Raw genomic sequence first — 57,671 nt, forward strand, 5'->3', positions numbered from 1 at the left:
GTTTACCCCATGCTCGTTTTGTACGTTGTAAGGCGGCGCAACAAGCCACTCAGACTGAGCCATACTCTCACCAATATAGACTGCTCCTACGGCAAATAGGCGCAGCTTCTTCACAATGTGGGCAATAGGCATATTTAACTCTCCAATATCTTCTTTTTGGCATCGCAATTTTTTCGAATACTGTAATACCACGAAACTCGACCAAAAAATTATGCCGTTTTGTAAGCTCCATACTGACTACTCGGCGCCTTCGACGAGCCTTCTGTTACCCGCTTTATCGTAGTGGTACCGGATTTCATTACCATCACTCAGGCGCACCTTTCTTAAGCGTCCTAAAGCGTCATACTCAAACTCATCCATATCGCCATCCGCATCTGGCGGAAACGGGGACCCGTAGCTAGGCGCCGAGTAGTCGATGGGCGGAGTCGCATCTACGGTCACTGTAATCGAGTTGCTAGCTTCACAGGTACCGCTGTTGTACACCGGCACGGTACCTTGCGTGACGAACGTACTTCCTACGCAGCTAAGGACATAGTATGCCCAACTGCCAGAGGAGTCTTTAGATCGCGCTAATGGGTTAACATTCACTGGCTGTGAACCATTGCCAAGCACTAAGACCGGAGTACCGCTTTCGACAATCCAGACAGCGGTACCGGTGCGGCCATTGATCTTCCCGGCTGTCCAGGTCAAGTTGAAGTTGCCACTGGTAGACGTTTCCACAGAGCTATCTATAGTAGGTGGTATGTTTCTCTCGACAGTGACGGTCATACTTCTGCTACTGGAGCAACCAATAGAGTTGCACGCCTGGACGTTGTACGTGTAGGTGCCATCGTTGCGGGTCAGTGTTGATGTATTCCGGTTCGTACCCATGTTCTGCCAACTGCCGCCGTTTTCCCGCCAGCGGTAATGTCCAACATTGCCGCTGGATGCACCCCAACTGATGGTATAGCTGCCGCTATAGCTGTTACTGCCGTCGCTGCTAGAGATGGAACTGGGAATGCCCGGTGGTCGGGCCACCGTGACAGTTGTGGAACTACTGGTTTTACAGGTTCCAGTACCATACGCGGGTGCCGTGCCCTGGGTAATGAAACCCGTGTTGACACAGCTGGTAACAGAGTAAGTCCAACTGCCATCATTAGTTTTTGATCGGGTTAGAGGATTGGTATTGGCTACTATTGAACCACTGGAGTTTCGCCCATACACCAGAATAGGCGTTGACGTGCCACTCTCATGAACCCACACGGCTTCACCGCTTTTGCCGCTGATTTGGCCCGCCGTCCACGAAAGGCTGTAATTGCCATTGTTGGACGTGGCGGTCGAGCGGCTGATCGTGGGGTTAACATCCCTATTGACCACGACAGTCATACTCCTGCTGCTGGAGCAGCCAATCGAATTGCACGCCTGAACGTTGTAGGTGTAGGTCCCGTTGTTGCGAGTCAGCATTGGCGTATTCCGCCCAGTACCGGTGTTCTGCCAGCTTCCGCCGTTTTCCCTCCACCGGTAATGACCCACATTGCCGCTGGACGTACCCCAACTGATTCGATAGCTGCCATCGTAGCTGTTACTGCCCACACTACTCGAGATGGAGCTGGGCACACCCGGCGGTGGGATGTTTACCGTGATGGTCACACTTCTGCTGCTTGAACAGCCAACAGAGTTACAGGCTTGTACATTGTACGTATAACTGCCATTGCTACGGTTCAGTGTTCCTGTATTGCGCGTGGTGCCGGTATTGCGCCAACTTCCGTTGTTTTCCCGCCATCTGTAGTAATCGACATCTCCGCTGCCGGTGCCCCAGTTGACGTTATAGCTGCCGTTGTTGCTAGTAGTGCCGTCACTGCCAGCCACATAACTTGGCCTGCCTGGCGCAACCAGGAGGTTCACCCGGACCGGCCCTCTCTCGACCCAGTTTCCGTAAATAGGGCCAGGAGGTGAACCGTGCATGCTAAATCTGGGGTTGTAGCCACGAGCACGATAGTAGTAATCGCCGCTCGCGCTTACGGTAATAGTGTGTGAACCTGGAGACCTAGTGCCGAGGCTCGTCCAGTTGCCTGAAACGCCCCTTTTTTGCTCTACTTGCCAAGTAGAATAGTGACCGCTCGTACTCGGCAGACTAATGGTGAAGCTGACGTCGCTACTATTGGCGGGAACTGTTAACGCTGAGGTTTGCCCGGCCAGCAGAACCATAACTATTGCAGCCAAAAATCTACCAAGGCCCATTCTTTTTCTGGATTTCATAACTCAATTTCCATATTTCAGCGCTCTATCTACACTGATCATTACGTTGATACGCGCGCAAACAACCGGTTGCTGAAGAAGCAACTTAAAAGCAAGAAGAACTGGAAGGAGAATGCGGAGTACTTCGACATGCGGAATCCCTTCGCTTCCATGCGGCGCTGCAAGAAAAAATCCTCTGTTTTCTTAGTTGCTATTTATCATTGCCAGGTTTTTCGGATTTCGAACCCCACGCGCTACATCTTCAAACGAGGTACGGCTTAGCAATTAGTTTATTAGTGCTCCAAAACAAAATATGCAAGAACTGCCAACGTATGTCTAGAAAAAATTCATTAAATTTTGCCTCGTTAGAAAAATTTTATTCAACTTTTCGTGTAGAAAGTTCACAAGTATTTGATATTGCGCGATTTTAGTAGCATGAGCATAATACGTTCTTAAACCATCGGGCTTTTGGTGCTCAGTTTCGCTCTGGCGCTGAAATCTTCAACGATGCCACTGGAGAATTGCCCATTGACTCGAAACCTGTTCGGTAAGCCAATCGGCACGACCACAGCTGCCCTGCCTAGATCAATTGACTCTGACCCCATTGGGGTCAGAACCAGAAGGAGAGGTAGAGGCGGATGACGTTGGCGCTGAAGCTGTAGAGGGGTTCTTCGCCGACGGCGTAGCCTTCGGCGGTGACGTCGCGAAAGTCATCGTAGTCGAAGAGGATGTAGTCCCAGTAGAGGTTGACTGAGCTGCGGCTGAAGCCCGGGACAAATCCTTGGGGCAGTTGGTAGCTGGTGCCCAGACCGACAGTGTGGGAGCTGAAGGGGCCCATCTCTTTATCCCGGGCCATGTAGTTCTGGGCGTCCCGGTAGGGGAAGAGGTCCTGGAAGAAGTTGGCGCCGCTCTGGCGGTATTGGCGGTATTTGACCTCCACCAGCCAACCCGGGTCGAAGGGGTGGGTGTAACGCAGTTCGCCGTTGTGGGCGCTCACGCCCCAGTTGTCTTCAAAGTAGCGGTACTCGCCGCGCAGGGCGGCGCGGTAGGGCAGGTAGTAGATGGCGCGCAGGCCAAAGGCATCGCTGTTGCGGGTGCCCGGATACACTTCGCTCTGGTAGTTGAACTGACTGCATTCGAGGTCGGCGCAGTAGCGCACGCTGCGATAGGGGTTGTTGATAAAACCTTCGTCGAGGGCGGTTTCGACACTCAGGGCGGCGATCAACCGGGGGGTAAGCACCTGGGTGAAGGTGAGTCCGTAGCGGCGGCGCTGCATTTCCCGCGCGTCAAAATCCGGGTCGTCGTTGCGCGTGATGACATCATCGCCAAAGCTGACATTGAGCGCCAGGGTACTGAGGTCCCCGAAGAACGTCTGGCTGACACCGAGGCTCCAGGAGCGCGCTTCGTAGTCGTTTTCGCTGCTGCGCGCCCAGCCGGCGCTGAGCAGGGTGCGGTCGTGCAGGTAGTCTATGCCCAGGTTGTACTCGGTGCGTTTTTCGCTGTAGACCGAGGCCCCGGACTCCACATCCGTCGTCACGCCGGCGGCGCGCACATCCAGGGAAGCGCCGCTGATGGCATCGACATAGTATTTGCCGGACACGGACACGGAGCTGCCCAGGTTTTTGCGCACCAGAACCGAGGGCCCATCGATGGTGGTGCCGCCGCCTTCATAGCTGTGATAGAGAATATCCACCCGCTCGTCGGGCAGGACCGTGGCCGTCACCGGCGCGGCCAGCACCAGTAACACAGCGGCGAGGCGGCGCCAGCGGCGCTCAGTTGCAGCCACAGCCACCTCCGGCGCTGCCGTCGGCACCGCGCGCACTCTCCCGGGCATCGTAGACGTGATGCAGGAAGCTGCTGGCCACCGGGTCCCGATCAAAACTCATGATCGGATCCGCCAGGTGCGCGCGCTCGTAGGGCTGTACCCAGGGTTGCAGGGCACAACCGCTGGCGAGTGTCAGCATCAGCATCAGGGCCAGGCACTTCAGGGTTTTCATTCGCGAATCAGCTCCCGCACCTGGGCCCGGTACTTGTCTTCATCCCCGGGCTGATAGCCGCGATTGACGTAGCGCACCACGCCGTTTTTATCCACCAGCACGGTGGTGGGCATGGCCTGCACCTGATAGTCACGGCTGACCTGATTGTCCGGATCGAACAGGATCGGGAAGCTCACGCCGAGTTCCTCCAACAGCGCTTCGGCAGCGGCGGTGTCCTGTTCAACATTGATGCCCAGGAGATTGAAACCGGCGGGCTGGTAGCGCTGGTAAATCTCGTCCAGTAACGGCATTTCCTGCAGGCAGGGCGGGCACCAGGAGGCCCAGAAGTTGATCATCACCACCTGGCCGCGCTGTTCCGCCAGGCGCAGGTTTTCGCCGCTGGCACTTTTCAGGGTGAAGTCGGGCGCTTCGGTGGCATGAGCGCTCAACGCCAGACCGAAGCTCAGTAGCAGTGTTGTCAGTAATCGGGTCATAGGGTTTGCCTCTGGTTTCATTTTCAGTTCCGATTAAAAAAATACATTCAGGCCCACGCGGGCTTCGAGGTTGTTGGCGGTCTTGCTCACCCCCAAAAGTTCGTGGCGAAAGCTGTGACCGCGCATACCCAGGTCGAGCGCCAGCCAGTCCAGAGCGTAGAGGCGAAAGCCGGCGCCCAGGGTGTAGGTAAAGTAAGTCTGCTCGGCAAACTGTGTATTACCCGCGCCCGCGATCAGGTAGACATGGGTGTTCAGCGCCCGACGATCCCCCAGGTACATCTGGCCGGGCAGGAGTTTGTAGCCCAGCGCCAGCGAGTAGTAACGGTAGTCGCGTTCGTCTTCGGTCAGCAGTTCAACCGCACCGCTGAGCAGCTCATAGCTGGTTTCCTGGGCTTTGCTCTGGGCGTAGTTGGCCTCGAAGAAAAAGTCCTCGGTGATGTGATAGGCGAGCATGACCCCCGCCACCGGATTGCTGCCAAAATCCTCGATGCTGAGCAGGCCATAGTAGACGCCCAGCTCAAAACGCTCCTCGTCGAGGTTGGCCTCGGTGAGCTCGCGCCGCTCCAGGTCCGGGGTGATCACCCGGCCAAGCGGATCTTGCGCCTGCGCAGCCAGAGGCAAGGGAAAGGCCAAGGCCAGCAGCAGCGCTAGAAAAAGACGTTGAACCCGAGAACCCATTCGTTCACCTCTTCGTTACTGTCGCGCCGGGTCAGAATCACCTGATTGCGGTATTCCGCGCGCATGAAAAAACGTTGGCTGAGATACACATAAGCGCCCAAGCCCGCTTCCAGATAATTGTTCTGACGATCTTCCCCCTGCACCAGAATGCCGTGCGGGCGAATCCGCGCCTCGCCGCCGCCCACCGCCAGGTAGGGCGACACCCGCCAGGCGGGGAAGGGCTGGTGCAACAGCCGCAGACCGTACAACTGGCTATCGGAAAAGGCTCCGGTGTTCTGGGACACGCGCAGCTCCGCGGCCAGGTGTGGCGTCATCCGGTAGCCGAGGCTGACACCCAAGGCGTCGGCACCGGCGAAATCCCCAATGGCAGCACCAAATTCCCAGCGTCGGTTCAGATAGTCGTCCCGCCGGGCGCTCGGGAGCACCGGCGTCTGGCCTTCCGCGGTCAGCGTGTGCGCCAGATCCGCCGCGCGAATCCAGCCCTGACCGCCGCGCCGGGTGTCCACCTTGACCCAGCCGGTGCGGTGTTTAAGCAGCTCGGCCTGTTCGCCCCGCTCCAGGGCGTAGAACACCGGGTAACCGCGCCCGGGACCGGCGTGCAGCTCGATATAGGCCGCGTCCACCGTCACCGTCAGGGCCGAAGCCGCGGACGACCACCCGATCAGCAGAAGCAGACACCCGCACCACCAGGCGCGCTTTAGGGTCGGCGCCATCAATCCTGGTCCACCGCATCAAACGGGTTATTGAAGTACTGGCCACCCAGGTCGAGCCACTCGCTGATCAAGCGCAATTCGTGGGCATTCAGAAAATCCTGATGGGAGCCACCCTCGACAAAGCGATCGAAAAACCGGCCACTGCGAAAAGCCCCGGCGACGGTGGCCGGTGCGGGCAGGGTGACCGGTGCCAAAACCGGTTCGAGTTCACACTCGGGGTCATCCAGCTCCAGGCCCGGCTGCGCACACTGGAACTCGCCGGTTTCCACCTGCCGGGGGAGCAGGGAACCCTCCTCCAGAATCAGTTCCAGGCGCGCACTCAGAAGATGGCCGTAGCTGGTCGTCCGGCCCTGATTACCCGGGGTGTCGGTCAGCTCCAAAGACGCGGCCGGCACCTGGGGCTGACCCTCGGCGTCGGCGCGGCTGTGGCAGGTGACACAGGTGCGATTGACCGGCTGATCGTTGTCATCGAGCACCAGTACGCGTTCGCCATCAACCAACTCGGTGAGGTAGCGCGGCCGCTCCCACAGGGGCTGGATATGCCAGGGGTAGTTGATCACCGTGCGGCATTGGGGACTCCTGTCCAGCTGGCAATCCTCGGAAACGAGGGCGGGCAATTCAGTGACGCTCAGCACCGGCGGGTCGCCGTCGTCATCAGCCGCTTCCCAGTCCCGGTAGTCGTCATCGGCCAGGGACTGGTAGCGCAAGGCGAAGCTTGCGCCCGGTGTTGCGGCGGCGGGATCGGTCCAGACGTCGTCGAACACCAGATCCACCCGGGGTGCGGCGGGACCGCGGGGCTGGCAGCTGCCGGGATCGGCGGCGTCGGTACAGGTGACACTGACCCGGGCATCGAACGCGGCCATGGTTTCGCCGCTGTCCGGCCACTCCGGCGTGCCGAAGGCGTCTTCCCGCAAGGTATTGGCAAAACCGCCCAGAGCCCCGGCGTAGGCCGGATAGGGTTCAGCCTCCATGCGGCCGTGGGGCAACTGGCTGGCCGGATTGTGGCAACCCTGGCAGTTGCGCTGCTCACCCGGGCGCAGTTGCAGCCAGCTCGGGTGCCGGGGGAAACGGTCATCGAGGCGCCGCCCCCGGGCATCCACCAGCTCGAAGGTAAAGGCCCGATCTGCCGGTACCCGGGCCATCACCGAGCCGTCCGGGTGTACCGGTACATAGCCCAGAATTTCGCGCATGCCCTGCTGGGCGCTGACGCCAAAGGCGCTGTTGTCGAACGCCAGGGTGTCGCGATCGGGTATGGAGACCGGCTTGATCAGACGCAGAAAGTGTACCGGGCGCTCGGCGGGGGGCGTCTGGGCCGGGTCGGCAAGCGCCGCAATCCCGCCCGGCGCGGTGTCCTCGCCGTCGCGATCATAGACACTGCGAATATGCAGCACCCCCACACCCTGGGTATGCCAGTCCGGGTGGCGCTCGGGCGCCGGGCACTGGGCCGCCGGGTAGGGGCAGGGGAAAGGGGCCTCAGCCAGCGTCACCGCTTCCGTATACAGGCGACCTTCCTCGGGCACCACCAGCGGCTGCTGGGTGCGGGTGCGCGGGTCGTATACCCACAAGCCGTACAGCGGGGGCGCGGGCCGGAGATCATCACGGGCCTGATTGGCCGGGGTGCAGGGCAGCAGTTGCTCTGTCTCCGGGTCCTGCAACCGACACGGACTCCAGCTCACCAGCAGGCGCCCGCTGCCGTCGGTCATGGGAAAGGCATGGGCGTACCAGCCTTCGGTGGCGAGCGCGGAAAAGTCCGGAAACTCAGTCACCGGCGCGCCACTCAGCAGCGCTACCCGGGAGGGCTCGTCAGCACCGGCGCGATCGGCGACCGGTATGCCCTCATCGGTAAAACGTTCAGCGTCCACCGCCACCAGCACGCCACCCTGGGCATTGGTACGCGGACGCAGCACCGCCAGCAGGCGGCCGTCGTCCAGCGGTTCGGGACGGTAAAGTGTTGGGGCATTGCCGCCGTTCAGGCTGCGGTAACCGTAATGAGGCTGCAGGTCTGTGCCATCCGGGTTGAGCGTGTAAAAACTCAGGTGATTGCGGTTGCCGGACCGGTCCCACCGGCTGAACAGGATGCGACCGTTGGCCAACACCACCGGCTGTAACTCGTGGCTCTGATTAAAACCGATCTGTTCGATCCCTGTGCCGTCGTCGTCCATCACATGTAACAGCAGCGCCGGGTCGCGCCGGTCTTCGGCGAGGGCGGCAAACTGGGGTTTGTTGTCGTCGAGCAGAATCGCCCGGCTGCGGCTCTGGCGCGTGGAGATGAACAGAATGCGACCGTCGGGCAGGTAACGCGGCGCCAGATCCTGCCCTGCCTCGGCCACGATATCCGAGCGGATCACCCGGCGCAGGCTGTCGTCGCGCCGGTCGTAGACCCAGATGTTCCAGGTGGGCTGATCCCGGTCCTGGGTGTTGGGCAACTCGGGGGCGCGCACGGCAAACAGCAGACGGGTGCCGTCCGGATGGACACTCAGGTCGCGCACATCGTGGAGCGCGTTCTCTTCAAAGATGCGCGCACTCAAGTTGACGCTGGCGGCGGTGGGTGTTGCCCGGTCTTTTAAATAAAGGACAGCGCCGGGATTGAACGCCGTGGGTTCGAGCAGCGCCGGTGGCGGAAATTCCTGTAGCTCGCCATCGACCTCAATCACCCGCGCCCGACTGATATAGGCCACCGGCACATCCAGCACCACCGGATCCGGGGACTGGCTGCCGCCACCACCGGCACCACACCCCGACAACAGAGCGCACAGCAACGCCACCGGCGCACGGCGGGCCGGGGTAACGCGAGGCAATGAAAAGGCGGCGATGCGCAGGAACATGTTATTGGCATTCTCGGTAGTGGTCGCGAGCTATTGTGCGGCGAATTGCGTCGCTAATCTCCACCGGTTCCCAACCGATCGCCGAATTTGTGACTGAGTTGACAAAAAAAATCCACAACTGGGGACAAGCGCACAGAATCCGTGTGAAGAGCGTTGGAAAATAGCGCCATCCCACAGCCCCCATGACCGGAGCTAACGTGAAACGAATAATAACCCCGGCGCTCCTGCTTTCAGCCACCCTGTGCGCGTCAGGACTGAGCCATGCCGATGCACGCACCCAGGCCCTGCAAATTCACAACCGCATTGCCGGTGTGCCCCCGAGCACCGAGACGTTGCTGACCATGGCCGACGCCATCGACGACGGGCGGGTCGCCGACGCCGTGCGCACCGCAATGGAAGACGAAAATTTTTATCGGGTGACCCTGAAAAACATGGCCACACCCTGGACCAACCGGGATCAGGATGTGTTTGCGCCCCTGAATGACTACACCGCGACCTTTATCGGTATGGTGCGCGACGGCACCGACCTGCGCACACTCCTGTACGACGACATCCTCTACACCAGCAACGCCCCCGGGCTGCCGGCCTATTCCATTCACAACAACGATCACTACGCCGCACTCGAAGCCAGCGACCACAGTCTGCGTGACACCCTGGAGCCGCAAACCCAGTCGAGCCTGACCGGGCTGCCGTCCTACGCGTCGTCCGGAGTCCTGACCAGTCGGGCCGGCGCCCGGGCGTTCTTTTTTGCCGGCACCAACCGCGCCATGTTCCGCTTCACGCTGATGAGCCACCTGTGTCGGGACCTGGAACAGGTGCACGACAACAGCCTGCCACCGGACCGGATCCGCCAGGATGTCAGTCGCAGTCCGGGGGGCGACAGCCGGGTGTTCAACAACAACTGTGCCGGCTGCCACACAGGCATGGATCCCATGGCCCAGGCCTTCGCCTACTACGACTGGATCTATGACAGCGATGCCGACCCGGAGGGCGCGCGCGGTCACATCATCTATAACCCTGAGGGCCATGAGGACCCTGACACCGGTTCCCGGGTCACGCCCAAACACCGCATCAACAGCACGACCTTTGCGCCGGGCTATGTCATCACCGACGATCGCTGGGACAACTACTGGCGCTCGGGCATGAACGCCAACCTGGGTTGGGACCCGGCGCTGCCCGGCAGCGGCGAGGGCGCGCGCAGCATGGCCATGGAGCTGGCGCACAGCGAAGCCTTTGCCGCCTGTCAGGTGGAAAAGGTGTTCCGCAGCGTGTGCGCCCGTGCCCCCGAAAGCAGCGCTGACCGGTCCCTGCTGGGTGAAACCACCGAGCGCTTTATGCACGGCAGCGACGCCTACAACCTGCAGCCGGTGTTTATCGACACCGCCAGCTACTGCACCGCGCCCTAGGCCCGAGGACCGTCAACCATGACTCACACACCCCTTGTGAACGCCTGGCGCCTGACCACGGCTACCGTGCTGATCACCCTGCTGGTCGCCTGCGGCTCTGACAGTGGCGCACCGGTGCGGGAAAACCCCGACAGCCGCAGCCCCGACGACACCATCTTCGCCTACACCGGCAGCGTCTCCGCCCAGACCGAAGACGTGCTCGCCTTCCAGCGCGAAGTCTGGATCGGTCTGGCCACGCCCGCCCGCTGTGGCAGCTGCCACACCGCCGATGGCCAGGCGCCGCGCTTCGCCCGGGGCGACGACATCAACCTGGCCTATCAGGAAGCGCTGAGCCTGGTGAACCTGAGCGCCCCAGCGGAATCCTTACTGGTCACCCGGGTCGCCGGAGGCCACAACTGCTGGCTCGCCAGCCCCCAGGCCTGCGCCGACATCATCACCGGCTATATCGCCGCCTGGGCCGATGTCGCGGGCAGCGAAGCCACGCCCCTGGTGTTCGAGGCCCCGCCCGAACGCCAGGTGGGCGCCAGCCGGGTTTTCCCCGCCAACCCGGCGGACACCGCCTTTGCCGGCACCGTTTACCCCTTGCTCAGCCAACACTGCGCCGAGTGCCACAGCCCCTCCGCGCCCGCGCGCCAACAGCCGTTTATCGGCAGCAGCGCCATCGACACCGCCTACGAGGCCGCGCGCAGCCGCATGCGTCTGGATGCCCCGGCGCAATCCCGCCTGGTGCGCCGTTTGGCCGATGAAGCCCACGGCTGCTGGGACGACGACTGCGCCGCCAGCGCCAGCGCCATGACCAATGCCATTGCGGCGCTCGCCGACGGCATCCCGGAAACCCAGGTGGACCCGGCCCTCAATGTCAGCCGCGCCCTGCGCCTCGAAGACGGCCTGGTGGCCACCGAGGGCGGACGTATCGACACCCACGTGGTGGCGCGCTATGAATTCAAAACCGGTAGCGGTGCCATCGCCTACGACACCAGCGGTGTTCTGGATATCGATCTCAACCTGTCCGGCGATGTCAGCTGGATGAGCTCCTGGGGCCTGCGTCTGAATCTGGCGGGGGGCAATAACGGCAAGGCCCAGGCCGCCACCAGCAGCAGCCGACGCCTGCACCAACGCCTGACCAGCGCGGGCGAGTACAGCATCGAGGCCTGGGTGATTCCCGACAACGTGGTTCAGGGCGACGGCGGCATGAATACCGCCCGCATCATCAGTTATTCGGGCAGCGCCAGCGCGCGCAACTTTACCCTCGGCCAGAGCATGTACAACTACGACTTCCTCAACCGCAGCGGCGCCACCTCGGGCAACGGTCTACCGGCCCTGGGCACCGATCCGGATGCCGAGCGCCTGCAGGCCACCCTGCAGCATGTGGTCGCCACCTTCGACCCGGTCAACGGCCGGCGCCTGTACGTCAACGGCGAATTCACCGGCGATGAAGACCCGCTCGCGAGCAACCTGGCGGACTGGGACGATACGTTCGCCTTAGTGGTGGGTAACGAAGTGTCGAGCAACAAACCCTGGCGTGGCAGCCTGCGTTTTCTGGCCCTGCACGATCGCGCCCTCAGCCCGGAAGCCATCGCCGCCAACTACGCCGTGGGCGTGGGCGCGCGCTTTTACCTGCTGTTCAATATCTCGCACCTGATTGTCGACGGCGAACTGAACGCCAGCAACAATCCCGGCGCCTACGTGGTGTTCGAGGTGCAACAGTTTGACGACTACGGCTACCTGTTCAACCAGCCCTTTGTGGTCACCCTGAACGACGACGCGGCGCTCAATGCCATTCCGGTGCAGGGCCTGCGCATCGGCATCAACGGCAGCGAAGTGGTGGTCGGGCAAGCCTACGCCAACCTGAACACCCACCTGGACAACGCCGACCGGGTCGAGGGGCGGCTGCCGCTGTCGCGCCTGGGCACGGTGATTGAAGTACAACAGGGGCCGGATCTGGATGAGTTTTTCCTGACCTTTGACCGCATCGGCAGCCACACCTATGCCCGGGTCGAAGCCGAACCCACACCTCTGGAGCCGAGTGCTAACCGGGAAACCCAGGCGCGCGTGGCACTGCGCAACTTCGGCGCGATCAACGCCGCCCTGGCACGGATGACCAGCGTGCCCGCGAGCACGGAGAGCGTTGCCAGCACCTACAACAACGTCCGCCAGCAATTGCCGGTCAACCCCGGCGTCGACGGCTTTTTGGCCGCCCATCAAATGGGCGTCACGCAACTGGCAGTGGCCTACTGCAGCGCCCTGGTGGACAACAGCGCATGGCGCGATGACTTTTTTACCGGGGTGAATTTTTCCCAGCCGGTGACCCAGGCGCTCGCGGAGAGTTCCCAACGCGCGCGGGTGATCGACCCGCTGCTGACCCGCCTGCTGGCGGCCGACATCGAGGGCGAACGCCTGCCCAACATGCCCGAAGCCGGTGCGGTGGAAGACGAACTGCACCAGTTGCTCGAGCGCATGACCCAATGCACCGGCAACTGTGACCCGGTCGCACGCACCAGCGTCGCCACCAAAGCAGCCTGCGCCGCCGCCATGGGCAGCGCCGTCATGCTGCTGCATTGATCGAATTCAGATAACCGCACCAAGAGCGCAGAAGGCACTGAACAATGGCCAAACGACATCGACCCACGCTCCACCCGGACGCCCCGCTCAAGCTGGAGGGACACAGCCGTCCGGTTTCGCGCCGCGAGCTGCTCGCCCACGGTTTCAAGGCGGGCTCGGCCCTGTTGGTGGGCAGCAGCCTGTCGGGCATGCTGGTCAACAGCGCCATCGCCAGCGGCGTACCCCTGTCCGATGACGTCGCCGAGATTCGCGACCAGATCTGCGGCATCGCGGGTTCCGGTGCGGGCAAGATTCCCTTTATCTGCTTCGACCTGGCGGGCGGCGCCAGTATGGCCGGCTCCAATGTCCTGGTGGGTGGGCGCGGCGGTCAACTGGACCTGCTCAGCACCGGCGGCTACGCGCTGCAAGGTTTGCCCAACGACATGCTGCCGGGAGACTCGAGCGAGAACTTTATCAACACCGATCTGGGCCTGGCGTTTCACAGCGACAGCGATATGCTGCGCGGCATCCTCGAGCGCATCGGCGCGGGTACGGCCAGCAGCACCAATGGCTTTGTGGTACCGGCGCGCTCCGAAAACGACACCGGCAACAATCCCCACAACCCCATGTACGCCATCAACCGGGCCGGTGCCCGGGGCGAGTTGCTGGCGCTGGTCGGGTCGCGCAGCAGCGACTCGGGCGGCAACTCCGGTGCACCCGCGGCCTGGATGAACAACGAAGTGCGACCCACCAAAGTGGATCGGCCCTCGGATGTCACCGGTCTTGTGGATGTGGGCGACCTGGTGAGCCTGATGGATCAACAGGACACCGTCTCAGTGATGGAATCCATCTACCGCATCAGCAATGCCAAGCTCGACCGCACGCACCTGGGCACCGCCCAGGACGCGCGCCTGAAAGAGCTGTTGCGCTGCGGCTATGTCAAAAGCGCCGACCTGGCGGCGCGCTTCGGCAACCCCGCCGCGCTCAACCCGGAAGCGGACCCGGACATCCTCGGTCCGAGCGGTATTTTCAGTCAGGAAGAATGGGACCGGGACGGCGAATTCCGCAAAACCGGGTCGGTCATGAAGCTGGTCATGGAAGGCTACGCCGGGGCCGGCACCATCACCATGGGCGGCTACGATTACCACACCGGCGAGCGCCGCACCGGCGACGCCCGGGACCTGCGCGCCGGGCGCTGCATGGGCGCCTGCCTGGAATACGCTGCGCGCAAAGGGATGCCGCTGATGATTTATGTCTACAGTGACGGCTCGGTGTTCAGCAACGGTCGTCCGGATCCGTTGCAGGAGCGGGGCAAACTCGAGTGGACCGGCGACAGCCAGCAGACCGCCGCGTCCTTCTTTCTGGTATACAATCCCGGTGGCCGGCCCCAGATCATCGGCGCCAGCGAAGCCGAGCGGGTCGTGCATCAACAGATCGGCTATATGCGCCCCAACGGGCAGGTGGAAACCGCCTCTTCACCGGTGGCCAACAACGTCAACCTGCTGGTGGAAATGGTCGCGCTCAACTACATGGCGCTGCACGGCGAACAGGGGCAATTCCCCATCGCCTTTCCCGGGCACGGCCTGGGCAATGCGGCCATGATGGATCGGCTCACCGCATTCCAGCCCATCTGTCAGGGCACCATCGACAACCCGGTTTAGGAGTTCACCCATGCCCCAGCGCCTCGGGCCACTGCTGCTGTTAGTGCTGAGTCTGAGCGTTCAGGCCGAATGGCACAGCGGCCAATGGGACATCATGGGCACCCGGATCGACGCCAACCTCTGGCAGCCGGACCCGACTCTGGCACGCGAGGCCCTGGCGGCGGTGGCCGCGGAAATGCATTGGGTCGATCATCAGTTCAGCCCCTATCGGGACGACAGCCAACTCAGCCGCCTCAACCGCGAGGCCTCCAGAGCCAGCGTCGACGCCCCCCTGAACATCTCCCCCGAGCTGAGCGAGCTGCTGGCCCGCGCCGCCCACTACAGTGAACTGACCGATGGCGCCTTCGACATCACCTTCGCCTCCGTGGGCCGACTCTACGATTACCGCGCCGGTGAACGCCCGGACCCGGACACCCTCGCGGCCCTGCGCGACGCCATCGACTATCGGCTGATCCGGCTCGACGTCGAGCGACATGAGGTCTACTACGCGGACGCCCGGGTGTACGCCGATCTGGGCGGCATCGCCAAGGGCTACGCCGTACAGCGGGCCATGGATGCGCTTAGGTCGCTGGGCATCGAGCACGCCAGTGTCAGCGCCGGGGGCGACAGTCAGGTGATCGGCGAGCGCCACGACCGCCCCTGGGTGGTGGGCATCAAAAATCCCCGCGACCCCGAGTCCATCGCTATCCGCCTGCCCCTGACCGACGCCGCCATCTCCACCTCCGGCGATTACGAACGCTACTTTATCGACGCCGACGGCGAACGCATCCACCACATTCTCAACCCCGACACCGGCACCCCGGCCGGGGACATCGCCAGCGCCACCGTCATCGGCCCGAGCGCCTACGACACCGACCCGCTGTCCACCGCCGTGTTCATTATGGGTGTCGACGCCGGCCTGGCCCTGATCAACCGCCTGCCGGACTTCGACGCCGTGGTGATTACCCGCAGCGGCCAGGTATTCTATTCCGACGGCCTGATGCCGCCAGAGGATTAACACCTCGACAGGTCGATGGGGTGCGCCATATCGGCATTAGGTGGGTATCGGATTACGAAGAGGTGTCGGATTACGGCTACGCCTAATCCGACCTACGGGGACAATGGCGCGCTGTTTGGGTTGGGTGCCTCATTGTCGGATTACGGCTGCGCCTAATCCGACCTACGGGGACAATGGCACGCTGTTTGGGTTGGGTGCCTTATTGTCGAATTACGGCTGCGCCTAATCCGACCTACGCAAACAATGGCACGCTGCTTCGAGTAGGTCGGATTAGCCCGAAGGGCGTAATCCGACAAAACGCACCAGAATCAGAAGCCCGATTCCAGCAACGTTGCGAGCAAATTCACGACAATCTGATCGCCCTCTTCGGCGGGAAACACATCGCTCAGCACGCCAACCTGCAAGGTTCTCCCCTCATTGCCGAGCACGGCACAGGAGTCGCCATCATCGAACTGGCAGATAGAGACACCATCCCCCAGGGGTTCAAGACCCAGCGAGTGGGTATTCCAGGGCAACGTGAAGAGCGCCAATTCGGGAGACAGCCCATAGCGGCTACGCGGCGAAGTGAAAGAGATGGTGTCATGGTTCGCACTCCCCGAAACAGTGGTCTCTAAAGCAGCAAAGAGCCCGTCATCGGAGCTCTCAGTATAGGTTCCGAAGATCAGCCGACCATCGTTCTCCACCCAGTCCACTATGGGGTCGTGATAATTGGAAGAGAGAGGATTACTCTGTGCAAAGAGAACAATTACGTCGTATTCCCCACTCTCCACTTCGTGGAGCAAGTCCGGGCCATCCGTGGCGACCGTCAGCTCGATAAACCCGCTACCGTAAAGGACTTCGAGCCCCGCTAGAAAGACGTCTCCCTCTGCGTCGCTAGAGATACCGTCGGCCCAGTAAAGTACGCTGGCGCCTGAAACAACAGCCTCCGACGTAAGCTCAACGCAGATCGTTTTTTCACTGACGACATCATCGATTTGACCGTCATCAACAGTGTCATAACCGAAGGAGTAGGTCGTGCCCTTTCCGTTCTCGCAAACGTCCACGCCAACGTTCGCTGTCTCCAGGAGCATGGGCAAGCCACGCTCTCCGTCGCTGCCATTGCACACGGTCTCAACGCCCTGGGCATCGTCCATCTCTCCGTCGCCGTCGGTGTCGTACCCGAAGGCGTAAGTCACTCCGCCATACGCGCACTCATCGAAGGTCGCGGCTTCGGTTACCACCAGAAGTGGTTGACCTGCTTCTCCTCCAGGCCCCGCCTCACCGCTACAAATCACTTCGACGTGGCTCAGCTCGTCGATCGTGCCGTCGGCATTGGTATCATAGCCAAAGGTTAGCTCGCTACCACCGGCAGGACAGTCCTGCTCCGAGGCAGGCTCTGACGAAACCTCTAGCCGTTCAGCACGTTCAGTACTTGATCCGCCACAGCCTAATAGAGAAAACACCAGAAGCACGGAAGCGATCGCGCTTAAACGTCGGATAGTCGTAGATTTCTTATATTTTTCAGACATCGAATAACCTCATTTATTGATAGGGAATAATATTCCCATTGGCGACGAGCGATGAACGCCCTCCAAGACGATGCCAATTTTGGACACTGAACTTGAAGCGATCCACACTCCGGGATACGAGTGAGATTATTGAACTCCGGGAGTGTCATTGTGAGTGGCACCGTGGATTTCATGGTGTGGGTCTTAGCTCGTCATGTCAACTCGTCCGCATCCGGCCAATAAGTTGCGAATGTTGCTAAAGGGTGTGTTTATCAATGGCCGTCGGAAGATCAAAGCCTCGAAAAGTCGATGGTGCGCCTTATCGGCATTGGAGGGTTTTTGTCGGATTACGGCTGCGCCTAATTCAACCTACTCGAACGATGGCAGCCCGATCCCGTTAGACGGATGTCGTATTTTGCTACAATAGCGGCACATTGATCGACCGAGGTAATCATGTTGTACAGAATTTCTGCTCTGTTTGTTTTTTTGCTCGTTCACTCATCTGCTCACGCCATTTCCAATATTGAAGGTCAGCGCCCGGGGCCGCCACCCGAAGGTTGGAGTGGCCAGTTAGAGTTCACCGCCAGCGGTAAATCCGGCAACGTCGAGGAAGATCGCTACGCGCTGGGCGGACGTTTGACCCATAGGGGGGGCGCCAATACCGCCTTTGCCATCGTGGAAGCCTCGGAGGCGCAGAGTCTGGGGACTCGCACCGCCAACGATGCATTTGTGCACACCCGGTTTATGCATCAGCAGTCTGAGTTGGTCACTTGGGAAGGTTTTCTGCAGTGGCAGGAAAATGAGTTCTCCAACCTGCTATCGCGCTATCTGGCCGGTGGCGGCGCGCGCCTGGATATTTTTTCCGACCCGGAGACGGCTACCCTGGCGGTGGGTTTAGGCACCTTTCGCGAATGGGAAGAAACCGATCTTAGGACTTTCAATCGCAGTACCAACACCTGGCGGGTCAACAACTACTGGTCCTACCGGCAACAGTTGAACGAACAGGTGAACTGGTACACCACGGTTTACTATCAACCCAGTGTCGATGACACGGATAACTACCGGGTGCTGTTCGATGCGGGTCTCACCGTGCGCCTGACAGGAGCGCTGCAGTTGCGCGTCAGCTACAACTTAAACCACAACAGCCATCCGCCCAGAAACCTGGAGGCGGATCCGGTGGTCGACCGGGCGAATACCAATACCCAATATTCGACCACGTTTTTGTACGAGTTCTAACGCTCTTGGCTACTGGGAGTCACGCGCTGTAGAGGTCCATCCGTTGACCTCCCGGCCCACCTGCCTTATGGTTCACCTGACAATATAACAACAGCACAGGTGATCTCATGCTCAAACGCCCAATCCTATTCACGCTATTTGCCAGCCTGCTCCTGCTCGCGGCCTGCGGCAGCGACTCCAACGATTTCTCCCTGGAAACGCCCGGACCACCGCCCTCACCGGAAGCGCCCGAGCCTGACGAGCCCACGGCGCTGAACCTTCACATTGACCCGGAAACCGCGCACCAGCGCGTTGCCGGCTTTGGCGGCGCGGTCCCCATGTGGACCGTCGTCAGCACTGCCTTGACCGACGAGGAAGTCCGCACCCTGGTGGGCTCCGGCGACGACCAGTTGGGTATCACCCTGTTGCGCACCATCATCGACCCCGACCCCGGCAGTTGGAGCCGCGCCGCGGCGAGTTTGCGGGAAGCCAAAGAGTATTCGGACGAGGTCACCATTCTCGCCACCGTCTGGTCGCCTCCGCCGCACATGAAAGACAACAACAGCGTCAACAACGGCGGCCGACTGCTGCCGGAGTATTACAGCGACTTTGCCGATCACCTCAACGACTATATTGCCTACATGGCTTCAGAAGGGGTGGAGATCGACGTGGTTTCGCCCCACAACGAACCGGATTATCACCCCAATTACGAATCCGCCGAATGGTCGGGTGAGGACATCAGAAACTTTGTCCGCGATTACGGTGATCGGATCCAGGCCCGCCTGCTGATCGGTGAATCCCTGCGCTTTGATCGCGCCTATACCGATCCCAGCCTGAACGACCCGGACGCCCTGGCAAACTTTGATATCGTCGGCGGTCATCTCTACAGCGCCGAGCAGAGCGGTACCTTCACCCCCTACCCGTTGGCGGAAGAGAAGAATAAAGAGCGCTGGATGACCGAGTGGAATTTTCACGAGGCCGACGGCGACGGTGCGCCTATCTGGGGCGATGACAACCTCGACGTCTGGGACGAAACCCTGGACGTAGTGCTCGCCAGTGTCCATCAGAGTATGGACGTCAACTGGAACGCCTACATCTGGTGGTGGATGTTGCGCTTCTATTCATTTATCGGCGATGGCCAAAGCGAATTCGGCACGGAGCGCGGCGAGGTGCTCAAACGGGGCTGGGGCTTCTCCCACTACTCCCTGTTTGTCCGGCCGGGGTACCAGCGGATTGGCGCCGACGCCGACGGCTCTGACAACGTTCATATCACCGCTTACCGGGGTGATGACGATCGTCTGGTGGCCGTTATCCTGAACCGGTCTGAGACCAGCTTTACCGATGTACCAATCACCCTACCGGCGCCACTTTCAAGCGCCGAAGGTTTCGTCACATCGCGCAGTGAAAACCGTGCGCCTTTGGCCGTCACCCTCGACGGCGACAGCCTGACGATCCCGACACTCGACGCCCGCAGCATCATTACCGTGGTCATGTATCCCTGATTGACCTCCTGGCAGGGGATTTTCCCCTGCCAATCCCGCCAAGTGTGCATAAGATCACATTGACTCGCGCCCGACACGCATAGAATGGCGCTTTATTCCAAATAAAGTGACCTCAGTCATGGCGCGCATAACACTCTCCTTCAGCGGCTGGCTGGCAGCGCTGGTTTTTCTGGTCGGCAGCGGGCTGTCGGCTATGGCTCAAGACCCTCCGTTGGCACAAGATCTGGAGGCGCTCAAACAGGATGTGCTCACCCTCAACCGGGAGCTGCTGATCCTGGAAGAAGAGCTGCTCTACCCCGCCAGCAGTCAGATCGAGGTCTATCTGTCGGTAGACGTGGGGGACTACTTTGCCCTCGACGGTGTGCGCCTGATGATCAATGGCCAGATGGTGGGCAGCGAGCTGTACACCGAGCAACAGGTTCAGGCCCTGCATCGGGGCGGCGTCCAACGCCTCTATCGGGGCAATCTGCCCGGTGGCACCCATGAGGTCAGCGCATTTTTCACCGGCCTGGGTCCCCAGGGCCAGGACTACAAGCGCGCCGCCAGCATCGAGATCGAAAAACACCAGGCGCCGGTGGTGCTGGAGCTGCGCATTGTTGATTCAAGCGCGCGTCTGCAGCCGGTGTTCGAGATCAAGCAGTGGCCCCTCTAAGTCGTCCTTCGCGCCTGGCACTCACCCTGGGTCTGACCCTGAGCGCCACCTTTGCGCAGGGGCAACCCCTCAGTGCCGTGGCCGACCTGCGTTACGGTGTCACCCTCTACCACTATTATCAGGGCGACCCTCTGAGCGCCCTGAGCGAACTGATGATTGCCGAGGCGCAAGGCGGCATCCGCGGCCACGGCGATCACCCGGCCTTGATCGATGCCGGTATCAGCCTGAGCTTTGGTCTGCTGACCCGCGCCGAAAGTGCCTACCGGGATCTGCTCGACGACACCACGTCACCGGCCTTGCGCGACGCTGCGCACTTTTACCTGGGCAAGCTCTACTACCAGCAGGGTGAGCCGGTGCGCGCCCAGCACTACCTTGAGCAGGTGGGCAACCACCTGGACGCCCCCCTGGCCGCCGAGCACCAGCGCCTGCTCGCACAACTGGCCTGGGCGCGGGGCGAGCTGCCCACCGGCGCCCCCGGGCGACGCGAGCGCAACCGCTGGGGTGAGCAGGCGGGCTATGCGCTGCACAATCTGGGGGCCGCTCAGGCCCGGGCCGGGCAGCGGGAAGCCGCGCTCGACAGCTACCGGCGCCTCGCCAGCGTGCGCGCGGATCACCCGGAAACCCGGGCCCTGCAAGCCCAGGGGCGAGTGTCTGCGGGCTACCTGCACCTGCTCGAAGGCGCCGCTGACGAAGCCCGCGATCAGTTCCTCCGGGTACCCGACAACAGTGCCGGCGCCGAGCGCGCGCGCCTGGGTCAGGCCTGGGCCGCGCTGGAGGGCGGCAATCCGGAGGCCGCCCTGGCGCCGCTCAGCCAACTGGGCCAGGGCAACCCGCTGCGCCAGCCCGCGCGTGAAGCCCTGCTTGCCCTGCCGCACACTTACGAACGCCTGGGTGATCAACCCCGGGCACTAAACCATTACCAACTCAGCGCCGACAGGCTGGAGCAGGCGCTGGCGCGACTGTCCGCACTGCGCGCAGAACTGACCCCCGAGCGCCTGATCGACACTTTGGCAGGCGCCGGTACGGACGGCATTTTTCAGCGGGTCGAAGGCCCGGAAAGCGACAACTGGCTGCTGCTCGACCGCACCGCTGCCGTCCAGTCCCGCCAACCGGCCCTGGCGGCACTGATCGCCGAGGACGATTTCCAGACCCGGGCGCAAGCCCTGCGCGACCTGCTGCAACTCCAGTCCCATTTGAGCCGCTGGCAGCCGCGCCTCGACGCCTATACGCAACTGCTGCTCGAGAAGCAGGCCCTGCGTCGAGCCCGGGAAACCGACTACCGGCGGGCGGATGTGGCCGGTCAGCGCGCCGATCTGCTCGCCCGGCAAGCTGATCTGACCGCACAGCTCGAACGCATCGATGCCCAGTCCGACGCTCTGGCGCTGGCCGACCCTGACAGCCGGGCGTTGCTGGCGCGCATTGAGCGGGCCCAGGCCAGCCTCGACCGCCTCGCCGCCGCCGGGCAAGCGCCGGCCGACGCTCAGGCCCGACTCGACTTTTACCGGGGCCAGCTCCTGTGGGCATCCGCCCAGGACTTTCCCCACCGACGCTGGCGCAGTGAGCGGGCCGCCCGAGAACTCCAGCGGGCCACCGAGGCCCTGGGGGACAGCGAACAGCGCCTGGACCAGTTGCTCGCCACCGATTTTGATATTCACCCCCAACTTGAACGACTGACCCGGGCCCGACACCAGATGCAACAGTTGCTGGGCGTCACCCAGGCCGGTGTCCAGGAGGCCGCCCACGCGCTGCACGCGCAGCTTGACCAGCACCTGCTGGCGCAGCGTCAGGCGCTGCGCAACACTCTGAGCCAGGCCCGGCTGGGCGCCGCGCGGTTACAGGACCAGATGCCCGACGCCGACCTGGCGGCGATCGAGCACAGCTACCAATTGGCCCTGGATACCAGCGACGACCCGGTGGTGCGTCGACACCTCGAGCACCGCCTGGCAGACCTGGCCATGCGCCAAAGTGAGCACACACTAACGGAAGGGCAGGTCCTCGGCCCCTATTTCGACCTCCCCATCGCCCGCTACCGGGCGCTGATCCAGGCCGAGCAGCAGGACCCGCAACCGCTCGCCGCCATTGACCTGGGCGACGCCCACTACCAGCTTGCCAGAGCCTACGCCCTGGACGGTCGCATGGCCGAAGCCGACGCGGCGCTGGCCACCCTGGCGGCGGACCACCCGGCATCGCGGCACTATCCCGAGGCCCAATTCCGTCGGGCTGAGCGCGCCTTTGCCGCCGGGGATTACACCCGCTCCGCCGACCTCTACCGGGCGGTGCTCGAAACCCGGGACCCGGGCTACAGCCGCAACGCGCGCTATATGCTCGGCTGGAGCCTGTATCGGCAAGCCGACTACTGGGCCGCCCTGAACGCCTTTACCGAGGCACGGGATGCGCTGCCAGGCGGCGACGACGAGCCCGCCAGCGACAGCCAACAACACCTGATCCGGGATCTGGAGCGGGTGATGGCCATGAGCTTCAGCCATCTGGACGGCCCCGAGAGCCTGCGCCGCTGGCAGCGCGAGCAGGGCGACCGGCCCTACCAGCACCGCCTCTACCAGACCCTGGCGCAACGCTACCTGGCCCAATCCCGCTACCGGGACAGCGCCGCCACCTATGCGGCCTACGCCCGGCAGAATCCGAACTCAGACCGGGCACCCGCCTTCAGCGCCCGGGTCATCGACGTCTATCAACAGGGCCAGTTTCCCAGCCTGATTCTGCCCGCCAAGGCCGCCTTTGTGGACGACTATGGCGTCGGCAGCCACTACTGGCAGCAACGCGCTGCCCAGAACCGCAGCGTCGATCTGCCAACCCAGGCGCTGCTGCACCAGTACACCCGCGAACTGGCGGCTCATCACCACGCCCGCGCTCAGGGTTTTGACCCCGAACGGGAACCTGCCCAACGGCACCTGGCCTTCGAGCAGGCGGCCCAGTGGTATCAGCGGTTTGCGCTGGCCTTCCCGGCCGATCCGACGCTGGCAGACATGATTTTCCTCCGGGCCGAAGCGCTCTACGAGATCGGTGACTACGCCCAGGCCGAGGCGGCTTACGCCCAGGTTGCCTATGATTTGCCGGACACTGGCCGCGGCGCCGAAGCCGCCTACGCCCAGCTGCTGCTGGTCGAACGCGCGTGGCAACTGGCGCGTGCCGCCGAGAGCACGGGCGCCGATGAAGAAGACACGCTTTTTGCGACCCATATCGCCACCGCCGAGCGTTTTGCCGACGCCTACCCGGACGACGCCCGCGCGCCTCAGGTACTCGCCAACGCCGCCGAGGCCGTGTTCGAGCGGGACCAATGGCCCGCCGCCATCGCCCTGGCGGAACAGGTCAACGCCCGCGCCCCGGACAGCGCCCGCGCCCTGCATCTGGCGGCCTGGCTGATTCGCGGTCACAGCCATTACGATCTGGGCAACACCGACCCGGATCACTACGCCCGGGCCGAGGACGCCTACTGGCAGGCCATCGCCCACCTGCCCGAGGCGGGCGCGCGCGAAACCCATACCCCCAGTCGTGACGCCCTGCTCGAACGGATCGCGGTGAGTGTCTATCGCCAGGGTGAAATTGCCCAATCCCGGGGGAATCTCACAGGCGCGGTGGCGCTGATGCTGAGCATTGAGGACCTGCTGCCGGGCAGCGATCGCGCCCTCAACGCCCGCCTGGACGCCAGCGACCTGTTGATTGGCGCCGGACAATACCGCGAGGCAGAGCAGGTGCTCTCGGGGATTCGACGGGACTACACCGGTACCGATATCCCCGCGCGCCCGCAATTGGCCGATCTGCCCCAACGCCTGCTGGCCCTGTACGAACAGGACCAGGACTGGGCCGCTGCCGCCGCCGAGCTGGCGCGCATCGCTGACGCCAGTACCGACCCGGAGACCCGGCGCCAGGCCCTGTGGCTGCAAGCCCAGTACCTCGATCGCAGCGGCGACACGGACGGCGCCCGGCGCGCCTACCGGCAATACGCCAACCAATTTCCCTTGCCCCACGGCCAGTTTATGGAAGCGGCCCAGCAGCTGGTTGAGACCTATCAGGCCGAAGGCGACGCCCGCTACCGCCACTGGCAGCAGCAACAGATCGACGCCGAACAGCGTCACCCGGAGCACAGCAGCGCTCGCACCCGTTGGCTGGCCGCACAAGCCGCCACGGCGCTGGGTGAGGCACCTCTGGAAAGCTTTGCCGCCATTCCCCTGCGTCTGCCCTTGCGCGACAGCCTGCAGCGCAAACGCGCGGCCCTCGACGACGCCCTGCGCGCCCAGGAACGGATTCTGGCCTTTGGCGTGCCCGAGTTCAGCACCCGGGCCTACTACCGGATCGGCGACATTTATGCGCAACTGAGCCGGGACCTGATGGACTCGGAGCGACCGCCGGAACTCAACGCCCTGGAGTTGGAGCAGTACGAGCTGCTGCTGGAAGAACAGGCCTACCCCTTTGAAGAGCGGGCCATCGAACTGCACGAAGACAATGCCCAGCGCGCCTGGGACGGACTCTACGACCCCTGGGTCGCGCGCTCCTTCGAGGCCCTGCGCCAACTGCTACCCGGGCGCTATCACAAACCCGAGCAACCCCTGGAGGTCAGCCGTGGGATTTACTAACCCCAAGGCACTGGCCGCTCTGTTGTGGGCGACCCTGCTCACCGCCGGCTGCGCCAGCCCGCCACCGGTGCCGACACCGGCCTTTGATCTGCCCGAGGAGGGCCGGTCCCCGGCACTCCCCGCCGGTCCGGTCACGGCCAATCCCTATCTGGCAGAACGCCCGCGAGTCAGTGACAGCGCCCGGGACAGTTTTGCCGACGCCCTGGCCGCCATGACCGCCGGCCACTGGCTGAGCGCCCAAGTACAACTTGAGCGCCTCACCCAGCAACACCCCCGGCTGTCCGGCCCCTGGGTCAATCTGGGCCTGGTCCATAGAGCGCTGGAGGACGACACCCGGGCGCAGGCTGCCTTCGAGCAGGCGCTGAGCATCAACCCGCGCAACCTGGATGCCTGGAACCAACTGGGTCTGCTCAGGCGGTCGGCCGGGGACTTCGAAGGTGCCCGCGCCGCCTATCAGCGCGCCCTCGACGTCTGGCCCTTTCATGCCGACAGCCACCGCCACCTGGCGATCCTCTACGACCTCTACCTGGGGCAGTGGGACGCGGCACTGGACCACTATCTGGCCTATCAACAACTGCTGATCGACCCCGAGCCGGCCCTGCAGACCCGGGTGGCGGGCTGGATCATAGACCTGGAGCGACGCATTGCGGCCCGCGTCGCCCAGCAGGCTCAAACCCGACAGGAGGAAGCCCCGTGAGACCGACACTCACCGCCATCGGCATCGCGCTGCTCAGCCTGAGCGCGCTCGTCGCCGCTCAGGAAAATGACGAGCCGGGCGTGATTCGCCTGCAGAGTCAGGTCACCGGCGACCAGGAACAGCCACAGGTCATGTACGTCGTGCCCTGGCAATCCGGAGAGGTGAGCGCGCTGCCCTACCGGGGCCTCGAGCGCCAGCTGGACGAGCTGTTCCAACCGATCGAGCCCGGCAGTCTGCGGCGGCGCCTGCACAGCGAAGCTGAGAACCGCGCCACGGAGGCACCGTGAACCGGCTCACAGTTCCGGCGTTTGCCCGAGTGGCGCACGGACAAAGCTGACATACTCCGAGCATTGCGCTAATGCCGATCCCAGACCGTCGGCACCCCAATAACAACTGACTTTTTGCTGAGGTTATCGGCTATGGAATTCCTGCAAGTGATGGTGCGCTTTTTTCAGAACGGCGGGCCCTTTATGTACCCCATCGCGCTGGTACTGGCCTTCGGCCTCGCCATCGCCCTGGAGCGCTGGCTGTACCTGAATCACGCCCGCAGCGCCAACAAAAAGGCCTTTCACGAGATTCTGCCGCTGCTGAAGAAGCGCGACTACGCCGGCCTGGTAAAATTCGGCCAGCAGTCCAGAGCACCCATCGCCCGCATCATCGGCGCCGGGGTGGCACGCATGAAGCAGAGTCAGCGCCGGGATGACATCGAGCTGGCCATGGAGGAGGGCGTTATGGAAGCCATGCCCCGGCTGGAAAAACGCACCCCCTATATCGCGACCCTGGCCAATATCGCCACGCTGCTCGGGCTGCTCGGCACCATTATCGGCTTGATCGCGGCCTTTACCGCAGTCGCCGAAGCCAACCCGGCGGACAAGGCAACGCTGCTGTCGCAAAGTATTTCCGTGGCCATGAACACCACCGCTTTCGGTCTCATCTCGGCCATCCCGCTGCTGTTGCTGCACACCATGTTGCAGAGTAAAACCACCGAGATTATCGACAGCCTGGAGATGGCCGGCGTCAAGTCGCTCAACCTGATGCCCATCACCCAGGCCGGCACCCCCACCCACAGCACCCCGGCCAACTGAGTCCATGCGTGCCCGAGTCCGCCGGCGCCCGATCAAGGACGCCGAGCTCAACATCACCGCGTTTCTGAACCTGATGATCATTCTGGTTCCGGTCCTGCTCGTGGGTATGGTGTTCTCCCAGATCACGGTGCTCGACCTGCAACTGCCCGAGTTGGGAGAGAGCGACCCGAGCGCACTTGAAGACCTGGAAAATCAGACCCTGGAAGTGATCATTCGACCCGAACAACTGGTGGTCAACTTTCCCGCCGGGGTGACCGTCAGGCGTATTCCCGCGACCGACGGCGGGCACGACTTCGAGGAGCTGTCGCTGACCCTGCAGGCGGTGCAGCGGCGCCTGCTCAACGAAGGCGTGGACAAGGAAGACATACTGATCCTGTCCGAGCCGGACACCGATTATCAGACCATTGTCAGCGCCATGGACACGGCGCGCTCCTACCCGGCGGTGGTCGCCGCCTCCGTGGTGCCCGCCAAACTCTTCCCGGCGATCTCTCTGGGCGATGCCCCCGCACGTGTGGAGGATCAGCCATGAAGCAATCCCTGCGCGCCCGGCGCATGGCCCGCCACCATCGCCGCCACAAAAATACCCCGGGCCTGAACCTGGTGTCGCTGATGGACATCTTTACCATCCTGGTGTTTTTTCTGTTGGTGAACTCTTCCCACGTCCAGGTTTTACAAGCGGACAGCAGCCTCGACTTGCCCACATCCAACGCCGATCAGTTGCCGGATGAGCAACTGGTGGTGATGGTGACCACCGAGGATATTCTCGTGGCCGGGCGACGGGTCGCGCGCGTGGCCGAGATCGATCGCGAGGCAAACACCATTGCCGGGCTGGCGCAGGAGCTGGGTTTTCGACGGGAGCGCGAGCGCCCCCTGGACGAGGCCGGGCAGGCGCGGGGCTATCCGGTCACCATCATGGGCGATCAGGAGATTCCCTACCGACTGCTGAAAAAAATCATGACCACCTGTGCCGAGGCGGACTATCGGGACATCTCTCTGGCGGTTGCCCAGGCCGCCGACGGGGGCGAGCCCTGAGATGCCGGTTCAGCTGATGCCCGCCACAGAATTGCCCTGGGAATCGTCCGAGCAGGAGGATCAGCGCTTCCGACGTATCCTGCGCGTATTGCTGATCCTGCTGCTTCTGCTGGGCATCGCGCTACCCCTGATCAACCTGCCGGAACTGGACCGGGAACAGGCAGCGCAGCTGCCCGCGCAGCTCACCCGGGTGGTGCTCGAAACCCCCACACCGGTGCGCGTCGAGCCCGAGCCCGTGATCGAAACTCCGGTTCAGGAAACCCAGCCCGAACCCGAGCCCCGGGCAGAGCCCGAGCCAGCGCCCCGGACCGAAACCCGTCCCCAGACACCACCGGACGCCGAGGCGGTTGCCCGGGCACGCGAACGGGCCGCCCAGAGCGGACTCTTGCAGATGCGCGATGAGTTACAGGGTATGCGCGAAGCGTTTCAGGCACCAAGCGTGCGTGAACCGGCCCTGGCCCGCGACACCAGCGATGCGCCCGCCGCCAGCGCCGAGCGCTCGCGCCTGGGACGACAAACCGACGGACCTGCGGGAGTCGACGACCAGACCCTGAGCCGGGACACGGCAGGCACCAGCCTGTCCGCGCGGGAAACCACCCAGGTCGAAGCGCCGCCGGAAAGCGCAGCGGCCGAGCAAGCCCAAGCCCGCGCCGCCGAGCCGGGCAGCCGTTCCAGTGAGGAAATCCGCCGCACCATCGACCAGCACATGGGCGGTATCTTTGCCATCTACAACCGCGCCCTGCGCCAGAACCCCGCCCTGCAAGGGCAGGTGGTGGTGCGCCTGGTGATTGAGCCGGAGGGCGACATCTCCGACCTGAGCATCATCTCCAGCGAACTCAACGACCCGGACCTGGAGGGCCGCCTGCTCACCCGTATTCGGATGATCACTTTTGAGCCTCGCCAGGTGGCCCAGGCGACCGTCAATTACACCTTTGATTTTTTGCCGCAGTAACCTCGACGCCGTAAACCCGGGCTACAGGTATATCCTCGGCCCGTGACGGCTGAGAAAGGTATCCACCAGTGCGTTATCCTCGTCTGAGAGCAAACGGCGAATAACGAAGGGGTTGTCCGCTTCATCGAGGATGCCGAGCTCGTCGAAGCAGCGTTCGACGAGATCGGTTTCGGCTTTGTTGAGGACACTTTTCCCCGTCGCCTTTTCGTTTTCTGGCGTGTACTCCAACTGCAGATGGTTCTTCACCGCCTCGAAAGCACCTGGCTGCTCAATATTGAAAACCAGAAAATTATCAGACGCCAGAAAGACCCGCATAAAGCGAACAAAGTAGCGGTTGCGCCGAACAATTTCGCTTTTTACGTAGCGCCGTGAGAAAGTCGGCCGACGTTTTCCGCGCTGCTCACTGACATTCACGTAGCGCTTGAGGCGGCTATAAATATAGTGAGCGGCCGGGCGCGTATTCATCAGAAACTGCGCGTTCGGATAGTCTTTCTTCAGCGCTGCTATTGGCTGATAGTTGCCCCGATCTGAAAAACAATCGTATTTATGGGTAAACCAGCGGCCCGAATGATGTTTGCTCTTGAGGCCGTTTACTTCGAACGTTTTGTGCAGGGTTTTCGTGGCGGTTCTGGGGTGACCGATAACGAATATTTTTCGCTTGTCTGGGGAGTCCTTCCATTCCACTTTGCAGTGAAGCCAATTCCGGCATCGAACCGTGTAGTACTCTACGTCATATATATCGAACACACCGCCTCCGGGCATCTAACACCACTGACATACCTTGTTCCGGCCCTCGGCTTTGGCATTGTACAGAGCCATATCGGATTTTTTCAGGAGCTCGGCGATACCCTCGCCGGGGGCGCGGGTAGCAACGCCCACACTCAAAGTGACCTGAAAGCTGATCTCGCCGTACAGGATACTGGTTTCGGCGACGGCCTCGCACAGGCGCTGGGCCAGGGCTGTGGCGTCGGCAGCGTCAGTATTGACGCAGGCGATGGCAAACTCCTCACCCCCCATGCGCGCGGCGATATCACCACTGCGCACAAAGCGCTTGAGTACGTCGCCGATCTGCTGCAGGGCGTCGTCCCCGGCGGCGTGGCCGTAGCTGTCATTGATCTGTTTGAACAGATCAATATCAATGGCCACCAGGCTCAGCGGTGAATCGTAGCGCTCGGCCTGGGCAATGCAGCGGGTCAGGGTCTCAAGAAAATGGCGACGGTTGGGAAGACCAGTAAGATAGTCGGTGCGCGCTTCTACTTCTGCAAACTCTTTAGCCCGCTGTAAGTCGATGGTACGCGCCTGCACTTCGACCTTTAATCGCATACTGTGCAGCACCAACAGGGCGCCCGCGACCAGCAGCACCGCGATCGCCAGGGGCCAGCGGTAATCCCGCATCCAGTCCCACAGGTCATACTCGGTCAGCGACGCATAGATAAAGCTGTCCAGATTGGTGTCACCCATCAGCAGCTCCTGGTCGCGAAACACCCGCTCAATGTGTTCCCAGCGATCGCGGTGCATGTAGCCGATCGGCACCACCTGCGGCATGATCAACCTGATCAGCTCTTCGGCTTCAAATTCCAGGTGGGCACGGGTTTTATCCTGGGTATTGTAGTCCCGCAGGATAAGATCAATGACCTCGTCGGGACGGGCGACGGCATAGGCCCAGCCCCGTCGGGTAGCCTCCCAGAAGGCCTCAACCACCTCGGGATGCGTCTCGATCAGGGCTTCTGTGGTCAGCAGAATATCGCCGTAGAAATCAACGCCGTAGTCACCCGGGCTGAACATCAGAATGTCGATGCCGAGCGCGTCCAGAAGGTAGGGTTCATTGGTGGTGTAGCCATTGTGGGCCGCGATCCGACCCTCGATAAACGGGTCCAACGAAGCCTCGCTGGGCACCACCACCAAGTCAGTGATCTCAACCCCCGCATTGCGGAGCATCGCGATCAACTCGGCATTCATATAGCCGCCCCCGAGCATCACTTTCTGTCCGCGCAGATCTCCCAGCCCACTGATACTGCCATCATCCCGGGTAATCAGTACCGAGGGCGAGCGCTGGGAAATGGCCCCCAAAGCCACCAACGGAACCCCCGTTGAACGGTAGATCACCGCGCCGGTATCGGCAATCGCAAAATGCGCTCGCCCCATCATCAGCCTTTCAATGGCCGTGTGGTGCGCCGTTGGCTCGCGCAGACTCACATTCAACCCGGCTTCGCGGTAGTAGCCCTGTTCGAGCGCGGCATAGTAGCCCGCAAACTGGAACTGATGGTGCCATTTGAGCTGCACCTGCACATCAAACCCGTCCTTGCCGCCGCTCGCGTGGGTGAGGCCGCTCGTTACGGCGGCAAGAACCAGCCCCAGAGCCCAAAACACTCTGACGAAGGTCCAGCCTTGACGTGTGCCTCTAGCCATACGGATTCCGAAAAATGTGATCCAGTTCACAGTCTATTAACTATAGCCTCAATGACGTGCAAAGCAACATGCTCCGTTTCTGTGTGGCACATCGTGCCATCTGGCCTATAGTGACTAACTGAAACCTGTCTACCGGAAAAGCCGAGAGGATGTCATGAGTAAACCGATTATCGCCGATAATAAGCCCATTGCCGTGGAGTTGGAGAAAGGTAAAGATTATGCCTTCTGCATGTGTGGCCGCTCCAGCGATCAGCCGTTTTGCGATGGCTCCCACTCGGGCACCGACTTCAAACCCAAGAGCTTCAAGGCCAAAAAATCCGAGAAAGCCTACCTCTGCCGCTGCAAACACACCGGCGACGCCCCCTTCTGCGACGGCACCCACAAGCAATTTGACGACGATCAGGTCGGCAAGGAAGGCCCCGGCAAACAAGACGATGAGAACAAAGCGCCCAGCGCCAAGGCCACCCGAGAAGAACCGACCGTGGAGTTAATCCACCAATTGGCGCGCGAGGGCCTGTCACAGATGGGCGAGCACGGCCCCTCGGCGGCCATGGGCGTGCCCCGGCACAAACTGCCCCACTGGGACGATATTCAGTTAATGGCTGCCCAGTTGGCCACTCAGCCGCTCATGGAGGATGTGGAGGTAGCCACCGAGTTGGTGGTGGGCCCCGAGGCGAAAAAACCTCTGCACCTGAAGATCCCCTTACTGGTCTCCGATATGAGCTTTGGCGCCCTGTCCGAAGAGGCCAAAGTTGCCCTGGCACGCGGCGCCGAGCAGGCCGGGACCGGCATCTGCTCCGGGGAGGGCGGCATGCTGCCGGAAGAGCAGGAAGCCAATTCGCGTTATTTCTACGAGCTGGCCAGCGCTCAGTTTGGTTATAAGGAAGAACTGCTGAAGAAGGTCCAGGCCTTCCACTTCAAGGGCGGGCAGGGGGCCAAGACCGGTATCGGCGGCCACCTCCCCGGCGCCAAGGTCACCGACAAGATTGCCAGAGTGCGCGACCTTGAGGCGGGGCAGGACGCCGTTTCTCCGCCCACGTTCAAAGATCTGCACAGCGTCGCCGACTTCCGGCGTTTTGCCGACCGGGTGCGGGAGATTACCGGCGGTATCCCCGTGGGCTTCAAGCTCAGCGCCAACCATATCGAGCGCGATATTCAGTTCGCCCTGGACGCGAGCGCCGACTACATCATTCTGGACGGACGCGGCGGCGGCACCGGCTCAGCGCCCACCCTGTTCCGCGACCATATCAGCGTGCCCACCATCCCGGCGCTGGCCCGGGCGCGGCGCTACCTGGACAACCAGGGCGCCAGCGGTCGCGTGACCCTGATCATTACCGGTGGGTTGAGACTGCCAATCGACTTCGTCAAGGCGCTGGCCCTGGGCGCGGACGGCGTCGCCATTGCCAACAGCGCCATGCAGAGCATCGGCTGCGTGGCGGCACGAATCTGCAACACCAATAACTGCCCCGCAGGCATTGCGACCCAGAACAAAGATCTGCGCCAACGTCTGGATGTAGACAAGGGTGCCAAGCAGCTGGCGAGTTTCTTTGAGGCCTCGACCCAACTGATGCAGATGATGGCCCGGGCCTGCGGCCACGACAGCCTGCACAAATTCAACACGGAAGATCTGGCGACCTTCAATCGGGATATGGCGCTGCTGTCAGGGGTGAACTACGGGGGGATGATGGGCGTGAAAGGGTAGCGCCTCGCGCTACCCGCTGTCAGTTACCAGCTGCCATCGTCATTGCCAATACCGTCGACCGGTCCGACAAAGGTATCAATACCTTCTTCAGCTATGGCCGCTTTGGCCTCAGCCAGGGCGGCGGCTTCGGTTTCAAATACATCGTCCCAGCAGGTAGAGTTCTCATGCTCGTCCTCGATCTCGAGCAACCACTTGCCTTCGCCATCGCTGTAAATGAGGATTTCCACAGACTTGCCGTCGGCGGTCAGGGTTTGACACAGGGTGGACATCTCGGGTTCGTAATCGTCGCTCATGGTGGGAATCTCTTGATAGAAAAGGGGGGGGTCGTTACGCAATGGGGCTAGAGTGAGGGACTGGGGTGCGCGAGTCAATCGTTATCTCGAATCGCGAACGCTTACCCGCCAAACAGCGTAAAGCTCAAACCCAGATACACGCCATAGCCGACCAGCAACAAGGCTCCCTCCAGTCTGCTGAGGCGGCTTCCGGTGTACAGGAACAGCAACAGTACCAAAGAGATCCCGAACATGACCCATTGGTCAAATTGCAGGATTCGCGCGTGCACGGGCAGGGGCTGAAGCAGCGCCGAAATGCCGAGAATGCCCAAGAGGTTGAAGATGTTGCTGCCCAGAATGTTGCCAATGGCCACGTCCGCGTGGCGCCGAAAGGCGGCGATGACCGAGATCGACAGCTCCGGCAGCGAGGTACCCACCGCCACCAGGGTAAGACCAATGACTGCCTCGGATACCCCGAAAGTCTCCGCAATGCCTACCGCACCCTTCAACAACACCTGGGAACCGAGCACCAGAAGCCCCAGACCCAAGACCACGGCCATGACGATCCAGAGCGTTGTTTTTGGCAGGGCAGTGACCTCCTGACCCTCTGCACGGTGCAGTTCCGCCGAAGGCGCCGCACCCGAGCGCTCGGTCCGGTAGGCCCAGAACAGATACGCCATCAGTCCCAGCAGGAGTATGGCCGCGTCAAACCGGGCCAGAGCGTTGCCCCCGACCAAAACCAGGAACAAAAGACTCGCCGCCACCACGGTGACCGCATCGCGCCGCAACACCAGAGGTCTGACGGCCAAGGGCGTTATCACCGCACACAGCCCCAGAATCAACAGAATATTGCTGATATTACTCCCGACGACATTGCCCACGGCGATATCAGGCCGGGCACTCAAGGCGGCGTCGATCGACACCACCAGCTCAGGCGCGGATGTACCGAACCCCACAATCAGCAAACCACTGAGCAACGGAGAAATACCCAACCGGTGCGCCGCCGCCAGCGACCCCCGAATCAACGCCTCGCCACCGCTGGTCAACAGCAATATACCGAGAGCGACAAGTAGAGCGTTCAACATGGTTTCGCTTTTCCTGGTTCAATGCCAATCACGGCAAGCGTTAGCGCTGCTGTGACAGTTGTTCGAGCAATCGCCGGTTCGAGGGCAGCGCCTGGAGAAAACGGGGCAGCTGCCTCAGGTTCTCCTCGAAGAGCTTTCGGGCCGAGGCGAAATCACGCCCGCCCCGAGCGCCCTTGCGCACTTCCGGCTCAAACCCCATCCCGTAGAGAACATACCAGTAGCTGGCCGCCGGGAATACCTCATCGACGTGAAAAAGGTCGTTGCGATTGGGCGCCCGCTGCTGCCACAGGGCCAACAGCTCCTGCAGACTGTCGGGAATAGAGTCGATTTCCCGATTGGCCTGCCAGTAGGGGCTCTGGCGCCGGCTCAAGACATAGTGCAATTTGAGGAAGTCGATGATGCGCTGCCAGCGGTAATTGAAGCGTTCGTTAAAGCGCCTGGCGACAGCGCCCATGGTGTCGGTGGTCATGGGCAGCTCATCGCTGATCATCTTTGCCGACAGCTCCACCAGTGCCAGGGCCGAAGCTTCCAGGGGCTCCAGAAACCCGGAAGCCATACCCACGGCGACGCAGTTGTGGCGCCAGAAAGATTCCCGGTATCCCGGCTCGAAACTGATGGCCCGGGGGGTCAGCTCAGCCGCCGCCTGCGCCCCCACCGATGCGGACAGGTAGTCCGCGAGACAGGCTCTCGCCTGCTCTTCCTGAAGGTATTCGCTGCAATACACATAACCCACACCGCGCCGGCTCGGCAAACCGATATCCCAGATCCAGCCCACATCCTGCGCGGTGGATAGGGTCGCCGAGGCAATGTCCGCCGACCCGGAGGGGTAGGGAACCTGCACCGCCAGGGCGCGATTATTGAACAGCACCTGTGACTGGGAACGGAAGGGCACCCCGTAGTGACCAGAGATCAACAACGCCTTTGCACCCGAGCAGTCGATAAACAGGTCGCCCGCGATCAGGCCGTGCTCCCGGGTCTGTAACCCCTCGATAGGGGCATCGTGCTCACCGACCACCGCGCTGACGTGATCACAAATATACCGCACGCCCAGGCGCTCCTGGCAGTGGCGCTTCAAGCGTTCACCAAACAGACCTGCGTTGAGGTGGTAGCCATAGTTCAGCACCCCGTCGTAGTCGGGGGTACTGATCTGCTTCGGTGCCAGACCATGCTCGCACACCTGCGGCTGGAGTCCGACGACGTCGGCAAAAGGCTTGTCGGTGGGCAGGGCCTGCCAGATATCGGGAACCGAGAACTGGAAGTAACCCTCGGGCAACATAAATGGATGGTAGTACTGATCCTCAGCGGTACCGTCCACCCAGCCGATAAATTTGGAACCCTGTTTGAACGACGCCTCGCAGGAGGCGACAAAGTCACTTTCCGGCAAGCCAATCCGCTTCAGGGTCTCGCGCATGGTCGGCCAGGTCCCCTCGCCGACCCCGATAGGGCCCACATCCGGGGATTCAATCAGGGTAACCTCGACCGCATCCTCATAGCCCTTGGGGTGGTCAGCGGCGATCAATCCGGCCGTGATCCAGCCTGCGGTGCCGCCGCCCAGGATCACGATGCGTTTAACGGGTTTGGTCATAAACGATACTCTTGGCCTACTCAGCGAAAGGTCACGAAAACATTCGCCGTCAGACGCCCCCATGAAGCGTCGGCGCTAATGTCGCGCTCAGGGTCAATCAAGCCTGAATGCAAAAGGTTGCCCGGATAGATTACCAGCCGGTTGGGACGGTGTGCCACCGCCGCGATCATTTCGTAATGTTCATCACTGCCGGTCGTATAGCGCGCAGGAGGCAAGCCATTTCGCGCCATGTAGGCTTCGGCCGACGCGATATACTCGCCGCTCCGCGCACTGGAGATGCGCTCGAACCCGGTCGGCCGGTGGCGGAAAAATCCGGTCCCGCCGAAGGGACCCTCGGTCATATAGAACAGCAGTGCGAAGAAAAAGCGGTCATTGCTGTCGTAGTGCGGCACCCGCTGCAGAACCGACAGGTCCTCCGGGCGCCGGGTCACCTGAGAGAAAAAACTGTCCACCACGTCGACCTTCCGGGTCGCCGGGATCCGGTATTGGCGATACAACAAAGTGGTGCACAGAGGGCTGATCGCCTGGTAGAAATCCAGGGGTAGCGGCGATTTCACCCCCGGGTAGGCGCTGGCCGAATCGCGCTCGAAGCCGCCGCCATTGATAGCGTCCGTTACCAGACCCGGGGGATCCCGGAGTAGATTGTCGACCGTCACCACAGGGGTCTGATCCCGCCCAATGCGCTCAATCGCAATCTCGGGTGCCGAGGACAGACTCACATCGCGCATGGCCGGCCGCTCACTGACGGCCAACAGAGTCAGCCTCAACGGCAGGGCAACGGGAATCCGGTGCGACCTTGGCCGTGGGTGACTTGCAGTAATAATTGATAAAGTCGGCGTGCTGGGGTAATGCGGCCAGCTCCTTGTTGACTCCCTCCTTGATTGACGACAGAAACTTTTTCAGCTCTGTATCATTCATCATGCCGGTGACGGCGTGAGGCCGCTCCGGCATCAAGCCCTGGCCAATCATCACCTGAATCCACGACTCCTCGCCAAACAGCTCAAATTCCTGCTTGAATATTCGGCCGGTCTCCCGGAACAACTCGATCCGTTGCGCCAGCGAATCGGGTACCGACATGGAGCGGCAATATTGCCAGAAATCCGTATCGCACCTGTCGGTGACTTTGTAGTGAAGAATAATAAAATCACGAATGTATTCGATCTCCGTGGACAGAAGTCGATTGTATTCATCAATATCAATCTGGCGAATACTGTCCATCGGAAAAAACTTGACCAGGTAATGCACGGCCCGCTGAATCAAGTGAATACTGGTGGACTCCAGAGGCTCCAGGAACCCACTGGACAAACCAACGGCAACACAGTTTTTGTTCCAGTGCTGGGTGCGGGTACCGGTGGTAAAACGGATCGGCTTCGGCTCGGTAAGGGTTGCACCTTCAAGATTTCCCAACAGCAGCTCCCGGGCATCCTGATCAGCCATAAATCCACTGCTATAGACCAGACCATTACCGACCCGGTGCTGCAGGGGAATCCGCCACTGCCAGCCACTGCCGTGAGCGATGGAGCGGGTATAGGGAATGGGTGGTCCGACTGACTCGGTCTGCACCGCCAGCGCCCGGTCGCACGGTAACCAGTGACGCCAATCCTTGTAGCCGGTCTGCAACGCTTCACCAATCAGCAGCGCTTTGAAGCCGGTACAATCGAGAAACAGATCACCCTCAATGACCTCACCCCGGGCCAAGTGCAAGGATTCGATAAAGCCGTCGCTTTCACGCAGCTTCACCGACGTGATTTCCCCCTCGTGACGTTTGACACCCCAGGACTCACACAGCTTGCGCAGAAAACCTGCATAGAGGCCCGCATCAAAGTGGTAGGCATAGTTGAGCCCACTTCTGGGCAGTACCGCAAATTTGTTCTGCCTGGCGGCCAGGTGCTCGGTGCAGTAGTCACCGTATTCAGTGACCAGACCACGCTGTTTTCCCGCGAGCCAGTAGTTGAAGAACTTGCACACCCAGCTGTCTCTGCCCGCAAACCCGAATGAGTGGATATAGTCTTTATCCACATCGTGCCAATTTTCAAAGGCGATGCCGAGTTTAAAGGTGGCGTTGGTTGCAGCCATAAAGGCTTTTTCATCAATCCCGAGAATATCGTGCATGCTTCGCAGGGGTGGAATAGTGGCTTCGCCCACGCCCACCGTCGGAATAGCATCGGATTCAATAAGCGTGATATCCAGTGTCTTTCCCAACACCCGTGACAACAGAGCGGCGGCAATCCAGCCTGCCGTGCCGCCCCCCGCGATAACAACTTTTTTTATGTTCTGCTCGTTCAATGTCATCTCCACGCCAAATGGCTACCCGACAGGGCGGGCTGGTCAGTGTGTAAAACGTAAAAAGATATTGGCCGTCAGGCGCCCGGCTACCGGATCACCACTGATGTCGGAGTCTCGATCGATCAGGGTCGAATGCAGGAGATTACCGGGATAGATCACCAGACGGTTGGGCTTGTAATCAACCTTGTGATAGAGCCGATACTGATCATCACTTTCGGTAAGGTATCGTTGCGGCGGCGTTCCGTGCCGATCAAAATGCGCTCTGACGCTGTCAAAGTAGCGCTGTTCAGTTTCCCCGGTCACCGCATACAGGCCCGTAGGCCGATGCTGGAAAAAACCGGTTCCACCATGCTCCCCCTCAGAGAGGTAATGTAGCGCGGCAAAGAAGTGCGGGTCGGGCGTATCAAAATGCGGCACTGTCTGCATCAGGCTGAGCTCATCCTCCCGGCGCGTAATGAGCGAGAACACCGCCTGCTGAGGCTGCAATTTTTTCTGCGTCGGAATGGCGTAGAGCTGATACAGACCCATGATGGCCGGCCGCAATACTTGTACAACATAGTCTGCCGGCAGCGGCGCCCTGACACCGGGGTACATGAAGCTGGCCTCGGGCTCAAACGCCGCGTCGAGGGCATGGGCGATCAATGCGCGCCCGTCATCCGTGGTGACATCATCAATCGTGATCAACGGCACCTTGTCGGGCCCGATATACTCCACCTGAATGCGGGGTGTCGCGTTGATTGCAAAATCTGACGGCAGTGTCTGAGTGGATGACATCATCTTGGCAACCTAGGACGCTACCGCTTTCATGGGCTTATCATCGGCCCGGCAGTAGTTTGCGATAAAATCCATGTGCGGCGGCCACTGAGCCACCGACGACGTAATACCCGCCTTGATGCTGTCGAGAAACTGCTTGAGTTCAGTGTCGCTCATAAAGTCAACAATGGGATGATATTGCTCGGGCAGAAGCCCTTGCCCGACCAGAACCTGGAGCCAGGATGCGGTATTGAAGAGCTCTTCGTCACGTTTAAAAAATTGCCCGTTGTTGTTGAACAGCGACAACCTATGGCGCAAAGAATCCGGAATCGTCATGGTACGACAATGCCGCCAGAACGGCGTGTCCCTGCGCTCGGTAACATGGTAGTGCGCGACGATAAAATCGCGGATATTTTCCATTTCCACACGGGTCTGACGATTGAATTCGTCAACATTGGCCTGCACGATGCGCTCGGACGGGAACATCTGCAAGAGCTTGATGATGCCGCGCTGAATCAGATGAATACTGGTGGATTCCAGGGGCTCGATAAAACCGCTGGACAGGCCGAGTGCAATACAGTTTTTATTCCAGTGCTGCCGGCGGGTACCGGTCACAAAGCGGATGATGCGCGGCTCGGTGAGAGGGTCGCCCAGCACATTCTGGCTCAAGGTCGAAATGGCTTCGTCATCGGACAGGTAGCGACTGCAATACACCAATCCATTGCCGGTTCGGGTCTGCAGGGGAATGCGCCATTGCCAGCCACTCCCGTGCGCGATGGAGCGCGTGTAGGGCACATGCTCTTCAGGTCTGGAGGTGGTCTGCATCGCCACCGCCCGGTCCATCGGCAGCCAGTGTGACCAGTCGTCATAGCCGGTATGCAGTGCCTGCTCGATCAGCACGCCCCGGAATCCGGTGCAATCGATAAACAGGTCACCCTCAATGGTCCGGCCGTTTTCCAGCGCCAGTGAGGTGATAAAACCCGTCTCCTCGTGCAGATTGACACGGTTTATTTTGCCCTCGACCCGCTCGACCTTGAAGGTCTCGGCGATCTTGCGCAGGTAGGCTGCGTAGCGGGTCGCATCCAGGTGGTAGGCGTGATTCAGCTCCTGGTTCTGGGCAACAGCGAAACGGCCTTCACGGCAAGCCAGGTGTTCCTTGCAGTAATCGCCGATGTCCGAGCTGTAACCTTTGCGCAAGCCCTTGACCCAGAAGTGATGAAACTGGGCGGCCCAGCAATCCTTACCCAGGAAGCCGAAGGAGTGAATGTAGTCTTTTCCCGGATCGCGCCAGTTTTCAAAGGCGATGCCAAGCTTGAAGGTGGCGTTGGTGGCCGCCATAAACTCGGCCTCGTTGATGCCCATCAGGCGGTGAAAAATATGCAGGGTGGGAATCGTAGCCTCGCCCACACCGACCGTGCCGATTTCATCTGACTCGACCAGTGTCACCTTCAGATTTTTGCCCACCAGCTTGGCAATGGCAGCGGCGGCCATCCAACCGGCGGTACCGCCGCCCGCGATGACAACCCGGGATACTTTCTGTGGAGATTCCACGTGTACACCTCAACTTATATTTTTAATCGATTCAGCAACTCCGCGCGCAGCTTGCGCGCACTCAGCTCATCCATGGGCATTTTCAACATACCCTGTACTTCTTCGGGAATGTTTTTGATATCGTCAGGATCAGGGTTAAACACAAAGTGATCGAACAGGGCGCGCCACGCCTGGCGCTGCTCGTAGGACAATCCTCTGAGGCTGAGAATACCCAACAGCAAGGCATTGGTCGGCCGTCCCATAAAGCCGGGCGAGCTGCGCCACCAATGGGTATAGAGAACATTCAGGGCATCGAGGCCATCGACATGGTGCCACCACATGCCCGGCAGGAAGAGTGCGTCGCCCGGCTCCAGCTCCGCGACCTGTGCGTGTGCCAAGGCGTCCTTAAACTTGGGGAAGGCTTCAAAGTCGGGCTGGTGCAAATCCACCATGCTGATTTCCTGTCCGCCGGGCGCAAACTCCATCGGACCGGGATACAGGTTACTCACCTGATCGGGCGGGAAGAGCGTAAACCGTCGCCGGCCCACCACCGAACAAGCGATGTTGTCGGGAAAGTCGTAATGGGCGGCAATGCGGGTCCGATTGCCCGCCCACAGCAACTTGATCGGCCTCAAGTGATCCAGCCCCGCGGGCTGCTCATCGGCAAACCGGGGAAACCAGCTGAACACATCGGTAGAGGGCATATAGAGCGCCCTCGGGTCATCCGCACCCGACTCGTCCAGGATCTCCTGCATGAAGGCAGCAAAGTCGCCGTTGGTGGCTTCAAAATTAAAACCCGTCATGTGCGAGTCATAATAGATTCTGCCTTTGGTGTCCGGCGCCCCCCGGCAAGTGGTGACCGGTCGCCCATTCCACACCGTCTGCAAGTAGGCAATGGCGGCGTCCGGACCCTCCTTGCCCGCCTTGACGATCGGCCACTCGCTGCCGAAGCCCCGCAGCACCAGGGGCTCGGTGGATTTTAGCACTCGCTCATCCAGAGTCTCAGGGGTTACCCCCTGCAACTCCTTCACACGCGTATCAACCAATGGGGCCGATTGCATAATGCCGAGCCTCCCGTAAAAAAATCAGGCGCTGACAGCTTGTGCCATCAAACGCTTGTTCTTTTCTGTCACCAAGTAGTTGATGTGGCTTTGAGATGCCAGCTGCATATAGATGGGCTCGAGCAGGTGACGCTTGTGCAGATCTGCCACCGCGTCGGCGTCCAGGGCTCTGAGCCTGTCTTCGTTGATGGTATGAAAGCCCACCAACTGATTCCTGGTGTCATCGACCAATGTCACTTCCAGGGTGAAGGGCTCCAGCAACTCGTACTCAATCAGCGCCTGGACAAAGTCCTCCATAGCATCAAGGCCCTCATGGATGGTCTCGAGGATAGTCGCCACCCGATCGAGGTAGGGGGTGTTGCCGCCGTATTCACCGAACAACAGCTCTCCTTCTGTTTGGCTCACGCGCGGGTCATCCATATCCACATGGATAACTCGCTGCATGGTCTGAGTGCCTTCCTGCACCACGCGCTGCCGACCGATCAAAAAAGGCTTGCGCAGAATCGTCATGGGAATATAGGGCGCATCCCACACATTATCCTTGAGAAAAAGATTCTCCCCCTGCTCAAAGCCAAACAGGGTGACCGCAATAAACTGCCCGGAATCGGGCGATTGCTGAAAAAAAATTGGGTAGCACATTTGTGCTGTACGAAACTCTGTGGGAAACGTCAGTGCGTACCAAACGTCGTCGCCATACTGTTTTCCGCGCTCGGTAATTACCCGGAGATCTTTGTGCTCAACACTGTTGAGCAGTACATGATTGGTCATCGTTTCTCCTGCTGCCAGCTGCAGTCTGGCTTACCACGTAAGATTATTAGAATCAGCCCTCATCATACAAAAAAAGCCACCGGTTTCCCAGTGGCTTTTTGGGTTACACAGGCAGGGATAGCGCTTAGAAATTAAAGCGCGTACCCACAGCCCAGCGTGCGCCCCGCTCAACGTAGTTGTGAGTCATCCGGGGATCACGACCGTATTGACGGTTTGGCTCATCCAACACGTTGATACCCTCGAAGAACACCTGCCAGTTATCGTTGAGCTGATAAGAGGCATTGATATCCACTTGGGCAAACTTGTCGGTATAGACCGGGTTTGGCCCTTCGCGGAAACGGCTATCCAGGAAGGAGTCACGCCAGTTGTACGCGATACGGACATTGAGACCGTCCCGGTCGTAGAAACCGATCAGGTTCATGGTATCGCTGACCCCTGTAAGCGCTTCCTGATCGTCAACGTTACAAACTTCCATGTCGTTGTCATCCGTACCGTCACGACAGAAGGCGTTATCATAGTTGAAGCCGGCGTTGGCAATGGTGTAGTTGAATACAGCACCAAAACCGGTATCGCCAAACATATGCTGGACGTTGAACTCCAGACCTTCAACACTCTGGTCCTGCCCGCTGTTGTTCGGGCGCGAGATATTGAAACGCATCAGTTCATTGTCGGGCCCACCGGTGATTGAGCGAGCATCAGCATCCACATTTGGATTATCCGCGTGGTTGTCAAAGATGTAGCCACGGATAGCGGCACCCTGACCACCGACAGCCTCACGCGCCTCTTGGGCAATGCCGCCCTGGGCCGGGTTACGAATACCAAACAACCCGATCTCCGGCTCAGTCACAACCGAGATGAAGTTGGTCACATCTTTCTTGAAATAATTCAACGAGACGTAACTGGAATCGGCATAGTGCCACTCAATACCAAAATCCAGGTTTTTGGATTCGAACGGCAGCAGGCCCGGATTACCGGCCGAGCCGCTACCGCCGCCCTGGTTGGCACCACTGCCCACGCTTACGCCACCCATGATGTCGTTAAAACTGCCCCGGGCAATGGTTTTGCTGTAGCCCGCGCGCGCAATAACGTTTTCGGTCAGGTCATAAGAGACATTGAGATTGGGCAGGAAGTGATTGTAACTGCCGGTCTCAGTGAGGCTATCAATACCCGAACTTTGCAGCGTGATTTCAGTGTCGGCTGACCAGACAGCGCCATCATAAGCCGTCAGGCGGGAGGTTGAAGTGACATCAGTCTGCTCCCAGCGCAAACCCAACTGGGCACGGAAGCCGTTGTCATCCGAGTAGTTGTACTGCGCGTAGAGCGAGGTGGTTTCTTCGTTGGTTCGACGGTTCTCCGCACTGCGAGCTTCGGTGTCCAGACCAGATACATTCTCGCCACCGGTGTCATAGTCAGTCGGTGCCGTCAGGTTCTCTTCCGGCACACCCAGGTTATCAATCGCGTCCTGACGACCTGCCACCATATCCCACATGAAGAAGCGATCGAGGCGATCCTGCGAAAGGTTGGTACCGTCAGCCAAAACGCCGCCATTGTTCAGGCGTGACGCCTCACTGAAGTCACCCATACCGCTGAACTGATCCAGAATACTGGCCGGGGTAAAGAACGCATCGGGGTCACCGAAGTAGCCCACGCCACCCCAGTCGTTGCGCGACACTTCGGCATAGCGACGGTGGTTGGTGGCATCCGTGAACTGCAGACCAAAATCGATATTGTGGTGTTCGTCAAATTCGAAGTTACCACCAATACGGCCCTGGGTGATTTCCTGCTTCTCGTTTTCGTTCTGGAAGTAAGAGCCGGTCAGCACCATATCGCTGGGCTGTACATTGTTACCGCCGCCTACGGCCAGCGTTGGCACATCGCCGGTGAAGTCACCCGCGGCCGAGGAGCGCACGAACGCCGCCGTCGACAAGCCGGTATTGGAGCCCAGCGGACTGTCTGGCGAACGCTTCGCGACAGAATGCGCCAGATCGAACTCCATCAATAGACGGTCCGATGCATGCCACTCGAAATTCAGGCCGTAAGCATCCGTCTCCCACTTGCTGGCAGCGTTGCCGGCCGCCATGGAAAAATCTTCCGGGCAGAAGAGGTTGTCGTTGCGCTCAACCGTGAAGCGGTAGGGGCTGTCACTACACAGCTCGCCAGCTTCATCACCGCCGAAATACTCCTCGGTGTAGATAACCGGCACGGCGACCGTACCGTCGTTGAACACGTTCTGCGACGGCGCAAAGGTAAACCAGGCCGATGCCTCGTTGAATTGGCGGGCGACCGTGCGCTCAAAGCGGTTGTAGTCAAAGGTCGCCGTCATATCGTTGGTGGGCGCCCATTGCAACACCAGATTACCGTTCAGACGCTCACGCTGCTCTTCATTGAAAACGTAGGTGACCGTTTGCGGCACCCCGTAATGGGTACGCGGATCATCGAGGTCGTTGGGATCAGGGCGATTGACCTGATTCTCCTTGGGAATGCCACCCCACACCGGCTGGGCATCACCTTCACCTGACCAGTCCTGATCCTGGCGCGCATCAAAAATACGCCAGTCCGTACCCACTTCCGCACGCCGGTTGCCATCCTCACGCTCTTGGTAGCTCAAAGCCACCGACACACCGAGGGTGTCATCGGCAAACGTATTGGAGAAAAGGGCAACAATTTCGGGAGTGACACCGCTGTCAACTGAAGACGAATCATAAATGCCTTTGACGCTGGTCACGAAATTCATACCCGGATTATCCAGCGGGCGAGTGGTACGCAGGTCAATCGTGGCACCCATGCCACCGCTGAAGAAGCGGGCATCGGAGGTCTTGTTCACGTGCACAGCCGACACCATCTCCGCCGCGATATTGGCGAAGTCAAAAGAACGGCCACCGGTGGTATTAGCGATCGAGCGGCCATTCAAAGTGACCAGATTGAAGTCCGGCCCCAGCCCGCGAACGGTTACCCGGCTGCCCTCACCACCTTGGCGGTCGATGGCCACACCGGTAATCCGCTGCAGCGACTCGGCCAGGTTGGTGTCCGGCATTTTACCGATATCCTCAGCGACAATCGCATCGACCACACCGCGGGATTCGCGGCGAATATCGGCCGAACGCTCGAGAGACGCTGCAATACCGGTAACAACCACTTCTTCCAGGATCCCGTCTTGGGCCAGAGCTGCATTACTGAAGCCTGACACCGCGCATGAAGCTACCGCCGAAGCGATCAGCTTTTTCTTGAAGTTGCGTGTGTTGTACATTAAGCCTTCTCCTTAATATTATGATTTGAAGCTTGTTCCACAGTTGGGAAGCTCATCCGCCGTCACCCGGGGGTGACTAAACGAACACTTATCGCACCCGAGGGCGCGAGTACTCACGGGGTGATCTGTGTCACCTTCCGATATCGCTCTGTGCAACCGCGTATGCCGTCAACACCCTGGACACTCCTGATTTTCAGACAAAACCACGGGAGCCAAAATGTTATGCGTGCGACCTATACGGGCTGGCCTCTTATAGTCCCATTAACTCTATGTTAGCGCCAACATATCCTGCCAAGTTGATACTGAACCACTGCGTGTCAAAACGATATTTTATGAATTCTGATTGTTAATCAAATAGTTATGAGCGGATAAAACGAATTGTTATGAACTTGCAGTGATCGGCGCGAACGCATTATTTTAATGTCCACTCGATACTAACCGAAACCGATTACACAGACAAATGGTACCTCATGTTACTTCCGCTAAAAACGATTTTATGAACGGAAAATGTTAATTAACATTCTCTGTTGATAGCGACGACTTCAGCGCTGATCATCATCAATAAAAGCTGAGCGATGGAAAGCGGCCGCAGCCGCCACTTCATTCACGCCGCACTCCACCACCTCATCGGCCTCACCACCGGCCAACACCTCCAGTACCGCATGCACCCCGCGCGAAAGCGATGTCAGGTTATAGCCGCCCTCCAGCACCAGGACCAGTCGTCCGTCGCAGTGGCGATCGGCAATATCCTGGAGCATGCGGGTAAGCACTTTGAAACCGTTATAGGTCAGGTTGAGTGCCATATCGTTGTGGTGCGGATCAAAGCCCGCCGAGACCAGGACGAGATCGGGCTGGAAATGCTCAGCCGCCGGCAGCAGAATGTCGCGGAAAGCCTTCTCAAAGGCGACGTCCCCCGCGGTTTCAGGCAAGGGTACGTTGATGGTATAACCCTCTCCCATTCCCGCACCCACTTCCTCCAGAAGACCTGACCCGGGATAGAAGGGTGCGGCGCAGTGGGTATCAAAGAAAAGTACATCGGGATCCGCCCAGAATATATCCTGGGTTCCGTTGCCGTGGTGAGCATCCCAGTCGACGATCAGGATGCGCTCACAGCCGAGTTTCGCCTGGGCATGGGCCGCCGCCACGGCAACATTATTCAGCAGGCAGAAACCTCTTGCTCGAACCGGTTCAGCATGATGACCGGGGGGCCGCACCAGAGCAAAAGCACTCTGGCACGCCTCAGTGAACACGCTCTCCACCGCCGCGATAGCGTTGCCGGCCGCAGCGGTGGCGGCCTTGATACTGTCCGGGGAAACGGCGGTGGTGTCCCTATCCAGCCAGGCACTTTGACCTTCGAGCGAGAAAATATGATCCAGGTAGGAGGTGGTGTGAACGCGGCTGAGCTGATCGTAGGTTGCGCTGGGGCCTGAGGTAAAATGAACGCCCGGCACAGGGCATTCTTCGAGATACTGCTTGATGGCCTTCAACCGCCCGGGGTGCTCGGGGTAGCTCCACTTGAAATCCAGGTTCTGCAGAACCATTCTGACGCGCTTTTCCACTCGACTGGGCATAAAAGGCAGATCCACTTTGGGATCGTGCCCCAACATCACGTCGTCAAAAAAGACATTTACCTTGCGATCGCCTATCACTCAACTCCCCTTTGGTCGCTCGAGACCACCTACTTACAGGCTTCGATATCACCAAAGCATCATCAATGATTTACGGCTTTAGTTCAACTTTCCCGGCCTGCCCCTTGGGGTGGCTCTTATAATCTTTGATTTGACGGTTATTCATGTCTCATAAAAACACATTCGGTTGGAGCCCGATCTCTTCGCTGTATACATCGCCTGATCCGCGGCTTCCAGTAACGTCACAGGATAATCTGCATCCCGGGGGTAAAAGGTTACCCCGATGCTGACCGAAATTTTGATCTGTTCAAACCCGATGTGAAAAGGCATCGCAATGGCGTCAATAATCGTCCGGCCCACCAGCTCAACATCCCGGTCATGCTCAACGCCGGAAAGAATCACGGTAAATTCGTCGCCGCCCAAACGAGCGACCGTATCTTCCTCTCGCACACAATCCTTTAGGCGCTTCGCCACGTCAGACAACAAGCGGTCCCCCGCCTCATGTCCGCGTGAATCGTTGACGTCCTTGAAGCCATCGAGGTCCATAAAGAGTACCGCAAGCGGCAACCTATTGCGTTTCGCGTGTTTGAGTTCCTGCTCCAGGCGATCCAAGAAAAGGCGGCGATTCGGAAGCCCCGTCAGATGGTCATGGTGAGCGTTGTACCAAATTTTCTCTTCGGCAAGTGCCCGTTCGGTCACGTCCCGGAAAATACAGACAATCGCTTCAGTGTTCTGATGATCGTCCAGCACGGGCGCAAGCAGATACTCGAACCGCTCACCTCGGCCGGACGCAAACGTGTGAACAAACTGGCCTCGGTAAGTGGCCTGCCCGGCAATCACCTTGTCGAGATTACGCTCGAAGTCCGACGCGAATGGAAATCCGAGATCAGCCGTGGATTGCCCGATGATTGACGCTGTATCGAGTGAGAAAAGATCAGCGGTGGCCTTGTTGGCATAAACAAATTGGCCATCAAGATCCAGCACATAGATCGGATCCGGCGATGCCACCAAAATAGCACCGAACAGACGGGTCTCCATCTCCTTGGCTGTAGAATAGTGGTCGAGCGATTCAGCGACAGCCTGATCAATGGCTTCGTGAAATCGTGTAAGGTCGTCAAGTTGTTGCCTGGAAGCCGTCGGATAAGTTTGCGTCCAGTGCGACACAACACTTGCGCGCAGAGCGCGGAATTCAGCGACGGTTTCCACAACGCTGAATCCGCTGGCCTGACGTTCACCGCCGTGCACTTCCGCCCAGGAATCATCCGCGCCCTCTGGCCCGAAGCCTTTCGATTTAGCCGCTTGCTCGGTGTCACTCTGGCGGGTTTCGAGATCGTTGGTAATGACCAGGAGCATGTCTTTGGCGTGATCGCGCAGCCCAACCTTATCCATATGCTCTGCATGGAAGATTGTTCGCGCGAACGCTTCCCAGTCCTGAAGAATCGGTTCCAGTTCTTGCCGGATAAAGTCTGCTAGTCGTATATCTGTCTTCATATGACGCCTTCTCACTGGTTATTTCTGACCTGGACGACTGCGCCGGCCGCGACTCGTCTCTCCCCTATTTTTTCCGTCGCGATAATCGCTGTTCCCAGTCTGAAGGCCGCCGAAGGTCACGTCTGTGCGTTGTCACACTGAGCGCGGGTAGCGGAAACGGGGCGCGTTGGTGTGTTTGCGCACAGACATCGGAGCGATCCGTTGGCCATTATTGAGGCCCCTCAGCTCGAATGAATCGGCACTATCAAGCGATAGAAGTCGAGGGTTCGCAAGGAGCAAAGCCATTAACGCATTCAGATTTTCGGCTCGCACAGGGAATGGGCTGGGCCATGACCAGAACACCGAGCTGTTGCGCGCGGAGCTGTTCAGTATTGAGCAATTAAAGCGTCACGCGGTCACCCTGTCGGACCAGCATCAGATCGACCCGCGCCCGGGAGCGGACAAGCTGCTACCCCGGCTGGCGGACAATGCCCGCGTATTACTGGCAGCCTACGACGTGGTCACAGCGGCGGCGACGTCGCGACAAAGGATCGTACCCACCGAGGCCTGGCTGCTCGACAACTTTTATCTGATCGAGCAGCAGATCAGCCTGGCACGCCGGCACCTTCCGCGCGGGTACAGCCGACAGTTGCCGCGCCTGGCCGAGGGACCATCGGCCGGCTTTCCCCGTATTTACGATCTGGCCCTGGAATTGATTTCCCACATGGACGGCCGCATCGACAGCGACAACGTCACCCAGTTCGTGGCTGCCTATCAGACGGCGGCACCCTTAAAACTGGGCGAATTGTGGGCCTTTCCTATCATGTTGCAATTGGCGCTGTTGGAGAACCTGCGCCGGGTTGCCGTGCGTATTGCCCAGCGGCGTGAGGAACGTGATGCGGCCATCACCTGGGCAGACCGCATGCTGGCTGCGGCGGAAAGCGACCCGAAACAGTTAATCCAATTGCTGGCCGAGTTTGCCCACGCCGATGTGCCCCTGACTGCGCCGTTTGTGGAGGAGTTCTACGACCGGCTCCAGGCCCAGGGCCCCGCCATGGCCTTCGTGCAGACCTGGGTTGAGCACAAGATGCACGAGCAGGGAGTCACCGCAACCAAGTTGTCGGAAGCGGCGGGGCGGACGGACGCGGCCAACCAGATCTCCATCGCCAATAGCATCGGCAGCCTGCGCTTTATCGGCACCACTGACTGGAAGCCCTATGTCGAGTCGCTCAGCGTGGTCGAACAGACCTTGCGTGAGGACCCGTCCAACATGCACGCGGAGCAGGACTTCGCGACCCGCGACCGCTACCGGCATGTCATCGAAGACGTGGCGCGAGGCTGCACCTCTAGCGAGGTGGTGGTTGCGCGCGAAGCCATTGCACTCGCCCAAGCAGCCGCCACAGAACTGGGCTATCAGGACCGCAGCGCACATGTCGGCTTTTACCTGATTGACCAGGGGCGACCGCAGCTGGAGCGAACGCTCGGATGCCGCCCGTCAGTGAGAACCCGCCTGAACCGAGCGAGCCCGCGTTACCTGCTGAGCCTGTATCTCGGGCTTATTTTCGTGCTGACACTGCTCTCGACCGCAGGCGTGCTTTATGCGCTAAAGGGATTTACCCCGTTTGACTGGCGTTACGTTTTTCTTGCGCTCACCGGCATGATTGGCGCCTCGGCGCTGACGGTCTCGCTGGCAAACCTTATGGTCACGCTGTTCATGCCGCCGCGTGCGCTGCCCCGATTGGATTTTTCCCAGGGAATCCCCACCGCCCACCGCAGCATGGTCGTTGTGCCCACCTTGTTGAGTGACCGAAAGGACATCGACCATCTACTCGAAGCACTGGAGATACGTTACCTCGGCAACCGCGATGCCAATCTGTACTTTGCACTGCTGACCGATTTTTGTGATGCCCCCGAACAAACGCGGCCTGACGATGGGGACTTGCTCGCCCACGCGCGCGCGGGCATCGAGGCACTCAACGAAACCTACCGCGACGATCGGCCCTGTGTTTTCTATCTTTTTCACCGCCCGCGGCTGTGGAACCCGTTCGAGCAGGTGTGGATGGGCTATGAACGCAAGCGCGGCAAGCTCGAGCAGTTTAACGCACGGCTTCGGGGCGAGGAGCACACCGCCTTCTCGGACATCGTCGGCGATCAGTCCATCCTCGGTTCGATTCAATACGTGATCACCCTGGACACCGATACCCAACTGCCCCGCGACGCGGCCCATTCCCTGGTCGGCAATCTGGCGCATCCACTCAACCGACCGGTCTACGACGCCACCAAGGGCCGCATCGTCGAAGGCTACGCGATCCTGCAACCGCGCACCTCCATCAGCCTGACCAGTGCCGGCCAGTCGCACTTTGCCAAACTGTTCGCCGGTGACTCGGGCCTCGACCCCTACACACGCGAAGTATCGGACGTCTACCAGGATCTGTTCGGGGAAGGCTCGTTCATCGGTAAAGGCATCTACGACGTCAATGCGTTTCGCCAGGCTGTGGACGAGCGCTTGCCCGAGAATCTCATCCTCAGTCATGACCTGCTGGAAGGAGGCTATGCCCGCTCGGCCCTGGTGACTGACGTTCACCTCATTGAGGAACAACCGGCCAGTGTCGCCATCGATGCCAGCCGGCGCCATCGCTGGATACGCGGCGATTGGCAACTCACCGGCTGGCTGCTGCCGCGCGTACCCGGCCCCCCGGGCGCCCATGGCGCGCACGAAGAACGACAGCCAAACCCGCTGTCGGCGCTGTCACTGTGGAAAATCATCGACAACCTGCGCCGCAGTCTGGTGGCGCCGGCGCTACTGGCGCTGTTGGTGGTGGGATGGCTTGCAGGTCCGGGAGCGATCTGGGTGTGGGCCTTGCTGATTGTGACGGTCGTGTTCCTCCCCGCCTTGCTCGCGACGCTGATTGAGCTGACGCGTAGACCTGCAGAATGTGACTGGCTGACGCACCTTAAACTGACCGCAAGAACCGCTGGCCGTCCGCTCGCGCTCGCTTTCCTGGCCCTGGCCTTCTTGCCCTACGACACCCGGATTGCCCTCGGGGCGATTGGCCGCTCGGGCGCGCGCATGCCGTTCACGCGACGCGGCTTGCTCCTGTGGCAACTGCCGAGCTACGCACGCCGCAACGCCAGCCAATCGCTGCCGGACTTCTTCCGGGAGATGTGGATCGCACCGGCTCTCGCGCTGGGCCTGGGCGCGGCTCTGGCGGTGGCAGGGGTCCCACCAGCGGCATGGATCGCCGCTGCGCCCATCCTGATGCTGTGGCTCCTGTCCCCCGTTGTGGGTTGGTGGCTCAGCCGACCGTTAGTCACCGCCTCCCCGGGCTTAAGCGCCGACCAACAAACCTTCCTGCGCACAACGGCCCGCCGTACCTGGCGCTACTTCACCGATTTCGTCGGCCCGAATGACAACTGGCTGCCGCCCGACAACTTCCAGGTCCATCCTGAGCCGACCATTGCCTCACGTACCTCACCCACCAATATCGGCCTGTCACTGCTGGCTGACCTGGCGGCCGTCGATTTCGGTTATCTCACGGCGAGCGAGTGCCTGCAACGCGTCGGCAACACCCTTGCGGCGATGGAAAAGCTGGAAGGCTATCGCGGCCATTTGTTCAACTGGTACGACACCCGTACGTTGCAACCTCTCCATCCACGCTACGTCTCGTCCGTGGACAGCGGCAACCTGGCCGGCAGTTTGCTCACCCTACAGGCAGGGTTAGCCGAGTTGAAACACCAACCGGTGCTGTCTTCCAGGGCGCTGCAGGGCCTGGAGGACACCCTGCAGGTACTGGCCGAACAGCTTTCCGACTCACCGGCACCGGAACTGGCGCAACACATCCGCGCGCTGCAGGACACCTTGCAAGCCCTCACCCTTGAAGGTCCACCCCGGACACTGGCCGCTGCCATCAGCGCGCTCGATCAGATTGACCGCACCGAGGGCGCACTGTGTGCAGCGCTGCCAGCGGACGCCCGCAAAGACGGTGAACTGGTTTACTGGGCACAGGCATTCGACCAACAAACGCGAGCACTCCGCAATGAACTCGAACTGCTGGTGCCCGAGCCGTGGCAGGGCAGCGCTCTCCCAAGCCGGGTAGCACTGGCGGATACAGGTAGCGAAGGCGCGCAGGTACAGCTCGACACCATCGACGATTTAATCAATCGTTGCCGTCATCTGGCGCACATGGATTTCGGATTTCTTTATGACGCTGCCACCGGTTTATTGACCATCGGCTACGACGTCGGGGAGCGACGGCGCGACCCTGCCTGTTACGACCTCCTTGCATCGGAAGCACGCCTGGCCAGCTTTCTACTGATTGCGCAAGGAAAGATACCCCAGAAGCACTGGTTCGCACTCGGCCGTCTGTTGACCAGTCATGGCGGTGAGGTCAGTCTGATTTCGTGGAGCGGCTCGATGTTCGAGTACCTGATGCCGCAACTGATCATGCCCAGCTACGCAAACACCCTGTTGGCGCAAACCTGCAAAGCCGCTGTATCGCGCCAGATCGAATACGGCCGGCAACGCGCTGTGCCCTGGGGGATTTCCGAATCCTGCTACAACGCCACCGACCTCAACCAGGTTTACCAGTACCGGGCATTCGGCGTGCCCGGCCTCGGCTTCAAGCGCGGGTTGGGCGACGACCTGGTGATCGCGCCCTATGCCAGCGCCCTGGCGCTGACGGTCATGCCGCGCAAAGCCTGCCACAATCTACAGGCGTTGGCCGACGAAGGATTCCTGGGCGACTACGGTTTCTACGAAGCCATCGACTACACACCCACCCGCGTGCCCCGAGGCAAGCCGCACGCCATCGTGCAGACCTTTATGGTCCACCACCAGGGCATGAGCCTACTGTCCTTTGCGCATGTCTTGCTCGACCAGCCGATGCAGCGCCGCTTTATGTCGGACCCGCTGGTGCGGGCGACCGAGCTGCTGTTGCAGGAGCGGGTCCCCAAGAGAGGGAGCACCCTGCAGCCGCACGCCGCCGAAGTCAGCGCTGCCGCGCGCCCCCCAAGCGCCGAGGTTGGCGAAATCATGCGTGTGTTTACCGACCCCAACACACGCCTCCCTGAAGTTCACCTCTTGTCGAATGGCCGCTATCACGTTATGGCAACCCACGCCGGTGGCAGCGCCAGCCGCTGGCACGATCTCGCCGTTACCCGCTGGCGCGAGGACGCCACCGCCGACAGCTGGGGTACCTTCATTTATCTGCGCGACCGCAACGACGGCAACTACTGGTCAGCGGCACACCAACCAACACGGCGACCCGCCGATCACTACGAAGCGATTTTCGTGCAGGCGCGCGCAGAATACCGGCGGCGCGACCACGCGATTGAAGCGCACACCGAGATCAGTGTGTCACCGGAGGACGATGTCGAGATCCGTCGGATCACCCTCACCAACCAGTCGTCACGCCTGCGTCACATTGAAGTGACCAGCTTCGCGGAAGTGGTGCTGGCACCGCTGAGCGCCGACCTCGCCCATCGCTCGTTCAGCAATCTGTTCGTGCAGACCGAAATTCTGCCCGGACAGCAGGCCATACTCTGCACCCGACGGCCACGCACACCGGGCGAAAAGTTGCCCTGGATGTTCCACTTGCTGGCTACCCCGGAATCAGTCATCAGCGAGCTGTCCTGCGAGACCGATCGCGCCCGCTTTATTGGACGCGGCCGCACCGCGGCCAACCCCGTGGTACTGGACAGTGCGGATCATTCATCGAATTTGTCGAACACCCAAGGGGCGGTACTCGACCCCTGCGTCGCGATCCGCAGCACCCTGAGCTTGGCGCCCGACGAATCCGCCAGCGTGCAGATCATCTCCGGGATGGCGGACTCACGCGAGGCTGCATTGTCCCTGATTGAAAAATACAACGACCGCCACTTTGGCGAACGCGCCTTCGAGATGGCCTGGTTCCAGAGTCAGGAGGTGCTGCGCCACCTCAACGTGACCGAAGCCGATGCCCAAGTCTTCGGTCGACTGGCCAACTCCGTCATATACGGCAATGCCATGCGCCGGGCGGCGCCGAGTACCATTGCCCGCAACCAACTGGGGCAATCCGGATTGTGGCGCTTTGCCATCTCAGGCGATCTGCCCATTGTCCTGCTCCTGATCGGCGACGTTGCCCGCATTGGTCTGGTCAAGCAGGTGATGCAGGCCCACGCCTACTGGCGCATGAAGGGCCTGGCCGCCGATCTGGTGATCGTCAACGAAGGTTTCTCGGGATATCGGGCAGAACTGCACGACCTGATCATGGGGCTGATCAATGCCGGCCCTGACGCGCAGATCATCGACAAGCCGGGCGGGATTTTCGTGCGGCGCGCGGAAGAACTTTCCGAGGACGAACGCGTCCTGCTCCAAACCGTTTCCCGCATTGTCTTCAGCGACACCGCCGAGACCCTGATCGAGCAGGTGGATCGGCGCGTGTCACCCGAACGTCCATCGGATCGGCTGGAACCTTCGCAAAAAGCAGCGTTAAAGCCCGTTGAACCGCTGGCACCGCGCGAGCTTATTTTCGACAATGGTCTGGGCGGCTTTACCCCCGACGGCCATGAATACGTCGTGACGCTGGAGCCGGGACAAACCACGCCGGCACCCTGGGCAAACGTGATCGCCAGCCCGCACATCGGCACCGTCGTCAGCGAGAGCGGCAGCGCCTACACCTGGGTCGAGAACGCCCACGAGTTCCGTCTCACCCCCTGGTACAACGACCCGATCTCTGACACCTGCGGCGAAGCGCTGTACATTCGCGATGAAGACACCGGCGAATTCTGGTCGCCAACACCGCTACCCGCCGGCGGGCGCTCGGGCTACGTGTGCCGACACGGCTTTGGTTACAGCGTGTTCGAACACTGTGAGGCCGGCATCGCCTCGGAACTGTTCACCTACGTCGCCATGGATGCGCCGGTCAAATTCCTGGTGGTCAAACTGCACAACCGATCGGAGCGTCCGCGTCGCCTGTCGCTCACCGGGTACTGGGAGTTAGTGCTCGGTGAGTGGCGACATACCAACCTCATGCACATCGTTACCGACGTGGATCTGCACACGGGCGCACTGTTTGCCCGCAATGCCTACGGTCGCGAATGTGCCGACCGGGTAGTATTCGCCCAGGTCAGCGAACGCGAGCGCACGGTGAGCGGTAACCGCACCGAGTTTATTGGCCGCAACGGTTCGCTTGCCAGTCCGTCGGCAATGCGCCGGAAGCGCCTCTCGGGCAAGACCGGGGCCGGGCTCGACCCCTGTGCCGCGATCCAGACCCGAATCGAACTCGACGCCGGCGAAGAACGCGAAATCGTGTTCGTCTTCGGCGCAGCCGGCGACGGCGATGAAGCGCGCCATCTGGTTCAGCAATTCGGCGGCCAGGCGGGCGCGCGACAAGCGCTGGAAGCCGTATGGGAGCACTGGAACCATACCCTGGGTGCGGTCAATGTCGATACCCCGGACCCGGCGCTGAATGTATTGGCCAACGGCTGGCTGATCTACCAGACCCTGTCGTGCCGGCTGTGGGCACGCAGCGGCTACTACCAGTCCGGTGGTGCTTACGGTTTTCGCGACCAGTTGCAGGACACCATGGCACTGATCCACGCAACTCCCTGGCTCGCCCGTGAACAGCTGATTCGGCACGCCGGGCGCCAGTTCCTCAAGGGTGACGTCCAGCATTGGTGGCATCCACCCGGCGGACAGGGCGTACGCACCCACTTTTCCGACGACTATCTGTGGCTACCCTATGCCACGTGCCGCTACGTGCAGACGACCGGCGATACCGGCGTACTCGACGAGCCGATTCATTTTCTGGAAGGGCGTGAGCTGTCGGCGAACGAAGAGGCCTACTACGATCAGCCGCAACGCTCATCCGAAGCGGCCAGTCTGTACGAGCACTGCGTGCGTGCTCTCCGACACGGCCTGCGCTTTGGCTCCCACCACTTACCACTGATGGGCTGCGGCGACTGGAACGACGGCATGAACCTCATCGGCGCGGACGGACGGGGCGAAAGCGTGTGGCTGGCCTGGTTCCTGGTGGAAAACCTCGAGCTGTTCGCCAACCTGGCAGACGAGCGCAATGATCTGGCCTTTGTCGAGATGTGCCGCACTCACGCCGCACAACTGCGCACCAACATCGAGGCCGAGGCCTGGGATGGCAACTGGTACCGGCGTGCCTATTTCGACGACGGCACGCCGCTGGGTTCAAGCACCAACGACGAATGCCAGATAGATTCCATCAGCCAGAGTTGGTCTGTGCTCTCGAAAGGCGGCGATCCGCAGCGGGCTCGCCAGGCAATGAAGGCAGTGGACGAACGCCTGGTGCGGCGGGACAAGCAGATCATTCAGTTGCTGGACCCACCCTTTGATCAATCAGCGCTTGAACCCGGCTACATCAAAGGCTATATCCCCGGCGTGCGCGAGAACGGCGGCCAATACACCCATGCCGCGATCTGGACCACCATGGCGTTTGCCCAGCTGGGCGACACCGAACGCGCCTGGGAACTTTTCGCCATGCTCAATCCGGTGAACCACGGTGACACACCCGAAGCCATTGACCTGTATAAGGTCGAACCTTACGTCATGTGCGCGGACATCTATGGCGTCTCACCCCATATCGGCCGCGGCGGCTGGACCTGGTACACGGGAGCCGCAGGCTGGATGTACCGGCTGACCGTAGAAACACTACTGGGATTGCAACTGGAAGGGGCGCATCTGCGCATCGTGCCCTGCATCCCGGCAAGCTGGCATTCTTACAAAATTCACTACCGCTTTCGCGACACCCTCTACCACATCACAGTCAAACGCACTGGCAAAACCTCAGGGCACGTAAACCGTGTCGCGGTCGATGGTACCGAGTGCCCTGACCAACGCATTCCAATGATCGACGATCGCCAGGAGCACGTTGTGGAAATAGAACTCTAGGGTTCTTTTCAGCGTCGGGTGTGCGCTTACGAACAGACAACCGAGCGGCCAAACCCCGATCATGAGAGTTCGCGCCATGTAGGTTATGGCGTCAGAAACTCGACCTGTAAACGACACCCAAGGAATCTCTCATGAACAAAATCAACACGGCAGCAATTACGTTCTGTCTGCTCGGCGCATTGCCCATGGTGGCATCCGCACAGTCCTCAAATTTTGGCCCGGCAGCGGGTGAAAAAGAGTTCTCCATCTCCGGC

40 protein-coding genes (2 of these 40 only partly in view) are annotated in these 57,671 nt (G+C 60.7%); 17 read left to right on the plus strand and 23 right to left on the minus strand.

Going from position 1 to position 57,671, the window contains the following annotated elements; genetic code table 11:
• The 8 genes from DKW72_RS07085 to DKW72_RS07120 all read right to left on the minus strand — a co-directional run.
• On the minus strand, nt 1-132 hold the beginning of the coding sequence (locus DKW72_RS07085) for a hypothetical protein (RefSeq protein ID WP_111641632.1). The gene continues 1,857 nt to the left of window position 1, outside the view; the window shows 132 of its 1,989 coding nt (coding positions 1-132); its start codon is at nt 130-132; the stop codon falls past the left edge of the window.
• Nucleotides 133-237: 105 nt separating this feature from the next.
• A complete protein-coding gene (locus tag DKW72_RS16575) occupies nt 238-2,238 on the minus strand; it encodes an RHS repeat protein (RefSeq protein WP_111641633.1) in 2,001 nt (666 codons plus the stop codon).
• Nucleotides 2,239-2,827: 589 nt separating this feature from the next.
• Entirely contained in the window at nt 2,828-4,003 is a 1,176-nt protein-coding gene (locus DKW72_RS07095; protein ID WP_232522342.1) for a DUF3570 domain-containing protein, read from the minus strand.
• Complete coding sequence (locus DKW72_RS07100; protein ID WP_111641635.1) at nt 3,990-4,214, minus strand: DUF4266 domain-containing protein; 225 nt, start codon at nt 4,212-4,214, stop codon at nt 3,990-3,992. The genes DKW72_RS07095 and DKW72_RS07100 overlap by 14 nt, the downstream gene beginning before the upstream one ends.
• Nucleotides 4,211-4,687, minus strand: coding sequence for a TlpA family protein disulfide reductase (locus DKW72_RS07105; protein WP_111641636.1), 477 nt, complete (start codon nt 4,685-4,687; stop codon nt 4,211-4,213). Before DKW72_RS07105 ends, DKW72_RS07100 begins: the two co-directional genes overlap by 4 nt.
• A gap of 33 nt (nt 4,688-4,720) precedes the next feature.
• Nucleotides 4,721-5,365, minus strand: coding sequence for an outer membrane beta-barrel domain-containing protein (locus tag DKW72_RS07110; protein WP_111641637.1), 645 nt, complete (start codon nt 5,363-5,365; stop codon nt 4,721-4,723).
• Nucleotides 5,335-6,078: an SH3 domain-containing protein gene (locus DKW72_RS07115; protein WP_111641638.1), complete on the minus strand. Its 744-nt coding sequence runs from the start codon at nt 6,076-6,078 to the stop codon at nt 5,335-5,337. The genes DKW72_RS07110 and DKW72_RS07115 overlap by 31 nt, the downstream gene beginning before the upstream one ends.
• On the minus strand, nt 6,078-8,903 hold the full coding sequence (locus DKW72_RS07120) for an HzsA-related protein (RefSeq protein WP_111641639.1): 2,826 nt from the start codon (nt 8,901-8,903) through the stop codon (nt 6,078-6,080). The genes DKW72_RS07115 and DKW72_RS07120 overlap by 1 nt, the downstream gene beginning before the upstream one ends.
• A 197-nt stretch (nt 8,904-9,100) precedes the next feature.
• Between DKW72_RS07120 and DKW72_RS07125 the strand changes: the two genes are divergently transcribed.
• From DKW72_RS07125 to DKW72_RS07140, 4 genes are read left to right on the plus strand one after another with little or no spacing between them, the layout of a single operon-like run.
• Nucleotides 9,101-10,309, plus strand: coding sequence for a hypothetical protein (locus DKW72_RS07125; RefSeq protein ID WP_232522343.1), 1,209 nt, complete (start codon nt 9,101-9,103; stop codon nt 10,307-10,309).
• 18 nt (nt 10,310-10,327) lie between these two features.
• Nucleotides 10,328-12,871: a LamG domain-containing protein gene (locus DKW72_RS07130; protein ID WP_111641641.1), complete on the plus strand. Its 2,544-nt coding sequence runs from the start codon at nt 10,328-10,330 to the stop codon at nt 12,869-12,871.
• Between the two features lie 44 nt (nt 12,872-12,915).
• Nucleotides 12,916-14,511 (plus strand): general secretion pathway protein GspF, encoded by a 1,596-nt coding sequence (locus tag DKW72_RS07135; protein WP_111641642.1) that lies wholly within the window; start codon nt 12,916-12,918, stop codon nt 14,509-14,511.
• 10 nt (nt 14,512-14,521) lie between these two features.
• Nucleotides 14,522-15,508 (plus strand): FAD:protein FMN transferase, encoded by a 987-nt coding sequence (locus DKW72_RS07140; RefSeq protein ID WP_111641643.1) that lies wholly within the window; start codon nt 14,522-14,524, stop codon nt 15,506-15,508.
• A 308-nt stretch (nt 15,509-15,816) separates the two neighbouring features.
• On the opposite strand, the gene DKW72_RS07145 is transcribed toward DKW72_RS07140, so the two are convergent.
• On the minus strand, nt 15,817-17,016 hold the full coding sequence (locus tag DKW72_RS07145) for a type 1 glutamine amidotransferase family protein (protein WP_111641644.1): 1,200 nt from the start codon (nt 17,014-17,016) through the stop codon (nt 15,817-15,819).
• A 432-nt stretch (nt 17,017-17,448) separates the two neighbouring features.
• Here DKW72_RS07145 and DKW72_RS07150 point away from each other — a divergent pair, with 432 nt between their 5' ends.
• The 10 genes from DKW72_RS07150 to DKW72_RS07195 all read left to right on the plus strand — a co-directional run bounded on the left by DKW72_RS07150 (nt 17,449) and on the right by DKW72_RS07195 (nt 28,722).
• Nucleotides 17,449-18,231, plus strand: a complete 783-nt coding sequence (locus DKW72_RS07150) for a DUF481 domain-containing protein (protein WP_111641645.1) — start codon at nt 17,449-17,451, stop codon at nt 18,229-18,231.
• 107 nt (nt 18,232-18,338) lie between these two features.
• Nucleotides 18,339-19,712 (plus strand): glycoside hydrolase family 30 beta sandwich domain-containing protein, encoded by a 1,374-nt coding sequence (locus DKW72_RS07155; protein ID WP_232522344.1) that lies wholly within the window; start codon nt 18,339-18,341, stop codon nt 19,710-19,712.
• 118 nt (nt 19,713-19,830) lie between these two features.
• Nucleotides 19,831-20,364: an AraC family transcriptional regulator gene (locus DKW72_RS07160; RefSeq protein ID WP_111641646.1), complete on the plus strand. Its 534-nt coding sequence runs from the start codon at nt 19,831-19,833 to the stop codon at nt 20,362-20,364.
• Complete coding sequence (locus DKW72_RS07165; protein ID WP_111641647.1) at nt 20,352-24,956, plus strand: tetratricopeptide repeat protein; 4,605 nt, start codon at nt 20,352-20,354, stop codon at nt 24,954-24,956. The genes DKW72_RS07160 and DKW72_RS07165 overlap by 13 nt, the downstream gene beginning before the upstream one ends.
• Nucleotides 24,943-25,653 carry a tetratricopeptide repeat protein gene (locus tag DKW72_RS07170; RefSeq protein ID WP_157960423.1) on the plus strand — a complete coding sequence of 237 codons (711 nt, stop codon included), beginning with the start codon at nt 24,943-24,945 and terminating at the stop codon, nt 25,651-25,653. The genes DKW72_RS07165 and DKW72_RS07170 overlap by 14 nt, the downstream gene beginning before the upstream one ends.
• Nucleotides 25,650-25,940: an RNA-binding protein gene (locus tag DKW72_RS07175; RefSeq protein WP_111641649.1), complete on the plus strand. Its 291-nt coding sequence runs from the start codon at nt 25,650-25,652 to the stop codon at nt 25,938-25,940. The genes DKW72_RS07170 and DKW72_RS07175 overlap by 4 nt, the downstream gene beginning before the upstream one ends.
• Before the next feature lie 132 nt (nt 25,941-26,072).
• The gene (locus tag DKW72_RS07180) at nt 26,073-26,738 is read left to right on the plus strand and encodes a MotA/TolQ/ExbB proton channel family protein (protein ID WP_111641650.1); all 666 of its coding nucleotides are present in this window, start codon (nt 26,073-26,075) and stop codon (nt 26,736-26,738) included.
• A gap of 4 nt (nt 26,739-26,742) precedes the next feature.
• A complete protein-coding gene (locus DKW72_RS07185) occupies nt 26,743-27,267 on the plus strand; it encodes an ExbD/TolR family protein (RefSeq protein WP_111641651.1) in 525 nt (174 codons plus the stop codon).
• The gene (locus DKW72_RS07190) at nt 27,264-27,770 is read left to right on the plus strand and encodes an ExbD/TolR family protein (protein ID WP_198411252.1); all 507 of its coding nucleotides are present in this window, start codon (nt 27,264-27,266) and stop codon (nt 27,768-27,770) included. Before DKW72_RS07185 ends, DKW72_RS07190 begins: the two co-directional genes overlap by 4 nt.
• A 1-nt stretch (nt 27,771) precedes the next feature.
• Complete coding sequence (locus DKW72_RS07195; protein WP_111641652.1) at nt 27,772-28,722, plus strand: AgmX/PglI C-terminal domain-containing protein; 951 nt, start codon at nt 27,772-27,774, stop codon at nt 28,720-28,722.
• A gap of 21 nt (nt 28,723-28,743) precedes the next feature.
• Here the strand turns inward: DKW72_RS07195 and DKW72_RS07200 are convergent, their stop codons facing one another.
• Entirely contained in the window at nt 28,744-29,469 is a 726-nt protein-coding gene (locus DKW72_RS07200) for a sulfotransferase family protein (protein WP_198411253.1), read from the minus strand.
• 15 nt (nt 29,470-29,484) lie between these two features.
• Nucleotides 29,485-31,131 carry a GGDEF domain-containing protein gene (locus DKW72_RS07205; protein WP_111641654.1) on the minus strand — a complete coding sequence of 549 codons (1,647 nt, stop codon included), beginning with the start codon at nt 31,129-31,131 and terminating at the stop codon, nt 29,485-29,487.
• A gap of 154 nt (nt 31,132-31,285) precedes the next feature.
• On the opposite strand from DKW72_RS07205, the gene DKW72_RS07210 reads away from it, so the two are divergent.
• Entirely contained in the window at nt 31,286-32,833 is a 1,548-nt protein-coding gene (locus tag DKW72_RS07210) for a glutamate synthase-related protein (protein ID WP_111641655.1), read from the plus strand.
• Nucleotides 32,834-32,856: 23 nt separating this feature from the next.
• Here DKW72_RS07210 and DKW72_RS07215 read toward each other — a convergent pair whose 3' ends face one another.
• The 12 genes from DKW72_RS07215 to DKW72_RS07270 all read right to left on the minus strand — a co-directional run bounded on the left by DKW72_RS07215 (nt 32,857) and on the right by DKW72_RS07270 (nt 48,539).
• Entirely contained in the window at nt 32,857-33,126 is a 270-nt protein-coding gene (locus tag DKW72_RS07215) for a hypothetical protein (protein ID WP_111641656.1), read from the minus strand.
• Nucleotides 33,127-33,227: 101 nt separating this feature from the next.
• On the minus strand, nt 33,228-34,190 hold the full coding sequence (locus DKW72_RS07220) for a calcium/sodium antiporter (RefSeq protein ID WP_111641657.1): 963 nt from the start codon (nt 34,188-34,190) through the stop codon (nt 33,228-33,230).
• Between the two features lie 40 nt (nt 34,191-34,230).
• Nucleotides 34,231-35,775 (minus strand): tryptophan halogenase family protein, encoded by a 1,545-nt coding sequence (locus DKW72_RS07225; RefSeq protein WP_111641658.1) that lies wholly within the window; start codon nt 35,773-35,775, stop codon nt 34,231-34,233.
• A gap of 20 nt (nt 35,776-35,795) precedes the next feature.
• A complete protein-coding gene (locus tag DKW72_RS07230; protein WP_157960424.1) occupies nt 35,796-36,503 on the minus strand; it encodes a DUF6445 family protein in 708 nt (235 codons plus the stop codon).
• 10 nt (nt 36,504-36,513) lie between these two features.
• Nucleotides 36,514-38,061, minus strand: coding sequence for a tryptophan halogenase family protein (locus DKW72_RS07235; RefSeq protein WP_232522345.1), 1,548 nt, complete (start codon nt 38,059-38,061; stop codon nt 36,514-36,516).
• A 42-nt stretch (nt 38,062-38,103) separates the two neighbouring features.
• Complete coding sequence (locus DKW72_RS07240; RefSeq protein ID WP_111641661.1) at nt 38,104-38,838, minus strand: DUF6445 family protein; 735 nt, start codon at nt 38,836-38,838, stop codon at nt 38,104-38,106.
• Nucleotides 38,839-38,847: 9 nt separating this feature from the next.
• Entirely contained in the window at nt 38,848-40,365 is a 1,518-nt protein-coding gene (locus tag DKW72_RS07245; RefSeq protein ID WP_111641662.1) for a tryptophan halogenase family protein, read from the minus strand.
• A 14-nt stretch (nt 40,366-40,379) separates the two neighbouring features.
• Nucleotides 40,380-41,405, minus strand: coding sequence for a cupin-like domain-containing protein (locus DKW72_RS07250; protein WP_111641663.1), 1,026 nt, complete (start codon nt 41,403-41,405; stop codon nt 40,380-40,382).
• 24 nt (nt 41,406-41,429) lie between these two features.
• The gene (locus DKW72_RS07255) at nt 41,430-42,173 is read right to left on the minus strand and encodes a SapC family protein (protein ID WP_111641664.1); all 744 of its coding nucleotides are present in this window, start codon (nt 42,171-42,173) and stop codon (nt 41,430-41,432) included.
• Nucleotides 42,174-42,297: 124 nt separating this feature from the next.
• On the minus strand, nt 42,298-45,420 hold the full coding sequence (locus DKW72_RS07260; protein ID WP_111641665.1) for a TonB-dependent receptor: 3,123 nt from the start codon (nt 45,418-45,420) through the stop codon (nt 42,298-42,300).
• Nucleotides 45,421-45,962: 542 nt separating this feature from the next.
• Nucleotides 45,963-47,069, minus strand: a complete 1,107-nt coding sequence (locus DKW72_RS07265) for a histone deacetylase family protein (protein WP_198411254.1) — start codon at nt 47,067-47,069, stop codon at nt 45,963-45,965.
• A 141-nt stretch (nt 47,070-47,210) separates the two neighbouring features.
• Nucleotides 47,211-48,539, minus strand: coding sequence for a GGDEF domain-containing protein (locus DKW72_RS07270; RefSeq protein ID WP_198411255.1), 1,329 nt, complete (start codon nt 48,537-48,539; stop codon nt 47,211-47,213).
• Between the two features lie 349 nt (nt 48,540-48,888).
• On the opposite strand from DKW72_RS07270, the gene DKW72_RS07275 reads away from it, so the two are divergent.
• Both DKW72_RS07275 and DKW72_RS07280 read left to right on the plus strand, forming a co-directional pair.
• Nucleotides 48,889-57,417: a GH36-type glycosyl hydrolase domain-containing protein gene (locus DKW72_RS07275; RefSeq protein WP_198411256.1), complete on the plus strand. Its 8,529-nt coding sequence runs from the start codon at nt 48,889-48,891 to the stop codon at nt 57,415-57,417.
• A gap of 131 nt (nt 57,418-57,548) precedes the next feature.
• Nucleotides 57,549-57,671: the beginning of a hypothetical protein gene (locus tag DKW72_RS07280; protein ID WP_111641666.1), read on the plus strand. It continues 426 nt past the right edge of the window; the window shows 123 of its 549 coding nt (coding positions 1-123); the start codon lies at nt 57,549-57,551; its stop codon lies off the right edge, out of view.

It is taken from the genome of Marinimicrobium alkaliphilum (genome assembly GCF_003259155.1).
Lineage (GTDB): Bacteria > Pseudomonadota > Gammaproteobacteria > Pseudomonadales > Cellvibrionaceae > Marinimicrobium_A > Marinimicrobium_A alkaliphilum.

Excerpts from the sequence above, each read along its gene's own strand:
- DKW72_RS07150 (WP_111641645.1), top strand. The coding sequence starts at position 17,449 with ATGTTGTACAGAATTTCTGCTCTGTTTGTTTTTTTGCTCGTTCACTCA.
- DKW72_RS07225 (WP_111641658.1), bottom strand. The coding sequence starts at position 35,775 with ATGACCAAACCCGTTAAACGCATCGTGATCCTGGGCGGCGGCACCGCA.
- DKW72_RS07255 (WP_111641664.1), bottom strand. The coding sequence starts at position 42,173 with ATGACCAATCATGTACTGCTCAACAGTGTTGAGCACAAAGATCTCCGG.
- DKW72_RS07130 (WP_111641641.1), top strand. The coding sequence starts at position 10,328 with ATGACTCACACACCCCTTGTGAACGCCTGGCGCCTGACCACGGCTACC.
- DKW72_RS07250 (WP_111641663.1), bottom strand. The coding sequence starts at position 41,405 with ATGCAATCGGCCCCATTGGTTGATACGCGTGTGAAGGAGTTGCAGGGG.
- DKW72_RS07190 (WP_198411252.1), top strand. The coding sequence starts at position 27,264 with ATGAAGCAATCCCTGCGCGCCCGGCGCATGGCCCGCCACCATCGCCGC.
- DKW72_RS07260 (WP_111641665.1), bottom strand. The coding sequence starts at position 45,420 with ATGTACAACACACGCAACTTCAAGAAAAAGCTGATCGCTTCGGCGGTA.
- DKW72_RS07105 (WP_111641636.1), bottom strand. The coding sequence starts at position 4,687 with ATGACCCGATTACTGACAACACTGCTACTGAGCTTCGGTCTGGCGTTG.
- DKW72_RS07210 (WP_111641655.1), top strand. The coding sequence starts at position 31,286 with ATGAGTAAACCGATTATCGCCGATAATAAGCCCATTGCCGTGGAGTTG.
- DKW72_RS07205 (WP_111641654.1), bottom strand. The coding sequence starts at position 31,131 with ATGGCTAGAGGCACACGTCAAGGCTGGACCTTCGTCAGAGTGTTTTGG.
- DKW72_RS07185 (WP_111641651.1), top strand. The coding sequence starts at position 26,743 with ATGCGTGCCCGAGTCCGCCGGCGCCCGATCAAGGACGCCGAGCTCAAC.
- DKW72_RS16575 (WP_111641633.1), bottom strand. The coding sequence starts at position 2,238 with ATGAAATCCAGAAAAAGAATGGGCCTTGGTAGATTTTTGGCTGCAATA.
- DKW72_RS07215 (WP_111641656.1), bottom strand. The coding sequence starts at position 33,126 with ATGAGCGACGATTACGAACCCGAGATGTCCACCCTGTGTCAAACCCTG.
- DKW72_RS07220 (WP_111641657.1), bottom strand. The coding sequence starts at position 34,190 with ATGTTGAACGCTCTACTTGTCGCTCTCGGTATATTGCTGTTGACCAGC.
- DKW72_RS07120 (WP_111641639.1), bottom strand. The coding sequence starts at position 8,903 with ATGTTCCTGCGCATCGCCGCCTTTTCATTGCCTCGCGTTACCCCGGCC.
- DKW72_RS07230 (WP_157960424.1), bottom strand. The coding sequence starts at position 36,503 with ATGCGCGATGTGAGTCTGTCCTCGGCACCCGAGATTGCGATTGAGCGC.
- DKW72_RS07100 (WP_111641635.1), bottom strand. The coding sequence starts at position 4,214 with ATGAAAACCCTGAAGTGCCTGGCCCTGATGCTGATGCTGACACTCGCC.
- DKW72_RS07140 (WP_111641643.1), top strand. The coding sequence starts at position 14,522 with ATGCCCCAGCGCCTCGGGCCACTGCTGCTGTTAGTGCTGAGTCTGAGC.
- DKW72_RS07155 (WP_232522344.1), top strand. The coding sequence starts at position 18,339 with ATGCTCAAACGCCCAATCCTATTCACGCTATTTGCCAGCCTGCTCCTG.
- DKW72_RS07115 (WP_111641638.1), bottom strand. The coding sequence starts at position 6,078 with ATGGCGCCGACCCTAAAGCGCGCCTGGTGGTGCGGGTGTCTGCTTCTG.
- DKW72_RS07240 (WP_111641661.1), bottom strand. The coding sequence starts at position 38,838 with ATGATGTCATCCACTCAGACACTGCCGTCAGATTTTGCAATCAACGCG.
- DKW72_RS07135 (WP_111641642.1), top strand. The coding sequence starts at position 12,916 with ATGGCCAAACGACATCGACCCACGCTCCACCCGGACGCCCCGCTCAAG.
- DKW72_RS07160 (WP_111641646.1), top strand. The coding sequence starts at position 19,831 with ATGGCGCGCATAACACTCTCCTTCAGCGGCTGGCTGGCAGCGCTGGTT.
- DKW72_RS07195 (WP_111641652.1), top strand. The coding sequence starts at position 27,772 with ATGCCGGTTCAGCTGATGCCCGCCACAGAATTGCCCTGGGAATCGTCC.
- DKW72_RS07270 (WP_198411255.1), bottom strand. The coding sequence starts at position 48,539 with ATGAAGACAGATATACGACTAGCAGACTTTATCCGGCAAGAACTGGAA.
- DKW72_RS07110 (WP_111641637.1), bottom strand. The coding sequence starts at position 5,365 with ATGGGTTCTCGGGTTCAACGTCTTTTTCTAGCGCTGCTGCTGGCCTTG.
- DKW72_RS07145 (WP_111641644.1), bottom strand. The coding sequence starts at position 17,016 with ATGTCTGAAAAATATAAGAAATCTACGACTATCCGACGTTTAAGCGCG.
- DKW72_RS07180 (WP_111641650.1), top strand. The coding sequence starts at position 26,073 with ATGGAATTCCTGCAAGTGATGGTGCGCTTTTTTCAGAACGGCGGGCCC.